The following is a 56,386-nucleotide window of genomic DNA, read 5'->3' on the forward strand; positions in this document are numbered from 1 at the left end:
GTCAACGGATTCATCGGCATCGCGCTGTTCGTCTGCGCGCTGCTGGATCTGCTGGTGCGGGGGCTGACGGTCTGACGGGCCGGCCCGCGGCCGGGGCCGGGACGGCCCGGCGGGGCCGGGGGACGGCTCGGAGCGGGGCCCGGACGGCTCAGACCTTCACCATCGGAAAGGCGATCAGCCGCGGGTAGGTCCACAGCTGGCCGCTGTTGGCCTTCACCGTGCCGATGATGGCGCAGACCATGCCGGATATGGCGTAGGCGGCCATGATGCCCATCACCGTCAGGAGCGGCACCGCAATACCGTCGTTGTTCGCCTTCTCGCCGCCGGAGAGGGCCTCGAAGGTGAAGCCGCTGGCGAACCACAGGCCCACGCCGAAGAACACCACGATGGCCTGGGTGAAGCCGAAGTTCATCGCCTGGGTGGCGTGGTGGCGGACATAGGGGTCGTGCTGGTTCTTGGCGCTGCTGCGGATGGACAGCGGGGCGACCCAGCCGAGGAAGCCGCCGAGGCCGCAGCACAGCCCGGAGCCCACGACGACGGTCAGCAGCGCGCCCAGATGCGCCCACATCGCGGGCCCCTTCGAGGGCGGGGACATCTGGGGGTCGTAGCCGGGACCGGGCTGCTGGTAGGCGGGGCCCGCCGGATAGCCGGGAACGGGGGCCTGATAGCCGTAGCCGCCCGCCGAGGGGTCGCCCCAGCCGGGCTGGGCGCCGTACGGCTGCTGTGGCCCGCCGGGATACGGTCCGTATCCGGGCTGGTGGTAGTCCGACATGCTGGCTCACCCCGTGTCGCTGCTGCTGTCGCCCGTCGCCGCGCCGGTGCCAACTGGCCGCGGCAGCGGGCGGTTTCCGTCGATGTGAGACTACGGGACGGGTCGGACAGCGGTTCGGGCAGTGACCGCACGCGGGCGCTGCCGCACGACGAACGCGGCCGCCACCCCGCCTATCAGCCCGAACAGATGGCCCTGCCAGCTGATCTGGCCGGCCGTCGTCGGCAGGGCGCCCCAGAGGATCGAGCCGTACACGACGGCGACGGCCAGGCCGATGGCGATGTCCAGGGCCTTGCGCTCGATGAAACCGCGCACCAGCAGATAGCCGAAGAGACCGAAGACCACGCCCGAGGCGCCCGCGGTGTTGCTGCCCGGCGCCGCGGTCAGCCAGACGCCCAGGCCGCTGGCGACGATGACCAGCAGGACGACGCCGAGGAAGCGGCGTATCCCGCTGCGCAGTACGGCGACGAAGCCGAGGAGCAGCAGCGGCAGGGTGTTGGCGGCCAGATGCCCGAAGCCGAAGTGCATGAAGGCGGCGGGGACGATGTCGACCAGCTCGGCGGGCTCGCGCGGCTGGATGCCGAAGGTGTCCAGGGCGCCGCCGGTCAGGACGTCGACGCCCTCCAGCAGCCACAGGAGCGCGACCCAGCCCAGCATCAGCATCAGGCAGATCACGGGCTTCGCACGTGCGGTCATCGTCCGGCCATCCCTTCCCGTCCCCCCACCCGCGAGGGGCGCACAGGTAAGAACGGTCGTGACGGGGTCGGTGGTTCCTGCGGATAGGCTCAAGTTGTGGAGCCGCCGCACAACGACATGAGTAACGCCAGTAAGCCGGATCCCGGCCGCCGCCGCCGTCCGTGGGTCGTGGGAGTCTCCGGCGCGTCCGGAACGCCGTATGCGGCATCCGTGCTGCGGGGGCTGCTCGCCGCGGGCGAGGCGGTGGACCTGGTCGTCAGCCGGGCCTCGCGGCTGACGCTGCTGGACGAGACCGGTATCGCGTTCCGGGATGCGCATTGGCGCACCGACCTGCGGGAATGGCTGGCACTCGGGGCGGACGGCAAGCCGGGGGCGTTCCCGGTGACCGAGGCGGATCTGGCGGATGTGCGGTACTGGCCGGCCGGTGATCTGGCGGCCGGCCCGTCGTCCGGTTCGTATCCCGTCAAGGGGATGCTGATCGTCCCGGCCAGCACGGCGTGTGTGGCCGGGGTCGCGCTCGGGCTCTCGAAGGATCTGCTCCAGCGGGTGGCGAGCGTGACGCTCAAGGAGCGCCGCCGGCTGGTGGTCGCGGTGCGGGAGACGCCGCTGAGCGGACCGACGCTGAAGCAGCTGGTGATGCTGGACGAGGCGGGCGCGGTCGTGCTGCCCGCCTCGCCGGCGTTCTATGCGGGGGCGACGCACATCCAGGATCTGGTGGACTTCGTCGCGGGCCGGGTGCTCGATGCGGCCGAGGTGCCGCACGGGCTGTACCGGCGCTGGGAGGGGGAGCTGCGGGGAGGCTCCAAGGAGGAGGCGGACCCGTCGTAGCTCCCGTGGTCAGCGCTTCTTTGCCGCGGCGGCGCGGCCGAAGAGGCGCCGGGTCCGCGGGGCCGCTTCCCGGTGGGCACGTGAACGATTGGCCTGGTCCTGAAGCTCGCGCATGCGGGCGTAGGCCATCTCGATCGAGTACACGGTGACTGCTCCTGTGAAGGTCGTCTTGAAGGTCGTCGCTGGTGGACGCTGATTGTGGGAAGGTCCGAGCCGGTTACCGGAATCGGTGATCCGAATCGAATGATCCAACAGATTCGCAGGGTTTGAAGCCCTGATGCCTTAGATTCTACATGCAGAACTCGAAAATGCGTAAAGATTGGAAGGCTTGAGGGCATGGACGCGGTGGATAGGCAGCTCATCCAGGCACTTCGCGAGAACGGCCGGGCCTCATACGCGGAGCTGGGCCGGCTGGTGGGCCTCTCCGGGCCCAGCGTCACCGACCGGATCAACCGCCTGGAGGCGGCCGGCGTGATCACCGGCTACCGTGCCACGGTCGACGCCGCCTCCCTCGGGCTCGGCGTCACCGCGCTGGTCGGCATCTCCCTGTCGGACGCCGCCGACCACGAGGACGTGGCGCGCCGGCTCAAGGACCTCGCCGAGATCGAGGACTGCTGGTTCATCGCCGGCGACGACTCGTACATGCTCAAGGTGCGGGTGGGCGATGTGGACGGCCTGGAGCGCACCATCCGGCGGCTGTCCGGCACCAAGGGCGTCTCCCGTACGCGCACCACGATCGTGCTCTCCACCAAGTGGGAGAACCGCGTCGGTGAGCTGCCCGAAGAGGACCGGTAAGGCGGCCAGAACCGTACGGGAGCACGGGCGGACGGGGCGGGCACACGGCCCCACTCCGCCCGACCCCGGGGGCTTCCCGTCGCCCGGAGAACGGGGGAGTAGGCTCGGCGAAGCCGATTTTTCGGTACCGAACGGCATCGAAGCGGTACCGGAACGGCACGGATACGGCACGCATACGGGCACGGACGTGGCCGGGACACTGGGAGGCGACGGGATGGCTGCATCTATGGATGCGGGCCTCAAGCGCGAGCTGGAGGCGAAGGTCCACGCCGGAGAACGGCTGACCCGCGAGGACGGTATCGCCCTCTACGAGTCCGACGACCTGGCATGGCTGGGCGGCCTCGCCCACGAGGTACGCACCCGTAAGAACGGCGACGTCGTCCACTTCAACGTCAACCGTCACCTCAACATGACCAATGTGTGCACCGCGTCGTGCGCCTACTGCTCCTTCCAGCGCAAGCCGGGCGAGAAGGACGCGTACACGATGCGCATCGAGGAGGCCGTCCGCCTGGCCAAGGCCATGGAGGGCGAGAACCTCACCGAACTGCACATCGTCAACGGGCTGCACCCGACCCTCCCCTGGCGCTACTACCCGCGGTCCCTCAAGGCGCTCAAGGAAGCCCTCCCGTCGGTCTCCCTGAAGGCGTTCACCGCCACCGAGATCCACCACTTCGAGACCATCTCCGGGCTCACCGCCTCCGAGATCCTCGACGAGCTGATCGACGCGGGCCTGGAGTCGCTCACCGGCGGCGGCGCCGAGATCTTCGACTGGGAGGTCCGGCAGCACATCGTCGACCACCGCACCCACTGGGAAGACTGGTCGCGCATCCACCGCCTCGCCCACGAAAAGGGCCTCAAGACCCCCTCGACCATGCTCTACGGGCACATCGAGGAGTCCCGCCACCGCGTCGACCACGTTCTCCGTCTCCGTGAACTCCAGGACGAGACCGGCGGCTTCCAGGTCTTCATCCCCCTGCGCTACCAGCACGACTTCGTCGACATGCAGGACGGCAAGGTCCGCAACCGCCTCCAGGCGCGTACGACGATGGCCAGCGGCGCCGAGGCCCTCAAGACCTTCGCCGTCTCCCGGCTCCTGTTCGACAACGTCCCGCACATCAAGTGCTTCTGGGTGATGCACGGTCTCCAGACCACCCAGCTCGCCCTCCAGCACGGCGCGGACGACATGGACGGCTCGGTCGTCGAGTACAAGATCACCCACGACGCGGACAACTACGGCACGCCCAACAAGCTCACCCGCGAGGACCTGCTGGAGCTGATCCGCGACGCCGGCTTCCGCCCCATCGAGCGCAACACCCGCTACGAGGCCATCCGCGAGTACCCGGGCCCGGACCCGGACCGCCGCGAGGCGCCGCAGCCGATGCGCCTCTGAGGCGGCGGGGCGGACGCGACGGGGCCGGAGAAGATCGCCCCCGTCGCTGTGCTTCACTGGCAGGAGACCCTTTCGGTTGCCGTTGAGAAGAAGGTCCCCTCCGTGAGTAGCCCCAAGTTCGCCACGCTCCGCTACACCGCCCTCCGGATCGGTCTCTTCCTCGCGTCCTTCGCCGTGGTGTGGGTGCTGGCCTACTTCCGGATCATCCCGATCGCCGTCGCCGGCTCCAACTTCGTCTGGCTGCTGCTGCTGGCCATCGTGATCTCCGCGCCGCTCAGCTTCGTGCTGCTGCGCAAGCAGCGGGATGCGATGTCCGAGCAGATCGTGGCCAAGGTCGACCGCCAGCGCGAGCGCCTCACGGCCAACCGCAGCTCGGAAGACGACCTCTAGACGACCTCTGGACGAGCTGTAGACGACCTCTGGACGACCTGTAAGGGACAGCAGCGCGGCGTGTAAGACGCCTCACACCAAGCCTTGCGCCGTAGGCGCCCGGTAGGGGAGAACCCCCAACTACCGGGCGCCTACGGTTTTTTCGGCCCTTTTCCGGCAGTCCGGTGACCTGCCCAACCCAAAGATTCTCTTTGGGTCTCTCAAAGTTTGAGTGTTAACGTATTTCTCATGAAGACAGCAGCCGCGCCCCCGTTCCCCATGAGCGTTCCGCTCGTGGCGCGCCTGCACGTCGATCTTTGCCGCTGTCTGTCCGCGGCCTGTCGCCGCGTCTGACCTTCCCGTCATCGGCGGCCGGAGATCCCGACAGAACTCCCCCACCCTCCGGGCGGGAGGTACCCCCATTCGCAGCTGCTTCGCAGCCGCTCGACCTCCCGGCGCGTTCCGCACGCCACACCCCTCAAGCCTTTCCTCTCCACCGGAGTGTTTCCGTTGTCCTCATCCCCGTCTCCCCAGGCCGCCCCGAAGGGGTCGCGCATACCCAAGGTCCCGTTCTGGGTCCAGATCCTGGCCGGCCTCGCCGTCGGCGTGCTGCTCGGCTGGGCCGCCAAGAGCAATGACCTCGGCTGGCTCACCTCGACGCTCCAGCACATCGGCGACCTCTTCGTCCAGCTGCTGAAGCTGGCCGTCGCCCCCCTCGTCTTCTTCGCGATCCTGGTGTCGATCACCAACCTGCGGCAGGTCAACAACGCCGCCCGGCTCGCCACCCGCACCCTGCTGTGGTTCATGGCCACCTCGCTGATCGCCGTCGCGATCGGCCTGGCCATCGGCCTGCTCACGCACCCCGGCGCGGGCACCGGCCTGACCCCCAAGGACGGCAAGCTCCCGGACCACGCCGGTTCCTGGATCGACTTCCTGACCGGCATCGTCCCCACCGACGTCATCACGCCGTTCACCGAACTGAACGTCCTCCAGATCGTCTTCATGGCGGCGGTCGCGGGTATCGCCGCCCTCCAGCTCGGCGAAAAGGCCGAACCCATACTGAAGATCAGCCGCTCGGCCCTCGAACTCCTCCAGAAGGCCCTGTGGTGGGTCATCCGCCTCGCCCCGATCGGCACCGTCGGCCTCATCGGCAACGCCATCGCCACCTACGGCTGGAACCTGATCGGCAAGTACGCGACCTTCACCGTCGACGTCTACCTCGGCTGCGCCCTCGTCCTCTTCGGCGTCTACCCGCTGCTGCTCTCGACCGTCGCCAAGGTCAACCCGCTCCAGTTCTTCCGCGGCGCCTGGCCCGCCATCCAGCTGGCCTTCGTCTCCCGCTCCTCGGTCGGCACCATGCCGGTCACCCAGAAGGTCACCGAACGCCTCGGCGTACCGCGCGAGTACGCCTCCTTCGCGGTGCCGTTCGGCTCGACGACCAAGATGGACGGCTGCGCCTCGATCTACCCAGCCATCGCCGCGATCTTCATCGCCCAGATCTTCGACGTCCACCTCAGCATCGCCGACTACGTCCTGATCGCCTTCGTCTCGGTCATCGGCTCCGCCGCCACCGCGGGCCTGACGGGCGCCACGGTCATGCTGACCCTGACCCTCTCCACCCTGGGCCTGCCCCTGGAGGGCGTCGGCCTGCTGATGGCCATCGACCCGATCCTGGACATGATGCGGACGGCTACGAACGTTGCCGGCCAATCAGTCATCCCCATCCTGGTCTCGGCCAGGGAGAAGATCCTCGACCGCGAGGCGTTCGCCCGCGCGACCAGCATCCGCATCGGCGAGACCGAGCCGACCGAGCTGTCCGAGCCGACCGAATCGACCGAGCCGTCCGAGCAGAACGCGACGACGGCCCCGGTTCCCGTGGCTGCGGGCTGACCGAGCCGGCGGTTACGGACGCCGCGACGCGCACAGGTGACGGGCCCCAGTCTTGTTGGCTGGGGCCCGTCGCCGTCTGGGTGGCCGATTTGCAGCGCCGGTGCCGTCTCGCTACGGCCAGGTCCGTACTGTGCGAGTGAGCTTCCGGTGCTATTGATCAAAACGGGGGGGGCAAGGGCGAGATGTGGTCAGGCACACACGATGGCTACTTCGAAGAGACCGCACGGATGATCGCCGAGGAGTTGCACCGACGCCGCTCCAGGCAGCGTGCCAAGGCCGTCAAGTACAGCAGGGAGCAAGTGGAGCAAAGCCGCGCAATCGCCCATGAAACCGAGGCCGCCGAGCTGGAACGCCTCGCGGCCCTCGGGCAGATCCCGCTGGCTGAATACAAGGTCCGCGTGGCAGATCTGGAAGAAGACTCCGAGGACGGAATCGGACTGTAGAAATCGGACTGTAGAAACCGAACACACCGTGCGTCTCACCCGAAGGTGCCGCAAATCTCCGTCCGTTGGTCCGCGCTCATGCCCGCATCCCCGTCCCGCATCCCAGCCCCGGAGCCCCTCTCGCTAGGCTGCCTCCGCGCATAGTGGATCCGCATCGACTTTCGGGGGACTCGTGACCGCACCACCACCGCCGCCCGGCTCGTCCGGCCAGCCGCCGTACGGCTTCCCGCCGCAACAGCCGAACTCGGGCCAGCCGTACGGGCAACCGGGCCAGCCGTACGACGCGTCGCCACCGCCGCCGCAATACGGTCAGCAGCCCGCATACGGCCAGTCGCAGCCCCCGGCGTACGGTCAGGGTCAGCAGTCCTACCCGCCGCCCCCGCCCGCACCCACGCCCCCGGCCGGTACCGGCAGCCGCTGGAACTTCGGCTGCGTCGGCTGGGGCATCGTCATCCTGTGCGTGCTCATCGTGGTCGGCCTGGTGGCGAAGTTCTTCTTCAGCGGCTCCAGCGACAGTCCGCGCTACGCCAAGGTCGGAGACTGTCTGCACGTCACCAGCACCGCCCCCGGCAGCGATGCGAACAAGACCGAGTGCTCCGATTCCAAGGCGAACTACACCGTCGCGAAGCGGTACGAGTACGACGGCGTGTTCAGCACCCGCACCTGCCAGGACGTTCCTGGCGCCTTCAGCTACCACGGCCGGTACTACAGGACGGTGCACCACCACCGGGTCACGCACACCTACCTCCTGTGTCTCACCCCGCGTAACGGCACCTCGGGAAACCCGGCCCCGACCGGACAGCCCTGATCACGGACCACTGATCACGGACCACGGACCACGGACCACGGACCAATGATCACGGACCACTGACCACACGAACGGCGCCCCCGCAGCCAGTACGTCCCGTACGGATCGGCTGCGGGGGCGTCGGCGTTGTCCGGGGCCGGTCGCTACGCGGTGGGGGCCAGGCGGTGGCGGCTACGCGGTGGTGGGCGGCAGCGCGCCCGTATGCCGCAGGATCGCCGTGGTGAGCGGGGTGTGGACGGCCGGCGGGAGGGCGTGGCCCATGCCCGGGATCTCGACGAGGCGGGCGTTGCCGACGGACTGGGCCAGGTGCTGGGGGTGCGGGGGCGGGAAGACCGGCTCGGCGGGGGCGGCGATGACGAGGGTGGGCACCTCGTTCCCGGCGAGCGCGTCGGTGCGGAGCATGCCGCTGTGGTCGGCGCGGCCGTGCGCGGTGCCGACGCGGTGGTGGCCGGTGTGCTCGATGACGCGGTGTTCGAGGGCGCGGTAGAAGTCGGCGTCGAAGGGGAGTTGGTCACCGGCGAGTACCCGCCACTGTGCGATACGGCGTTCCACCTCGGCCTCCGGCCCGTGGTCCTCGACGGGGCGGGCCCACATCTCCAGGACCTCGGGCGCGATCCCGGGGAGCTCGTCGACGGGGACCGTCGTGCCGTCGGGGCGGGTGTAGGGGGTGGTGCTGAGGGCGCTGGTGCCCATGAGGGTGGCGCTGATCCACCGGTCGGGGTGGTCGGCGAGCGCCAACTGGGCAAGCATGCCGCCGAGCGACAGCCCGACGATGTGCGCTCGCTCGATGCCCAGCCCGTCCAGGACGGCGACGACGTCCTCGGCGAGATCGGCGATCCGGTACGGCCGTTCCTCGAACGGCCTGCTGGAGCGGCCGGTGTCGCGGTGGTCGTAACGGATGACCCGGTGGTGCGCGGCGAGCATGTCCACCAGCGGCTCCGGCCAGCCGACGCCGGTCGCCTGGGCGCCCATGACCAGCAACAACGGAGGCGTGTCGGCGGACCCGCGCTGCTCGGTCCACAGGCGGATGCCGGGGGTGGAGGCTTCGATGAATTGCTGCACGGCCGTCCTGTCGGTAGTCGGTGGTCGGTAGTCGGGGGGCGGTAGGCGGTAAGCAGTGGTCCGGGGACCGCGCGACGAGACGTATCGTCTCGTTGATCGCGAAGTCCTGTCAAGAAATCGGGGACGGAGGGCGAAGATCGTAAACTTACTGGGCAGTAAATGCGCTAAAGGGGCGGGACGGAGGGACATTCGGCATGGGTGCCGTGAAGAGCAAGCGGGTGCCGCGGGCGGTCCGGGAGCAGCAGATGCTGGACGCGGCGGTGCGCACCTTTGCCCGGCGCGGCTACCGGGCGGCCTCGATGGACGAGATCGCCGAGGGCGCGGGGGTGTCCAAGCCGTTGGTCTACCTCTATCTGAACTCCAAGGACGAGCTGTTCAGCGCCGTCATCCGGCGGGAGGCGGCCGCGTTGGTGGCCGCCGTGACCGCGGCCGTCGAGCTGGAGGCGCCGGCCGACCGGCAGCTGTGGAGCGGGCTGACGGGTTTCTTCGCGCACACCGCCGCGTACCCGGACGGCTGGGCCGTACTGCATCAGCAGGCCCGCACGCACGGTGAGCCGTTCGCGCTCGAAGTGGCCGCGATGCGCGCCGAGATCGTGGAGTTCGTGACGGATCTGATCGGCGCGGCCGCCAAGGAGGCGGGCTGTGTCGGGGAATTGGCCGACCGCGAGGTGGCGGGTCTCGGCCATGCGCTGGTCGGTGCGGCCGAATCGCTCGCCGAGTGGGCCAACTCCGCCGCGGCGACCGACGTTTACGGGGGAGAGGTGCGGCCTTCGGCCAAGGACACGGCGGCCACGCTGATGAACCTCGCCTGGGCCGGCCTCGGTCGGATGACGGAGGGCGAACGGTGGTCCCCGGGCGGCTGATCCCTTCCCCGGGACGGGTATCGAACGAAGGCGGCGCTCGGGGATTGGCCAACTCCTGGTCCTCGCGTAAATTTACTTCGAAGTAAGGTTACTGGTGGGTCAGGGGGTTCCCCCGGGCTGCCGCCCTGCCCTTCCCGCGCGCCCCGCTCCCACCACACCCCCCGCGCCCCTTTCACACCAGAACGCGCCGTCAGTTCGCCGATTTCACACACGAAATACGGAAGACATGAGGAGCCGCTCGTGTTCAGCAAGGAAAGCGCCGCCTCCGCCACGCCCCCCGCCACCGCCGCCGCGCCCGGAGCCCCCGCTCTCGTGGAACCGCAGAAGGCCCTCCACGACGGCACCGTGCGCGAGGTCTTCGTCCCCGCCCTCGCCCCGCCCGTCCGCGGCGGCTCCCTCGGCGACCTCCCCTTCGTCAACGCCGCCGAGGCCCCCGCCGACATCGTCCTGGCCCGTAAGCAGCCCAGCGGCGCCTGGCGGGACATCACCGCCGCGGAATTCGCCGCGGAGGTACGGGCGGTGGCCAAGGGGCTGATAGCGAACGGCCTTTTCCCCGGTGACCGGCTCGCCATCATGGCCCGTACGACCTATGAATGGACGCTGATCGACTTCGCCGCCTGGGCAGTCGGCCTGGTCACCGTCCCCCTTTACCCGACCTCCTCCGCCCACCAGGCCCGGTGGATCCTGCACGACTCCGGAGCCCGCGCCTGCGTGGTGGAAGACGTCGAGGAAACCCGCCTGATCAGCGGCATCCGCGGCGGACTCCCGGCCCTCGACCACCTCTGGCAGTTCAACACCGGCGCCGTCTCCCAGCTCGTCGCCGCCGGCCGCGACCTCCCGGACGACATCGTCGACGAACGCCGCACCACCGTCGGCCCCGCCTCCCTCGCCACCCTCATCTACACCTCCGGCACCACCGGCCGCCCCAAAGGCTGCGTGCTCACCCACGCCAATTTCTTCGCCGAGGTCGACAACGCCGTCGCGCTCCTCCACCCGGTCTTCACGTCCGTCAGCGCGGAGCCCGCCTCCACCCTCCTCTTTCTGCCGCTCTCCCACGTCTTCGGCCGCATGGTCGCCATCGGCTGCCTCCGCGCCCGCGTCCGCCTCGGCCACGCCCCCAGCATCCAGACGGACGACCTGCTCGCCGACCTCGCCTCCTTCCAACCCACCTTCCTCCTGGCCATTCCCTACGTCCTGGAGAAGGTCTTCAACACCGGCCGCGCCATCGCCGAGAAAATGGGCCGCGCCGCCTCCTTCGACCGCGCCGCCCGGATAGCCCGCGCCTACGGCGAAGCGGTCGAGGCCCAGGAGCACGGGCAGGGCCCCGGTCCCGGCGTCGCCCTCAAGGCCGCCCGCAAGCTCTACGACCCCCTGGTCTACCGCCGCATACGGGCCGCGCTCGGCGGCAGGGTCCGCTATGCGATCTGCGGCGGCTCCCCCCTGGGCCACCGCCTCGCCGCCTTCTACTCCGGCGCCGGCATCGAGATCTTCGAGGGCTACGGCCTGACGGAGACCACCGCCGCCGCCACCGTCACCCCGCCCCTGCGCCCCCGTATCGGCACGGTCGGCTGGCCCCTGCCCGGGAGCGGGGTCCGTATCGCCGACGACGGCGAGATCCTGCTCCGCGGCGGCCAGATCTTCACCGGCTACTGGGACGCGGCCCGCGGCGCCGCCGTCCCGATGACCGACCGGGACGGCTGGCTGCCCACGGGAGACCTGGGCGCCCTGGACGCCGACGGCTATCTGACGATCACCGGCCGCAAGAAGGAGATCATCGTCACCACGGGCGGCAAGAACGTCGCCCCCGCCCCCTTGGAGGACCGCCTCCGCTCCCACGCCCTGGTCGGCCAGTGCATGGTCATCGGTGACAATCGCCCGTACATCACCGCCCTGATCACCCTCGACCCCGACGGTCTCTCCCACTGGCGTCAGATGACCAAGAAGCGGGACGTCCCGCTCGCGCAACTCGCCCACGACAAACAGCTCTTGACGGACATTCAGCACGCCGTCGACGACGCCAACAGCCTGGTCTCCCGCGCCGAGTCCATCCGCCGTTTCGCGGTCCTGCCGACGGAGTTCACCGAATACACCGGCCATCTCACCCCGTCCCTGAAGCTGCGGCGGTCGGCGGTCACCCGCGACTTCGCGCCCGAGATCGAGGCGCTGTATGCAAAGCCATGACCCGTCGCCCTGCGGCCGGGCTCCGTCGCCCCCCGGCCGTCACCGCCGCCCGCCCCCGCCCGACGACCACCGGTTCAACCGCCGCACGCTCTCCTTCAGCGCGGCCCGCCGCCCGTAGTCGTCGCCCCGTTCCGCAGCCTTCCGTCGCTCTTCCCTTTTCTCTGCCGCTCCCCCTTCCTCCTTTTCGCTCACCACAGCGGCACCTCCACCTTCATCCGCCGCTCGCGCCGCAGCCGCCACTCCTCCTCGGTCAGCAAATACGGCCTGACCAGGCAACTGTCCTCGCCGCGCAGTGGAACCTCGGCGGGCCCACGGAACGTGCGCACCGGCGGCACCGAGCGGGCGGCGTGGCGCGGACCGGTGGCTGGGGTGCGGCTAACGGGCGCCCGATGCCCTCCACGAGCCGGAAGTAACCAACTCACTACCAAGAGCGAGATCCTTCGGATAAGATCAGACATGCTCGTCAACTTTCTTGGGGTTGATGGCCCTGCCCCCGGACTGGTCGCACGGTCGCGGGGGTGACTCAGGCTGTCGTTCAGAAATGGCTGCCCCTCTCCTATGGAGCCGGGGCGCTCGGCGCGTCAGACTGGAACCCCCGTGTCACCTCTGTGGGGGAGGTGGCACGGGGCCTCTCATTCCCCCGCGGCCTTACGCAGCGCGGTCGTCAGCTTGCGTGCCGTAGCGGTGTTGCAATTCCCGAGCGCGATGAGCGAGAGGCGGTAGCTGCCCGCGTAGGCCGGCAATTCGGTCCCGAGCGACGGCAGCGTGATCCCGTTGGCCGCGAGCGCGGCGCGGAGGTCTTCGGTGCAATCGTCCACGTTGTCGTCGTGGTTACGGCTGTGCTCAAGCATGGATGGCGCCTCCTTGCGCATTGTGACGAACTGCTCACAGCGTGCCGTGGGGCGGCGTACCGTGGAAGGGATTTCCCCTTCGGTGCAAGATCCGTGGAACGGTGAAAAATGCCCGCACGCAAGGACGTTGACGGCTCAGCGAGTGTCCCCGCCTTCTACGGCTCCGAGTTGCGCTGGAAACGGGAAAAGGCGGGCCTCACCCTCCAGGCGGTCTCCGAGGGCATCTACTACTCGCCGAGCTACCTCAGCGAGATCGAACGCGGACAGCGGCGCATGCCACTGGACATGGCTATCCATGTGGACCAGGTGCTGAAGACCGACGGCTTCTTCGAGCGGCGCTGCGGGGACGTACGGAAGGCGCGACTAGCCGGGCACGCCGGGTACTTCGAGCGGGTTCTGGAGGCGGAGAAGCACGCGGAGTCCGTCGAGGAGTGGTGTCCCGCCCTCATCCCGGGCCTGCTCCAGACCGCTGCATACGCACGGGCGCTGGTTCTGGCGGCGCACCCGCATGCCTCCGATGAGGAGGTGGACGAGAAGGTCAACGCACGGTTGGCGCGGGCCCGCCTCTTCGAGGGCGACCACAAGGCCCCTGAGTACTGGGCGATTCTGCATGAGTCCCTGCTTCGTCACCCGATCCTCCCGCCCGCGGAAATGGCGGAACAGCTGGAGCACATCGCGGGGTTGGTACGACGGCGACGGATCGTTCCACAGGTCATGCCGATGAACAGCGGGGCGTTCCCGTTGATTCTCGGCACGGTCACGATCATGGCCTTTCCTGACGCGCCACCCCTGGTCTATACGGAGTCCTCGTACAGCGGCGTCACCATCGACGATCCGGCGCTCGTGAAGAAGTACCGCAAGGCATACGATCGGCTGAGGGCCGCCGCACTGCCGCCTGAGGCGTCCCTGGCCATGATCGAGGCAGCGGCAGAGGACTATCGAAATGGCAAGCAGACAGCGTGACTTGAGCGCAGCCATATGGCGTAAGAGCAGCTACAGCAACGGGGACGGCGGTAACTGCGTGGAGGTCGCAATGGACTTCCCCGGCGCCGCCCACTGGCGCAAGAGCAGCCACAGCAACGGCGACGGCGGCGACTGCATCGAGGTCGCCGACAACCTCCCCGGCCTCGTCCCCGTACGCGACACCAAAACCGCCCCCAACGGCCCGACGGTCATCATCCCGGCCGCCGCCTGGACCCGCTTCGTCACGGCCGTCAAAGACGACGCGTTCCGCGCCTAATGCCATGCTCGACATGCCCGAAACGGCCGAGCACTACGACGTGGAGCTCGACTTTTCGGAGGCCGACACGGGGGCACCGGGCCCGGGGGAGACGAAGCGGACCTGCGTCGCCACCGTGTCGGTCTTCCGGGACCCGGCCGACGGGCTCCGGCCGGGTCTGAACCACCAGTCGTTCTACGAGTTTTCCCGTCGGCTCAATACGACGGCTCTCGGAATGCAGATCTGCTGCGACGACGTGCACATCGACCAGCTGCGCGCCGAGGCCACGGCCCTGCTCGCGGCCCTCGGCGACGGCGTCTGAGTCCCATCACCCCCAGGCCGGGGGAGTAGTTGCGGAGGCCGGGCGCGTTCAGCCGGCGGCGGCGCCGAACCACTTCGGCAGCTCGCCGAGCAGTTCCTGCTGGTCTGCGCCGACCCACGCCACGTGGCCGTCCGGTCGTAGCAGCACCGCGGGTACGTCCAGTTCCTCGCTGACATCGGCGACGTGGTCGACCCGGTCCGCCCAGCCCGCCACCGAGAGTTGGCCGGTCTGATCCAGCAGCAGGCCGCGTCCGGCGCGCATCAGCTCGTAGAGGCGGCCGCGCTTCAGCTGCACGTCCCGCATCCGTCGGCCGAGCAGGTCATGCCCCTCGCCGAAGTCGTAGCGGACACTGATCGCGGTGATCTTCTCGATCAGGTAGCGGTTCACCTCCTCGAAGTCCATCAGCTCTTCCACCAGCCGGCGCACCGCCTGGGGCCCCGGCTCCGTGGACATCAGCTGCATCTGGGCGCGCGTGTGGTCCAGCACGGCGGTGGCCACCGGGTGGCGCTCGGCCTCGTAGCTGTCCAGCAGCCCCTCCGGTGCCCAGCCGGCGACCTCGGCGGCCAGTTTCCAGCCGAGGTTGAACGCGTCCTGGATGCCGAGGTTGAGGCCCTGCCCGCCGGTCGGCGGGTGGACGTGCGCGGCGTCGCCGGCCAGTAGCACCCGGCCGACGCGGTAGCGCTCGGCCTGCCGGGTGGCGTCGCCGAAGCGGGACAGCCAGCGCGGCGAGTGCACGCCGAAGTCGGTGCCCGCGGTCGCCCGCAGCTGCTGCTTGAACTCCTCGAACGTGGGCGGGACCGTGCGGTCCTCGGCCACCCCCTCGGCGGGCACGACGACGCGGTACACCCCCTCCCCGAAGGGCCCGAAGCCGAACCGCTTCTGCGTCTTGCGGACTTCGGTCATCACGGCGGTCAGCGTCTCCTGGTCCACGCCGACCTCCATCTCGCCGAGCAGCGTCTCGACCCTGCTGGGCTCCCCGGGGAAGCCGACGCCCAGCAGCTTGCGCACCGTGCTGCGGCCGCCGTCGCAGCCGACGAGGTAGCGCGAGCGCAGCTGCGTGCCCTCTGCCAGCTCGACGGTCACCCCGTCCTCGTCCTGGCTCAGCCCGGCCAGTTCGCAGCCGCTGCGGATCTCGGCGCCGAGCTCGGTGGCGTGCTCGGACAGCAGGCGGGCGGTGACGGGCTGCGGGATGCCGAGGACGTACCCGTGGGCGCTGTCCAGCCGGTCGGGCCAGGGCTTGTCGATGCCGGCGATGAAACCGCCGACCCGGTACTGCTTGCCGAGCGCGAGGAAGTTCTCCAGCAGACCGCGCTGGTCCATCACCTCGATGCTGCGCACGTGCAGGCCGAGTGCGCGGACGACCCTGGTCGGCTCCGGCTCCTTCTCCAGCACGAGCACGTGCACACCGTGCAGCCGCAGCTCGGCGGCGAGCATCAAGCCGGTCGGTCCACCGCCGGCAATGATCACGTCGATCATCACAACCCCCATGTATGTGCGCAGATTCTGGCGTCGGCCGGTGATTCTGCGGCACGACCGGGGCCTTGCCGCAAGCCCCCCAGTGCGCTATACGTTGAGAGTGGCAAGGAGTGGTCGAGTTCCTTGCCTTTGTTTTTGTCGGCGGTCGGTGGTTGGCGGCCGGCGGTGGTGCCCGTGGCCGGTGCCCGTGGTTGCCCGTTTCCCGTGGTTGCCCGTTTCTCGTTGTTCGAGGTACCGAGGGCGGGAATTCATACGGATGTCGGATGTCATTCAGGGCGCGCGGTGCCGTAGGCGCGGAAATGGCAATCGCGGGGACATGGCCCCAAAAAGGCAGGAGCCCCGTTCCCCGCCGAGGCGGGGAGTGGGGCTCCTTGGGTACTGCGTAAGAGTGACCAGGATTTATTCCGGGCCGGGCAACTTACTACGCGGGGGTTACGTTCTCCGCCTGCGGACCCTTCGGGCCCTGCGTGACGTCGAAGGTGACCTGCTGGTTCTCCTCGAGGGAGCGGAAGCCAGCGGCGTTGATCGCGGAGTAGTGGACGAAGACATCCGGGCCGCCGCCGTCCTGGGCGATGAAGCCGAAGCCCTTTTCAGCGTTGAACCACTTGACGGTTCCGGTAGCCATAAGCCCTCCTTGGGCCAAAGGGTTGCCCTGCTCCAGAACCTGCAAACAAGTCTGAAAACTACAAAAGCCTGCGGGTTACATGCTCCGCAGGCTCTGTACTGCAAGGGAAACCAAACTGCAACTTGCGATGAGCGTAGCACGGTGCGCTCATGAGGTGGAAGAGCCAAAGATCACGTTTACTCGGGGCGGGTGAGAGGCATACGCGGACGCGTGCCCGGCACTCGTACGGCCGCTGCGCGGCCCCGCCGCATTGCTTCAGGGGGCACGGGTCTAGCCTCCGCATGTGGACAATTCAACCTTTGGAGACGCACCCGCAGGCGCTCCGGCCGACCACCGTCGCAGCCGGCCCCGGGTGGGCCACATCCAGTTCCTGAACTGCCTGCCCCTCTACTGGGGCCTGGCGCGTACGGGCACGCTGCTCGATCTGGACCTCAGCAAGGACACGCCGGAGAAGCTGAGCGAGCAGCTGATCCGCGGTGAGCTCGATATCGCACCGGTGACCCTGGTGGAGTTCCTGCGGGCGGCGGACGATCTTGTGGCGTTCCCGGACCTGGCGGTCGGCTGCGACGGGCCCGTGATGTCCTGCGTGATCGTCTCGCAGAAGCCGCTGGAGCAGCTGGACGGCGCCCGGGTCGCCCTCGGGTCGACCTCTCGGACCTCCGTACGGCTGGCCCAGCTGCTGCTGGCGGAGAAGATCGGCGTGCAGCCCGAGTACTACAGCTGCCCGCCGGACCTCGGGCTGATGATGCAGGAGGCGGACGCCGCGGTGCTGATCGGCGACGCCGCGCTGCGCGCCAATCTGCACGACGGGCCCAAGCTCGGCCTGGAGGTGCACGACCTCGGGCAGATGTGGAAGGACTGGACGGGTCTGCCGTTCGTCTTCGCCGTATGGGCGACCCGGCGCGATTACCTGGAGCGCGAGCCGCTGGTCGTCGAGAAGGTCCACGAGGCGTTTCTGGCCTCCCGCGATCTGTCGCTGGAGGAGGTCACCAAGGTCGCGGAGCAGGCGGCGCGCTGGGAGACGTTCGACGAGGCGGTGCTGGAGCGGTACTTCACCACGCTGGACTTCCGCTTCGGGGCCGAGCAGCTCCGCGGCGTCACGGAATTCGCCCGCCGGGTCGGGCCGACGACCGGTTTCCCGGCCGATGTGAAGGTGGACCTGCTGGGGGCGGCGAGGGGCTAGGACCCGTCTCCAGATGTGAGCGCGGCCGTGACGGCCCTAGGCCCCGGCGGTGCGGACAATGGGGCGGGTTCCCGGCGCTGCGTCGGGCGCGGGCCCTAAGGTGATGTGCGGTGTGTGGGGGCCGTACGAGGGCCTTACGAGGGGGAGGCAGTCATGGAGCCGCTGGCCGGTGACGACCCACGGGTCCTGGGGGGATACCGGCTGCTGGGCCGGCTCGGTGCTGGTGGCATGGGGCGGGTCTATCTGGGGCGCAGTGCGGGCGGCCGTACGGTGGCGGTGAAGATCGTCCATGCGCAGCTCGCGGCCGACGACGAGTTCCGGGCGCGGTTCCGGCGGGAGATCGAGTCGGCGCGGCGGGTGGGCGGCGCCTGGACCGCGCCCGTTCTGGACGCCGATCCGGACGCGTCCGTTCCGTGGGTCGCCACGGGGTACGTCGCCGGACCCTCGCTCGCCCAGGCCGTCGCCGATGTCGGTCCGCTGGCCGAGCATTCCGTACGGGCCCTGGGCGCCGGGCTGGCCGAGGCGCTGGCCGCCGTGCACGGGCTGGGGCTCGTCCACCGGGACGTCAAACCGTCGAATGTGATGCTGACGCTGGACGGTCCGCTGCTGATCGACTTCGGGATCGCGCGGGCGATGGCGGGGACGGTCTCGCTGACGTCCACAGGGGTCTCGGTCGGATCGCCCGGCTATATGGCGCCCGAGCAGATCGTGGGGACGGGGGCGGCGGGGGCCGCGGACGTCTTCTCGCTGGGGGCGGTGCTGGCGTTCGCGGCGACCGGGGTCAGTCCGTTCGCGGGGGACTCGTCGGCCGCGCTGCTCTACAAGGTGGTGCACGAGGAGCCGGTGCTGGGGCCGCAACTCGTGGGTGAGGTACGGGAGTTGGTGGCCGCCTGTCTTGCCAAGGACCCGGCCGGGCGGCCCGCTCCGGCCGAGCTCGCGGCGCGGCTCGCGGGGGAGGCGAGCGGCGGGGCCGCGGGGCTGGTGCGGGCCGGGTGGCTGCCGGGGGCCGTGGTGGAGCAGGTGAGCCGGCGGGCGGTGGAGCTGCTGAGTCTGGAGGGGGACGTGGGTGGGGGTGGGGCCACGCCGCCTCCTCCCCGGGGTGAGTTCCCCTCCGGGCTGGTGCCGTTCGACACCGAGGTGTCCGGGGCGGCCTTCGGTGCGCCCGCTCGGCCGGAGGGGCCGCCGTCGGCTCCCTGGCCGGTGGCCGGGGTGGCGGCGGCCGAGGCGCCGACCGCGGACGCCGCCCCCAAGGAGCGGCGGGTCGCGCTCACCGGGGCGGTCGGCGGCAAGGAGCGGCCGCGCCGGGTGAGCTGCACGCTGGTGCTGTCGGTGGCCGGTGCGCTGGCCGTCGCGACGACCGCGGCCGTGTTCTTCCGGCTGCTGCCGGGCGGGCCCGGCGGAGGGGACACGGCGGCCGAGCCGCCGCCCGGCAGCGCGGCGACCACGCCCGGGGACGGGTCCACCGGGCCCACCGTCGCCAAGCGCTTCCTCGGCACCTGGACCGGCAGCGTCACCACGGCCCGGGGAATGGGCAACGGCTCGATGACCAGCGTGATCAAGCCGGGCGGCAAGGGCGATTACGTCATCCACACCACCTACGACGTGGTGGTGGTCCAGTGCGAGGCCAAGGCGAAGCTGGTGTCGGCCACGCCGAACCGGCTGGTGCTGCGGGAGCGGCCCGACGGGAAGCAGGGGTTCGGCTGCACGGGGAACACGACCCAGGTGACGTACACCTTCCGCAAGGACGGCACGATCGCGTTCACGTCGGACGACAGTGCGGGCGGCACCCCGACGTCGACGCTCACCAGGCGCTGACCGGACGGCCGGAAGGCCGGGGGGGCGCGGCCTCGGGTGCCGCCCGCGCGACCCCTGGACCGGCGGCCGAGGCCGTCAGACCCCTGACGTACGCTGGTTCGGTCGTTATGCCCGCCTCCGAAAGGGACGCCCCGGTGACCGAGAACGCCGACCTCCAGTCCGTACTCGACCGCGCCGCGCAGGGCGGCCGCATCACGCCGGAGGAGGCGCTCGACCTCTACCGTTCCGCGCCGCTGCACGCGCTGGGCCAGGCCGCCGACGCCGTACGCCGCCGCCGTTACGCGGGCAGCGAGCACATCGCGACGTACATCATCGAGCGGAACATCAACTACACCAACGTGTGCGTGACGGCCTGCAAGTTCTGCGCCTTCTACGCCCCGCCGAAGGACACGGCCAAGGGCTGGACGCGCGACCTCGACGACATCCTGCGCCGCTGCGCGGAGACCGTCGAGCTGGGCGGCACCCAGATCATGTTCCAGGGCGGGCACCACCCGGACTACGGCGTCGAGTACTACGAGAAGCACTTCGCGGCCATCAAGAAGGAGTTCCCGCAGCTGGTGATCCACTCGCTCGGCGCGTCCGAGGTGGAGCACATGGCGCGGATCTCCGGAGTGTCCGTGGAGGAGGCGATTTCGCGGATCCACGCTGCGGGCCTGGACTCCTTCGCGGGCGCCGGCGCCGAGCTGCTGCCCGCCCGGCCCCGTAAGGCCATTGCGCCGCTGAAGGAGTCCGGTGAGCGCTGGCTGGAGATCATGGAGGTGGCCCACCGGCTGGGGGTGGAGTCGACGTCCACGATGCTGATGGGCACGGGCGAGACCAACGCCGAGCGGATCGAGCATCTGCGGATGATCCGGGACGTCCAGGACCGCACCGGCGGCTTCCGGGCCTTCATTCCGTACACCTACCAGCCGGAGAACAACCATCTGAAGGGCCGTACGCAGGCCACCCTCTTCGAGTACCTGCGGATGATCGCCATCGCCCGGCTCTTCCTCGACAACGTCGCGCACATCCAGGGCTCGTGGCTGACCACCGGCAAGGAGGTCGGCCAGCTGTCGCTGCACTACGGCGCCGACGACCTGGGCTCGATCATGCTGGAGGAGAACGTCGTCTCCTCGGCGGGCGCCAAGCACCGCTCCAACCGGATGGAGATCATCGATCTGATCCGCAAGGCGGAACGGGTGCCGGCGCAGCGCGCGACGACGTACGAGCACCTGGTCGTGCACGACGACCCGGCCAACGACCCGGTGGACGACAAGGTCGTCTCGCATCTGTCGTCGACGGCCATCGAGGGCGGCACGGCGCATCCGGAGCTGAAGCTCATCGACGCCAAGTAGGCGCGGGATGCTGACACTTCACCGCGTCCAAGGGGTCCGGACGGTCCACGACGGTCCGGCGGCCCCCGGGGACGCGGTCGTGGTGGACGGCGCCGCCCTCGCCGTGATCGGGCCGTACGAGGAGCTGTCCGCCGCGTACGGCGCCACGGCGCGCGTGCGGGAATGGGACGGCGTGCTGACGCCTGGGCGCCATGAGCCGGACGGGGCCGCGCTGCTGGAGGCGGCCTACCATCCCGATCCGCGCGAGGCCGACGAGCTGGGCACGGAGCTGCTCACGGGGGAGGCGTTGGCCGCGCTCGGCATGACCGAGGCGCGGTGGGGTGCGAGCGCCCGGCGGGGGCTCCAGCGTCTGCTGGCGGCCGGGACGACGGCGCTGACCGGGCCGTTCGCCCGCCCCGCGGTCCGTACGGCGGTCCAGCGGTCGGGGCTCGTGGTGCTGCCGGGCCCGTCGCCGCGGGAGCTGGCGGTGGGCGGACCGGCCCATTTCGCCGTGTTCGCGCCGGACGGGAGCTGTCTGGCGACGGTGCTGGGCGGGCGGCTGGTGTATCGGCGGCGGTGAGCCGGGCGGGCGGGGCGAGCAGCCGGGAGGTTGTCCCGCCGGGCGATCTTCGCCGCGGTGCGACAAGGGGCGCCAGGGGGCGCCAAGGTGCCGTCAACGCCATCCCGCCCTCCATCAAAGGGACATCAACGGAAACCGAATGACATATCCGGCCCGGCATGATCGTGGGCGCGGGGACGGCCGGGGCGCCCGGCCGCTCACGAGGCACTGCGCAGCGCCGGCCGGTCGGATGTTGTGTGGGTGGGGGTCCCCCCTGCTCGAGCGAAGTCGAGAGCTTGGGGGAATCCGGCCGTCCCCGACCAGCCGCACGGCGCGGGGTCGTGCCCGGTGCGGGAACCGGCCGGGGCACGGTGGACAATGGCCGGGTGACCCGAGCATCCCTGGACAAGCAGCCGCACGAAGTCGCCGCGATGTTCGACGACGTGGCGGCGCGGTACGACCTCACCAACGACGTGCTCTCCCTGGGGCAGGCGCGGCTGTGGCGCAAGGCGGTGGAGCGCGCGGTGGCTGCGCGGCCCGCCGAGCGGGTGCTCGACCTCGCGGCCGGCACGGGGACCTCCTCGCTGCCGTTCGCCCGCACCGGGGCCCATGTCGTGCCGTGCGACTTCTCCGTCGGGATGCTGCGGGAGGGCAAGAAGCGCCACCCGTGGCTGCCGTTCACCGCCGGCGACGGGACCCGGCTGCCGTTCGCGGACGAGGTCTTCGACGCGGTCACCATCTCCTTCGGGCTGCGCAACATCCAGGACACCGACGCCGCGCTGGCCGAGCTGTACCGGGTCACCAAGCCCGGCGGGCGGGTGGTGATCTGTGAGTTCAGCGAGCCGACCTGGGCGCCGTTCCGGACCGTCTACACCGAGTACCTGATGCGTGCGCTGCCGCCGGTCGCCCGTGCGGTCAGCAGCAACCCGGACGCCTACGTCTACCTCGCCGAGTCCATCCGCACCTGGCCCAACCAGCCCGAACTCGCCGCCCGGATGCAGGGCGTGGGCTGGACCAAGGTTGCCTGGCGCAATCTGACCGGCGGTGTGGTGGCGCTCCACCGGGGGACCAGGCCGGTCGGCTGAGCGACCTGGGGCCGGTGGCCGGGGGCCCCGGCCGTAACTCCCGGATCTTCGGGCCCGTTCCCGGATCTTCGGACTCGCTTGGGTAACGCCGCTTCACAGGGCGTGCAGGTGCGGGAACCATGCGTGGCGCGGCCGTGTCTGTACGTCATGCCTGTGCGTCCTGCCTGTGCGTACGGCCGTTGGCCAATTCGTCCGTAGCTGCGTGGCTGCCGATGCGCTGCCCGCCGAGTTCCCGGAGTCCGCCCGTGTCCGACCGATCCGCGTCCTGCCCGGACTGTGGTTCCCCTTCGCCGCCCGAGGCCCGCTTCTGCATGGGCTGCGGGCGGGAGCGGCAGGCCGCCGCGCCGCCCCGTCCCGACGGGCCGCCGCCCCCGCCGCCCCCGGGGCGGCCCCCCGTCCCGGCGGCGCCGCCCGGATCGCCGCCGCCCGTCGCGGCCCCCGTACCCGCCGTACCCGCCGGCCCTTCTCCCGTCGGCGTCTTTCTCGGCCGTACGGTGCGGGGCGACTGGCGTACCGCGCTGAAGATCGCGGCCTGGCCGACGCTGATGCCGTTCGTACTGGCCTGTGTGCTCGGCATCTTCTCGTCGCACGACACCGACGGGGCCGGGCTCGGCTGGGGCGTCCGGATGCGCTGCGCGCTGGCGGTGCTGCTCCAGAGCGTCGGCGGCCGGATCACGCTGTCCGGCAGTGCCACCGGGCCGCTGGGCAGGTTCGGCGAGGGGCTGACCGGCGAGATGTCGCTGTCGCTGGTGCCGCTGGTGATCACGGGGCTGTGGGTGCTGCTGCTGGCGCTCGCCGCCCGCCGGGCCCGTCGTGCGGCCGCCGTGGGAGCCGTGGGCGGGGCGCCGGGATCCCTTCCGGCCGCGATACCGGGTACGGCCGTCTCGGGGGCGGCCGTAGCGGAGACGGTGCTGCGCATCGCGGTGCTCTGCGGCGCCGGCACGTTCGCGCTCGGCCTGCTGGCCCAGCCCTCCTACGACGGCATGGAGTTGTCCTCGTCCCCCTGGCTGGCGCTGCTGTGCTCCTTCGCGCTGGCGGCCCTGGTGAGCGGGGTGGTGCTGGCGCGCGACGGGGCGCAGGAGTGGCTCGCGGTCCGCCCCGGGTGGCGCGTGACGCTCGCCGCGCTGCGGACCGCGCTGATCGCGCTGTTGACCGTCGTTCTGGCGGCCGGAGCGGTCGCGTATGTGTCCCTCCTCGCCTCGGCGGACCACGTCGAGGCCGCTCAGGCGATCGGCCTGCTGGTGCTGCTGCCCAACCTCGGCGCCATCGCGCTGGCGATGGCCTGGGGTGCGCCGGTCAACGTCGAGTGGAACCTGCCCGACCTGCCGTTCCTGGAGTCCGGCCGGAAGTCGCTCGGCTACGGCGAACTGGGGCATTTCGGTGGCGGCTGGACGCTGTTCGGCGTCATTGTCGGCGGTCTGGTCGGTGCGCTGCTGGTCGGCGTCATGATCACCCGGCGCAGCGCCGACCGCCGCGAACGGCTGCTGGCCGCGGGCTTCTTCGTCCTCGCGCTGGTGCTGGTGGTGTGGGCGGCGGGCGCCACCGCGGCGGCGTCCTTCCATGACGCGTCGGGCGGCGGTTACGGGGGCGGGTACGGCGACGGCGGCTACGGCGACGGCGGCTACGGGGACGGCGGTTCCTGGGACGGGGGCGACTCCGGCGGTGGCTACGGCTCCCGTCTCGATGCCCACGGCGAATTGACCGCGGGCGGCGCCGAGACGCTGCTGTTCGCGCTGCTGTGGACGTTCGGCGCGGTGCTGCTCGCCCCGTATCTGCTGATGATGGCCGGGCGCGGGTCCGGTCCGGTGGCCGTCGACGCGGCGATGCCGGTGGCCCCGGCGGCCCCGGTGGCCGTAGTCGAAGAAGCCCCGACCCCCGCTGCCGACGTCACCGCGGCGCCCACCCCCGAAGAGCCGCGCCCGGCCCGCCGCCGCGTCGTCAAGTGGGTGGCTGCGGCACTCATCGCGTTCCTGATCGGCGGCGGTGCGACGGCCGGTGCGCTGTACTACCGGAGCCACCACGGCGGCACCGAGGACCACAAGACGGACAGGAAGCCGGCCGTGGAGAAGAGCGCCGCTCCCACCCCGTCCGCGTCCCCGACCGTCTCCCCGTCCCCGTCGCAGTCCGCCCCCTCCGCCGACCTGCCCGCCGGTTTCGAGCGACAGGACGATCCGTACGGCTTCTCCCTCGGGGTGACGCGCGGCTGGCAGCGTACGGCCAAGGGCACCCAGGTCGAATACCGGCCGAAGGCGGGCGATTCGGTCCTGCGCATCGTCGTCCGGGCCAACGCCCCGCGTGCCTCGTACGACACCTTCCTGCGCACGGAGAAGGACGGCGGCAAGAAGCCGTTGAACTACCAGCGGGTGAAGCTGGAGAAGAACACCTTCCGGGACGGCGAAGGCGCCCTGTGGGAGTTCACCTACGTCAACGACCAGGGCGCCACCATGCACGCCGTCGAGCAGGCGTATGTCGCCGCGGACGGTACCGAATACACCCTCTCCTACGAGTGCATCGACGCGCTCTACGCCCCGGACGACGACAAGGTGTTCAGCACCGCGCTGAACACCTGGCAGGTGTCCGCCACGGACGTCGACTGAGACCGGCCCGCGGCGGCCTCCCGCCGGTCACCGGGAAGCGGACGGCTCACAGCTCCATCCGGAGGCAGTGGGCCGTCCGCCCCACCGGCGTGATCACCGTCTCCGCCCGCCGCATCCCCAGCCGCCGCGTCACCGCCAGCGACCGCTCGTTGCGCGCGTCCACCATGGCCACCACCCGCCGTATCCCGGCCGCCCGTACGGACTCCAGCGCGGCCCGCGCCGCCGCCGTTGCGTACCCCTTGCCCCAGTACGCGCGCCCCAGTCTCCATCCGATCTCGATCTCCCCCGTCGGCCCCCACTCCTGCGGCCACGGCTGCGCGCCGGTGAACCCGATGACCGCGGCGTCCGCCGGGTCCACCAGCGTGTAGAGGCAGAACCCCAGCTCCGCGTGGTGACGGCGCTGGCGCGCGGTCAGCTCCTCGTAGACGGAGAGTTCGGCGGGGTGGCCGCGGAGGAATTCCATGACCTCGGGGTCGTGGAAGACCCGGTGCCACTCCAGGGCGTCCTCCTCGGTGGGCACACGCAGTTCGACGGCGGGCAGCGGGGACGCGGCGTCCAGCGGCTTCATGGGCCAACCCTTCAGTTTCCGATCGCCAAGGCCCCCATAGACTGCACCTGCCCGGTGCCGTCAGGCGCCCAGATATCCAGATAGCGACCCGTCGACCCCGTCGGCCCCGTCGGCTTCCATCGACTTCCGGGAGACCCCCCGTGCCCGAGCCTGCGTCCGCGTCCTCGACCGAGTCCGTGACCACTCCCCGCTCCGACCACAGCGCGGACGTGATCGTCGTCGGCGCCGGGCCCGCCGGCTCGACCACCGCCTATCACCTGGCGAAGGCCGGTCTGGACGTCCTCCTCCTGGAGAAGACCGCGTTCCCGCGCGAGAAGGTCTGCGGCGACGGCCTGACCCCGCGGGCGACCAAGCAGCTGGTCGCGATGGGTATCGACATCTCCGAGGAGGCCGGCTGGCTGCGCAACAAGGGTCTGCGCATCATCGGCGGCGGCTCCCGCCTCCAGCTCGACTGGCCGGACCTGGCCTCGTACCCGAACTACGGACTGGTCCGTAAGCGCGACGACTTCGACGAGCAGCTGGCCCGCCAGGCCCAGAAGGCCGGCGCCCGCCTCCACGAGCGCTGCAACGTCGGCGCGCCGATCATCAACGACCTCACCGGCCACATCACCGGCGTCCACGCCAAGCTCGGTGAAGAGAAGACCCCGGTCACCTTCCACGCCCCGATCGTCGTGGCCGCGGACGGCAACTCCACGCGCCTCTCCCTGGCCATGGGCCTGCACCGCCGCGAGGACCGCCCGATGGGCGTCGCCGTGCGGACGTACTTCACCTCGCCCCGCCACGACGACGACTACCTGGAGTCCTGGCTCGAACTCTGGGACCGGCGCGGCGCCCAGGACCGGCTGCTGCCGGGCTACGGCTGGATCTTCGGCATGGGCGACGGCACCAGCAACGTCGGCCTCGGCGTCCTGAACACCTCCAGCTCCTTCAAGGAGCTCGACTGGCGCGAGATCCTCAAGGCGTGGTGCGCCTCGATGCCCGCCGACTGGGGCTACACCCCGGAGAACATGACCGGCCCGATCCGCGGCGCCGCCCTGCCCATGGCCTTCAACCGCCAGCCGCACTACACCAAGGGCCTGTTGCTGGTCGGTGACGCGGGCGGGCTGGTCAACCCGTTCAACGGCGAGGGCATCGCCTATGCGATGGAGTCCGGGTCGATCGCCGCCGAGGTCATCGTCCAGGCCCAGGCCCGCGCCACGTACGCCCAGCGCGAGCTGGCCCTCCAGCGCTACCCCAAGATCCTCAAGGACACCTACGGCGGCTACTACTCCCTGGGCCGCGCCTTCGTGAAGCTCATCGGCAACCCCAAGGTCATGAAGATCGCCGCCCAGCGCGGTCTGACCCACCCGATGCTGATGCGCTTCACGCTCAAGATGCTGGCCAACCTCACCGACCCGACGGGCGGCGACGCGATGGACCGGATCATCAACGGGCTGAGCAGGGTGGCGCCGAAGGCGTAGCGCCGGGGCCCGCCCCCACGGGCCCCGTCCATGACCTCCCGCGTAATTGAGCGGGAGGTCCCCTCCCGGCAGCCTTGGGCACGCAGCGGGAACCCCCGCGGCAGCTGCCAGGAAACGGGAGGGAACACCATGTACGTCGAGAGCCACGACGGCACCCGCCTCGCCTACGAGGACTACGGCCAGGGCGAGACGCTGGTGTTTGTTTCGAGCGCCATGCTCAACACCGAGATGTGGGAGTACCAGCTCCCCTTCTTCGCCGAGCGCGGCTTCCGTTGCGTCGCCTTCGACCGGCGCGGGCACGGCCGGTCCGACCGGCCGTCCACCGGCTACGACATCGACTCGACGGCCGACGATCTGGCCGCGGTGCTGACGCAGCTCGATCTGCGGGACGTCACCCTCATCGGGCACTCGCTCGGCGGCGCCGAGATCGCGCGCTATCTGGCGCGGCACGGTGCGGGGCGGGTGGCGCGGGTGGTGTTCATCGCGGCGATGCTGCCGTTCCTGAAGCGTACGGACGACAATCCGCAGGGTCTGCCCCAGGAGGCGATCGAGGCGTCGATGGCGCGGCTGCGGGCGGACCGGCCGAAGTGGCTGGCCGGCCAGAAGGAGGCGTTCTTCGCCACCCACCTGGGCAACGACGTCTCGCCCGCCCTGGTGGAGCACACCATTTCGCAGTGTCTGTCGGCCTCGCCGTGGGCAACCCTCCAGGCGCAGCAGGCGGCGGTGCACACCGACAGCCGGGCGGCGCTGCGCGAGATCGGCGTCCCGGCGCTGGTCGTCCACGGTGCCGCCGACTTCTCGGCGCCGGTGGAGGTCACCGGGCGGCGCACCGCCGAGCTGATCCCGGGCGCGACGTACAAGGAGTACCCGACCGCCGGGCACGGCATCCACGCCAGCCATCACGCCCAGCTGAACGCCGACGTGCTGGAGTTCATCAAGCGGTGACCGGGCGCCGGACCGGTACGACGAAGGGCCGCCCCCGGGGGAGGGGCGGCCCTTCGCGGCTACCGGGGGTGCGGCGGTCCTAGAGGACGCGCACCGCGCCGGTGGGCATGTCGTAGCTGAGCGGGCGCTCGACGATGCCGGTGCTCGGGTTCTGGGCGCCGATGAACTTGCCGTCGCCGACGTAGACGGCGACGTGGTAGGCGCTGCCCGCGCTGCCCCAGTACAGGATGTCGCCGACCTGGAGGTTGTCGAGGCCGACCTGGGTGCCCTGGGTGGACTGGTCCTGCGAGACGCGCGGCAGGTCGATCCCGATCTGGCGGAACGCGGCCTGCGTCAGGCCGGAGCAGTCGTACGACGAGGAGCCGGTGGCGCCGAGGACGTACGCCTTGCCGAGCTGGGCCTTGAGGAAGGAGACCAGGGTGGCGGCGTTGCCGGAGCCGAGGGAGGCGGAGAGCGAGGTGCGGTCGGCGGAGCGCGAGGCGCGGGCCTGGGCGGCCTCCTTGGCGCGGCGGGCCTCCGCGGCCTTCTTCTTGGCCTCGGCCTCGGCCTTGGCCTTCTTCACGGCGGCGGCCTTGTGCTTCTCCGCGGACTTGGCGGCCTCGGAGAGCGCGTTGTCCTGGAGGGCCTGGCGCTCGTAGTCGAACGCGACCTGCTGGGCGGCGTCCGCGCTCTTGGCGGCGCTGGTGGCCAGCGCCGTCGTGATGGTGGGCATCTCCTGGGTTTCGGAGACGGGCTTTTCCACGGCATTGGCCGGCAGGCTGGCGCCGGTCACCGCGAGGGTGAGGAAGCCACCGGTCACGCCCGCACGCAGTGCCCGCGAGGACGCGGAACGGCGGGGCTTCCGGTGGCTGGGTATGAGTGCGTTCGGGGACATGGCTCCACGGCTATCAGGAGCCGGAGGTTGCTGCCAAGAAAGGTGGTGTGCACCACACTTGTCGTGTACGCGACGAACAAAAGGGATCTTTTGGTCGCGCGGCGAGTCGGAGGCGTGATGTCCGGATTCCGCGATCATGTTCCTACGCATGGCATTTGCAGCCTGATGAGGCGTCGGGAGGGGCTTACCACCTCTGCACCCGCCACGCCAAGGCTTCCCGGCCGTCAAGGACTTATCGCGTGAAACCACGTGGGATAGGTCACTCTTGAGTGTCCGTTATGTTCCCGTGATCTGACGGACGGGGTCCGCTTCGCGCGACCGCCGGACGTCACCCGCTCCGTCGCCCGGCCGGCCGTCCGGGGGTCCGCTCGTGAGCGTGAGCACGTACCGACGATCACGGTCGCATCACGGCCGGGTCACCCAACGGGCTCGGCGGCATATACCAGTTGGCCGGTTCTCGCGCCAATTTGCTTGAAACGGCACTCGCTTGATAAAGGGACCACGTCGCTGACCAGCGGTAACCCCGGCGAATGTCACCTCAAGTGATCACTCGCACGCTTCGCGTATGAAGATCACCGACGATCCGGCTTCATGATCCTTCGTCAGGTGGTGAAGATCACAAAGTCGTTGTCGCACCCGTGTCGCAGATCACAGACCGGCGGGCATAAGATGCAGGCGTTCGGGCTTGTGAACTGCCTCACATATGCACGATCTCTCCGGGGCAGCCCAGTGGGCCCGAGCGGACCGCCATCCAGTCATCGTCGACTGAAGGGAGCGAGGACGGTGAACGCTTATGCGCCCCTCCTCGTACTGGGAGCCCTCGGGGCAGGCTTTGCGATCTTCTCGGTCGTGATGGCCACGCTCGTCGGACCCAGGCGCTACAACCGGGCGAAGCTTGAGGCGTACGAATGCGGAATCGAGCCGACCCCGCAGCCGTCCGGCGGCGGTCGCTTTCCGATCAAGTACTACCTGACGGCGATGCTCTTCATCGTCTTCGATATCGAGATCGTCTTCCTCTACCCCTGGGCCGTCACCTTCGACGCCCTCGGGATCTTCGGGCTCGTCGAGATGCTCCTCTTCGCGCTCACCGTCTTCGTCGCCTACGCCTATGTCTGGCGCCGTGGCGGCCTGGAATGGGACTAGGGGTCACCCATGGGACTTGAAGAGAAGCTGCCGAGCGGCTTTTTGCTGACCACTGTCGAGCAGGCCGCGGGATGGGTGCGCAAATCCTCGGTCTTCCCGGCGACCTTCGGGCTGGCCTGCTGCGCCATCGAAATGATGACCACCGGCGCCGGGCGCTACGACCTGGCCCGCTTCGGTATGGAGGTCTTCCGCGGCTCCCCGCGGCAGGCGGATCTGATGATCGTGGCCGGCCGGGTCAGCCAGAAGATGGCGCCCGTACTGCGGCAGGTCTACGACCAGATGCCGAACCCGAAATGGGTGATCTCCATGGGGGTCTGCGCCTCCTCGGGCGGCATGTTCAACAATTACGCGATCGTGCAGGGCGTTGATCACATCGTTCCCGTCGACATCTATCTGCCGGGCTGCCCGCCGCGTCCCGAAATGCTGATGGACGCCGTCCTCAAGCTCCACCGCAAGATCCAGGACACCAAGCTCGGCGTCAACCAGGAGCAGGCCGCCCGAGAGGCGGAGGAGGCGGCCCTGAAGGCGCTTCCCCTGATCGAGATGCCCCTCTCGGCCGGACAGAAGGGGCTGCCGCGGTGAGTGACCCGAAGAACCCCGAGCGCGACCAGGCCGACCACAACGGCGCTGTCCCGGTCCAGCGTGACGACACCGGCGAGGTGATCGGCACCCGCCGCGGCATGTTCGGCGCCAACAACGGCGGCGACACCTCCGGTTACGGCGGCCTGGTGCGCACCGTACGGCTGCCCGGGGCGAGCACCCGGCCCTACGGGGGACCGCGCGGCGCCGCGGAAGGCTACGGCGAGTTCGACGAGATCGCCGACGAGCTGGCGGGCGCCCTCGACGAGCAGGGCCTGGTGCCCGAGAACGTCATCGCCAAAACCGTCGTGGACCGCGCGGAGCTGACCTTCCACATCGAGCGGGAGTACCTGCCGGCGGTCGCCAGGATCCTGCGCGACGACCCGGCGCTGCGCTTCGAGCTGTGTACGGGCGTGAGCGGGGTGCACTACCCCGAGGACACGGGCCGCGAGCTGCACGCCGTCTACCACCTGCGCTCGATCACCCACAACCGGCTCGTCCGGCTGGAGGTCTCCGCCCCCGACGCCGACCCGCACGTGCCCTCGCTCGTGAGCGTCTATCCGACCAATGACTGGCACGAGCGCGAGACCTACGACTTCTTCGGTCTCGTCTTCGACGGCCATCCCGCGCTGACGCGGATCATGATGCCCGACGACTGGCAGGGCTTCCCGCAGCGCAAGGACTACCCGCTCGGCGGCATCCCCGTCGAGTACAAGGGCGCCCAGATCCCGGCTCCGGACCAGCGGAGGTCGTACAGCTGATGACCACCCCACCCCTAACCCCCCGCGACACCACCGAGGGCGCGGTCTACACCGTCACCGGCGGCGACTGGGACGAGGTCGCCGCGCGGGCGATGAAGTCCGACGACGAGCGGATCATCGTCAACATGGGGCCGCAGCACCCCTCCACCCACGGCGTGCTCCGGCTGATCCTGGAGATCGACGGCGAGACCGTCACCGAGGCCCGCTGCGGTATCGGCTATCTGCACACCGGCATCGAGAAGAACCTCGAATACCGGACCTGGACGCAGGGCACCACCTTCGTCACGCGGATGGATTACCTCACCCCGTTCTTCAACGAGACCGCCTACTGCCTGGCCGTCGAGAAGCTGCTCGGCATCACCGACCGGATCCCCGACCGGGCCTCGGTCATCCGCGTGATGCTGATGGAGCTCAACCGGCTCTCCTCCCACCTCGTCGCCATCGCCACCGGCGGGATGGAACTGGGCGCCACCACGATCATGATCTACGGCTTCCGCGACCGGGAACTGATCCTCGACCTCTACGAGCTGATCACCGGCCTGCGCATGAACCACGCCTACATCCGGCCCGGCGGTCTGGCCCAGGACCTGCCCCCGGGCGCCGTCGACCAGGTGCGCGCCTTCGTCAAGAAGATGCGCAAGAACCTCCCCGAGTACGACAAGCTCGCCACCGGCAACCCGGTCTTCAAGGGCCGCATGGAGGGCATCGGCTATCTCGACCTGGCCGGCGCTCTGGCCACCGGCGCCACCGGCCCCATCGTGCGCTCCGCCGGGCTCCCCCACGACCTGCGCACATCGCAGCCGTACTGCGGATACGAGACCTACGAGTTCGAGGTGCCCACCGCCGACACCTGCGACGCCTACGGCCGGTTCCTGATCCGGCTGGAGGAGATGCGCCAGTCGCTGCGGATCGTCGAGCAGTGCCTGGACCGGCTCGCACCGGGCCCGGTCATGGTCGAGGACAAGAAGATCGCCTGGCCCGCACAGCTGGCCCTGGGCCCCGACGGCCTCGGCAACTCCCTCGACCACATCAAGAAGATCATGGGCACCTCGATGGAGGCCCTGATCCACCACTTCAAGCTGGTGACGGAGGGCTTCCGCGTCCCGCCCGGCCAGGCGTACTGCGCCGTGGAATCCCCCAAGGGCGAACTGGGCGTCCATGTGGTCAGCGACGGCGGCACCCGCCCCTACCGCGTGCACTTCCGCGATCCGTCCTTCACCAATCTCCAGGCCATGGCGGCGATGTGCGAAGGCGGCCAGGTCGCCGACGTCATCGTCGCCGTCGCGTCCATCGACCCCGTGATGGGAGGCGTCGACCGGTGAACGACGTCCAGCTGGGCATGCCCCAACTCCCCGCTCCCGACTACCCCGCCGAGGTACGGGCCCGGCTGGAGGCGGACGCCGAGGAGGTGATCGCCCGCTACCCCGGCCCGCGGTCCGCGCTGCTGCCGCTGCTGCACCTCGTCCAGGCCGAGGAGGGGCACATCACCCGCACCGGCATCCGCTTCTGCGCCGAGCAGCTCGACCTGACCACGGCCGAGGTCACCGCCGTCTCGACCTTCTACTCCATGTACCGCCGCGACGACGGCGGCGACTACCAGGTCGGGGTGTGCACCAACACGCTGTGCGCGGTGATGGGCGGCGACGCCATCTTCGACGAGCTCAAGCGGCACCTCGGTGTCGAGAACGGCGGGACCACCGAGGACGGCGCCGTCACCCTCGAACACATCGAGTGCAACGCCGCCTGCGACTTCGCTCCCGTCGTGATGGTCAACTGGGAGTTCTTCGACAACCAGACGCCGGAGACCGCCAAGCGTCTGGTCGACGACCTGCGGGCCGGGCGCACCGTCGCACCCACCCGCGGCGCCCCGCTGTGCACCTTCAAGGAGACGTCCCGGATCCTGGCGGGCTTCCCCGACGCACGCCCGGGCGCCGTCGAAGCCACCGGCGGTGCGGGCGAGGCCTCGCTCGTCGGACTGCGCCTGGCCAGGGGCGAAGGCGCCCCGGGGCGCGGCACCGACCACGTCATCGCCCCGCGCACCCCGGCCACCGGCGCCACCGACGAGGCCGGCCCCTCTCCCGCCACCGCCCCAGATGGAGGGGCTACGCCCCACAGCAACTATGGCGGCCACCCCGACGAACCGCCGCCCTCGGGGCACCCCAGCTCGCATGACGCGCCGCAGCAGACCGCGGCCTCCGACCCCGAGCACCCCGCCGGACCGAACGCCGATGAGGAGGGGGAGTGATGACCGTGGCCGCCGAATACGGGGGCACCCGGCCCGAGGCCGGGAGCGACCCCGAAAAGCTCCTCGTGCCCGTCCTGTCCGCGTTCTGGGACGAGCCGGAATCCTGGACGCTGGAGACCTACCGCCGCCACGACGGCTACGCGGGCCTGCGCAAGGCGCTGGCCATGCCGCCCGACGACGTCATCGCCTACGTCAAGGACTCCGGCCTGCGCGGCCGCGGCGGCGCAGGCTTCCCCACCGGCATGAAATGGCAGTTCATCCCGCAGGGCGACGGCAAACCGCACTATCTCGTTGTCAACGCCGACGAATCGGAGCCCGGGACCTGCAAGGACATCCCGCTCCTCTTCGCGAACCCGCATGCCCTCATCGAGGGGATCGTGATCGCCTGTCATGCGATCCGGTCGAACCACGCCTTCATCTATCTGCGCGGTGAGGTCGTTCCCGTACTGCGCCGGCTGCACGAGGCCGTACGGGAGGCGTATGCGGCGGGCTTCCTCGGAAAGGACATCCTCGGCTCGGGACTCGAGGTGGATGTGATCGTGCACGCGGGCGCCGGCGCGTACATCTGCGGTGAGGAAACCGCGCTGCTGGATTCCCTGGAAGGCCGTCGCGGACAGCCCCGGCTGCGTCCTCCTTTCCCGGCGGTGGCGGGCCTCTACGCCTGCCCCACTGTCGTGAACAACGTCGAATCCATCGCGTCGGTTCCCGCGATCCTGAACAAAGGGAAAGAGTGGTTCAGGTCGATGGGCAGCGAGAAGTCCCCGGGCTTCACGCTCTACTCGCTCAGCGGCCATGTCGCCAACCCCGGCCAGTACGAAGCCCCGTTGGGCATCACCCTGCGCCAGCTGCTGGACATGAGCGGCGGCATGCGCCCAGGACACCGGCTGAAGTTCTGGACGCCGGGCGGCTCGTCCACGCCGATGTTCACCGACGCCCACCTCGACGTACCGCTGGACTACGAGGGCGTGGGCGAGGCCGGCTCGATGCTCGGCACCAAGGCGCTCCAGTGCTTCGACGAGACCACCTGCGTCGTGCGCGCCGTCACCCGCTGGACCGAGTTCTACGCCCACGAGTCCTGCGGCAAGTGCACGCCCTGCCGCGAAGGCACCTACTGGCTGGTGCAGCTGCTGCGCGACATCGAGGCCGGCAAGGGCCGGATGGCGGACCTCGACAAGATCGACGACATCGCCGACAACATCAACGGCAAGTCCTTCTGCGCCCTCGGCGACGGTGCCGCCTCGCCGATCTTCTCCTCGCTGAAGTACTTCCGCGAGGAGTACGAGCAGCACATCACCGGCAAGGGCTGCCCCTTCGACCCCGCCAAGTCGACCCTGTGGGCCGACAACGACGCTCACCTGGGGGTGAATGCATGACCGTCACAACCACGGGGGCGAACAGCGGCTCCACGGCCCTCCCGCCCGAGGACCTCGTCACCCTGACGATCGACGGCATCGAGATCTCCGTCCCCAAGGGGACGCTGGTCATCCGCGCCGCCGAACTCCTCGGCATCGAGATCCCGCGTTTTTGCGACCATCCGCTGCTGGATCCGGCCGGCGCCTGCCGCCAGTGCATCGTCGAGGTCGAGGGCCAGCGCAAACCGATGGCCTCGTGCACCATCACCTGCACCGACGGCATGGTCGTCAAAACGCAGCTGACCTCCCCGGTGGCCGAGAAGGCGCAGCGCGGCGTGATGGAGCTGCTGCTGATCAACCACCCGCTGGACTGCCCGGTCTGCGACAAGGGCGGCGAGTGTCCGCTCCAGAACCAGGCGATGCAGGTCGGCGACCCGGAGTCGCGCTTCGAGGGCCGCAAACGCACCTTCGCCAAACCGGTGCCGATCTCCGCCCAGGTGCTGCTGGACCGCGAGCGGTGCGTGCTGTGCGCGCGCTGCACCCGCTTCAGCAACCAGATCGCCGGCGACCCGATGATCGAGCTGGTCGAGCGCGGCGCCCTCCAGCAGGTCGGCACCGGCGAGGGCGACCCCTTCGAGTCGTACTTCTCTGGCAACACCATCCAGATCTGCCCGGTCGGCGCGCTCACCTCGGCCGCGTACCGCTTCCGCTCCCGCCCCTTCGACCTGGTCTCCTCGCCGTCGGTGTGCGAGCACTGCGCGGGCGGCTGCGCGACCCGTACGGACCACCGGCGCGGCAAGGTCCTGCGGCGGCTGGCCGCCAACGACCCCGAGGTCAACGAGGAGTGGATCTGCGACAAGGGGAGGTTTGCCTTCCGCTACGCGCAGCAGAGGGACCGGCTGGAGCACCCGTTGGTACGCAACCGGGAGTCCGGCGAACTGGAACCGGCGAGCTGGCCGGACGCCCTGGAGGCCGCGGCCCGGGGGCTGTCCGCCGCCAGGGGCCGCACCGGCGTCCTGACCGGCGGCCGGCTGACCGTCGAGGACGCCTACGCCTACGCCAAGTTCGCCCGGGTCGCGCTGGACACGAACGACATCGACTTCCGGGCACGGGTGCACAGCGCCGAGGAGGCCGACTTCCTGGCGGCCCGGGTCGCCGGCCGGGGCCGGGATCTCGGGGGCGGGGGCCTCACGTACACCGCCCTGGAGGAGGCACCGGCCGTCCTCCTGGCCGGTATCGAGGCCGAGGAGGAGGCTCCCGGCGTCTTCCTGCGGCTGCGCAAGGCGCACCGCAGGAGCGGTCAGCACACCTACGGGCTGGCGCCGTACGCCTCGCGCGGCCTGATCAAGGCGGGCGGCACGCTGCTCCCGGCGGCACCCGGCACCGAGACCGAATGGCTCGACGCGCTGGCCGGCGGCGTCGGACTGGAGGGCGAGGGAGGCGCGGCCGCCGAGGTGCTGCGCCAAGACGGTGCGGTGATCGTCGTCGGCGAGCGGCTGGCCGCGGTGCCCGGCGCTCTGACCGCCGCGGTCCGCGCGGCCACCGCCACCGGCGCCCGCCTGGTGTGGATCCCGCGGCGGGCCGGTGAGCGCGGCGCCCTGGAAGCGGGCGCGCTGCCGGGGCTGCTGCCCGGCGGCCGTCCGGCCACCGACCCCCGGGCCCGCGACGAGGTCGCCGCCGCCTGGGGCGTGGCCGAACTCCCGCACCGCCACGGCCGCGACACCGGCCAGATCATCGAGGCCGCGGCCACCGGAGAGCTGAGCGCGCTCCTGGTGGCGGGCGTCGAGGTCGCCGACCTGCCCGACCCGGCCCGCGCGCTGACCGCCCTGGACGAGGTCGGCTTCCTGGTCAGCCTGGAACTGCGGCCCTCACAGGTCACCGAACGGGCCGATGTGGTCCTCCCGGTGGCGGCCGTGGTCGAGAAGGCCGGCACGTTCCTCAACTGGGAGGGCCGGGCCCGGCCGTTCGAGGCCGCGCTCAAACCCGACCAGATGACCCGGCGCCATCTGCTGCCGGACGCCCGGGTGCTGCACATGCTCGCGGACGCTCTCGACGTCCGTCTGACGCTCCCGGACGTCCACGCCGTACGCCGCGAGATGGACCGGCTCGGCGGCTGGGACGGCCCGTACGCCGGGGAGCCCGTGGAGAGCGGGCGCCCGCTGCCCCGCCCCGACACCGGCGAGGCCGTACTGGCCGGGCACCACCTCCTCCTGGACCAGGGCCTGCTCCAGGAGGGCGACGAGGCGCTGGCCGGCACCCGGCACGCCGCGCTCGCCCGGATGTCGCCGGCCACCGCCGAGGAGACCGGCGTCAAGGACGGCGATCTGCTGGCCGTGACGGGACCGGCGGGCTCGGTGCGGCTGCCGCTGCGGGTGACGCCGATGCCCGACCGGGTGGTGTGGCTGCCGCTGAATTCCGTCGGCGGCGGCGTCGCCGCCGACACCGGGGCGCTCCCCGGTGAGCTGGTGAAGGTCTCCGCCGCATCCGGAACGACGGAGCCCGCCGAGGAGGAGGTCTGATGCAGCGGCTCGACCAACTGACCGCCGCAGGAACGGCGCTGGCGCAGGAAGACCTGTCGATGTTCGGCCGCGATCCCTGGTGGCTGGTCGTCATCAAAGCGGTCTTCTGTTTCGCGTTCCTCATGCTGACCGTGCTGTTCTCCATCGTCTGGGAACGCAAGGTCGTCGCCTGGATGCAGCTGCGCATCGGCCCCAACCGGCACGGCCCCTGGGGCATGCTCCAGTCCCTGGCCGACGGCATCAAGCTGATGCTCAAGGAGGACCTGGTCGTGCGGCGCGCCGACAAGGCCGTCTACGTCCTCGCGCCGATCGTCGCGGCCATCCCGGCCTTCATGGCGATCGCGGTGATCCCCTTCGGCCCGGCCGACAACGAGGTCTCCATCTTCGGTGTCCGCACCCCGATGCAGCTCACCGACCTGCCCATCGGCATCCTCTACGTCCTGGCGACCGCCTCCGTCGGCATCTACGGCATCGTGCTGGCCGGCTGGTCCTCCGGCTCGACCTATCCGTTGCTCGGCGGGCTGCGCTCCTGCGCCCAGATGATCTCGTACGAGATCGCGATGGGCGCCGCCTTCGCCTCGGTCTTCCTCTACTCCGGGTCGATGTCGACGTCGACGATCGTGGAGTCGCAGCAGAGCAGGTGGTACGTCCTGCTGCTGCCGGTGTCGTTCCTCATCTACATCGCGACGATGGTGGGCGAGACCAACCGCGCACCGTTCGACATGCCCGAGTCCGAGGGCGACCTCGTCGGCGGCTTCAACACCGAGTACTCGTCCATCAAGTTCGCGATGTTCATGCTCGCCGAGTACGTGAACATGGTGACGGTCTCGGCGGTGGCGACCACGCTCTTCCTGGGCGGCTGGCGGGCCCCGTACCCGATCTCCTCCTTCTGGGCGGGCGCGAACCACGGCTGGTGGCCGATGCTCTGGTTCACGATCAAGGTCCAGCTGCTGCTGTTCTTCTTCATCTGGCTGCGCGGCACGCTCCCGCGGGTGCGCTACGACCAGTTGATGAAGCTGGGCTGGAAGGTCCTCATCCCGGTCTCGCTGGTCTGGCTGCTGCTGGTCGCCACCGTCCGGGCGCTGAAGAACGAGGGCTACCAGTTCCAGCAGATCGTGCTCTACGTCGCCGGAGGCGCCCTCACCCTGCTGTTGATCTCGCTGCTCGTGGACTTCTTCCGGCGCGGCGAGCCGGTGGAGGAGCCGGACGGGGACGGGGAGTTCGACCCGATGGCCGGCGGATTCCCCGTACCGCCGCTGCCCGGACAGAGCCTGCCGCCGGTGCCGCGCAGGCGGCCGCGCTGGGGCCCGGAGTCCGAGCGGGAGTTGATTGTCAGTGGCGGGGTGGACACTGTCCGTGACGGAAATGGGATCGACGGAAAGGGGGGCGACGGTGCCTGAGTTCCAGAACCCCGTGGCCGGCTTCGGCGTGACCTTCAAGGCCATGTTCAAGAAGCGGCTGACCGAGCAGTACCCGGAGGAGAAGAAGCCGACGGCCCCGCGCTTCCACGGCCGCCATCAGCTCAACCGCCATCCGGACGGCCTGGAGAAGTGCATCGGCTGCGAGCTGTGCGCCTGGGCCTGCCCCGCGGACGCCATCTACGTCGAGGGCGCCGACAACACCGACGAGGAGCGTTACTCCCCGGGCGAGCGCTACGGCAGCGTCTACCAGATCAACTATCTGCGCTGCATTCTGTGCGGTCTGTGCGTGGAGGCCTGTCCGACCCGCGCGCTGACCATGACCAACGAGTACGAACTCGCCGACAAGACCCGCACCTCGCTCATCTACACCAAGGAAGAGCTGCTCGTCGGCCTGGAGGACACCATGGTCGACTCCCCGCATGCGATCTACCCGGGCATGACGGAGAAGGACTACTACAAGGGGCTGGTGACCGAGGCCGCGCCCGGGACGGTCCGTCAGGTCGCCGTCTCCAAGGGCGAACGGCCGGAAGGGGCCGCGACGCAGGACAAGGAGGTGCGGTCATGACCGTCCTCGCCGCCGCGGCCTCCACCGGCGAGGCCGTGCAGTTCTGGCTCCTGGGCATCGTCGCCGTCGCCGGCGCGCTGTGCACGATCATGCTCAGGCGCGCGGTCCACAGCGCCCTTTCCCTGGCCGGGACCATGATCGTCCTGGCGATCTTCTATCTGGCCAACGGCGCGTATTTCCTCGGCATCGTCCAGATCGTCGTCTACACCGGCGCGATCATGATGCTGTTCCTCTTCGTCGTCATGCTGGTCGGCGTCACCGCCGCGGACTCCCTCAAGGAGACGCTCAAGGGCCAGCGCTGGCTCGCCGCGGGCCTGGGCATCGGCTTCGGCGTCCTGCTCATCGCCGGTATCGGCAATGCCTCGCTCAAGCAGTTCAACGGCCTGGGGGACGCCAACGCCGGCGGCAATGTGCAGGGCCTGGCCGCGCTCATCTTCACCAAGTACGTCTTCGCCTTCGAAATCACCGGCGCGCTGCTGATCACCGCGGCCGTCGGCGCGATGGTGCTCACCCACCGCGAGCGTACGGAGCGCGCCAAGAGCCAGCGCGAACAGTCCATCGCCCGCATCAAGGAGGGCAAGCACATCCCGCCGCTGCCCGCCCCCGGTGTCTACGCCCGGCACAACGCCGTGGACATCCCGGGCCTGCTGCCCGACGGCACCCCGTCCGAGCTGACGGTCAATCCGACGCTGCGCGGGCGCGGCCAGATCCGCGATGTCTCGCGCGAATCGCTCGCCGAGCTGAAGGCGCTGGAGCGGCGCTCCGAGAAATGGCTGGGGCGTGAGTCCGCGGACGAACCCGAACCCCCGCCGTCCGGTGGCCCGGCGCCCAAGGAGCACACGGAGGGGGCCAAGAAATGAATCCGGTCTACTACCTCTATCTGGCCGCCCTGTTGTTCACCATCGGCGGGGCCGGGGTGCTGATCAGGCGGAACGCCATCGTGGTGTTCATGTGCATCGAGCTGATGCTCAACGCCTGCAATCTCGCCTTCGTGACCTTCTCGCGGATGCACGGGAATCTCGACGGCCAGATCATCGCCTTCTTCACGATGGTCGTCGCCGCGGCCGAGGTCGTGGTCGGCCTGGCGATCATCGTGTCGATCTTCCGCACCCGTCATACGGCCTCGGTCGACGACGCCAGCCTGATGAAGCTGTAAGGGGTCGCACAAAGTGGAGAACTTGATCGCGCTGCTCGTCGCGGCACCGCTGGTCGGTGCGGCCCTGCTGTTGTGCGGCGGCAGTCGCCTGGACCGCGCCGGCCACTGGATCGGCTCGCTGTTCGCGGTGGCCTCGTTCGCCATCGGGGCGGCGCTCTTCGCCGACATGCTCGGCAAGAGCCCCGAGCACCGTGCCCTGCACCAGCACCTGTACAGCTGGATCCCGGTCGGCGGCTTCCGCGCCGACGTCGCCTTCCAGCTCGACCAGTTGTCGATGACCTTCGTCCTGCTGATCACCGGGGTCGGCTCGCTGATCCACATCTACTCGATCGGCTATATGGCCCATGACGACCGGCGCCGCCGCTTCTTCGGTTATCTCAACCTCTTCCTCGCGGCGATGCTGCTGCTCGTCCTCGCCGACAACTACCTTCTCCTCTACGTCGGATGGGAGGGCGTCGGCCTCGCCTCGTACCTCCTGATCGGCTTCTGGCAGCACAAGCCCAGCGCGGCCACCGCCGCCAAGAAGGCGTTCCTGGTCAACCGCGTCGGCGACATGGGCCTGTCCATCGCGATCATGCTGATGTTCACGACGTTCGGGACCTTCGCCTTCGGCCCGGTGCTCGCCTCCACCGGTGCGACCTCCCAAGGGAGACTGACCGCCATCGGGCTGTTGCTGCTGCTGGCCGCCTGCGGCAAGTCGGCACAGGTGCCGCTCCAGTCCTGGCTGGGCGACGCGATGGAGGGCCCGACCCCGGTCTCGGCCCTGATCCACGCCGCCACCATGGTCACCGCAGGCGTCTACCTGATCACCCGCTCCGGGGCGGTCTTCAATGCCGCACCCGACGCCCAGGCGGCCGTCGTGGCCGTCGGCGCGGTCACGCTGCTCTTCGGTGCGATCGTCGGTTGCGCCAAGGACGACATCAAAAAGGCGCTGGCCGGCTCGACGATGTCCCAGATCGGCTACATGATCATGGCTGCCGGTCTCGGTCCGATCGGCTACGCCTTCGCGATCATGCATCTGGTCACCCACGGCTTCTTCAAGGCGGGCCTCTTCCTCGGCGCAGGCTCCGTGATGCACGGCATGAACGACGAGGTGGACATGCGCCGTTACGGCGGTCTGCGCCGGTACATGCCGGTCACCTTCGTCACCTTCGGCCTCGGCTATCTGGCGATCATCGGCTTCCCCGGCCTGTCCGGCTTCTTCTCCAAGGACAAGATCATCGAGGCGGCGTTCGCCAAGGGCGGCACCGAAGGCTGGATCCTGGGCGGCGCGGCCCTCCTGGGCGCCGCGATCACCGCGTTCTACATGACCCGGGTGATGCTGATGACCTTCTTCGGCGAAAAACGCTGGGATCCCGAAGAAGTCCATCCACACGAGTCGCCCAAGGTCATGACGATCCCGATGATCGTGCTGGCCCTCGGATCGGTCTTCGCGGGCGCCCTGTTCAGCGTCAACGAAAACTTCGTCAGGTGGCTGGAACCGGTCACCTCCTTCGCCCACGGCCACTCCCCGCTCAGCGCCACCGCCGTCACCTCCGCCACCATGGTCGTCCTGATCATCGGCGTCGGCATCGCCTGGGCCATGTACGGCCGCAGGCCCGTACCGGCCACCGCCCCGCGCGGCTCGCTGCTCACCCGCGCCGCCCGCCGCGACCTCCTCCAGGACGACTTCAACCACGTCGTCCTGGTACGCGGCGGCGAACACCTCACCCGCACGCTCGTCTATCTCGACCACTCCGTGGTGGACGGCGCGGTCAACGGCACGGCGGCCACGATGGGCGGACTCTCCGGCCGGCTGCGCCAGTTGCAGAGCGGGTTCGTCCGCTCGTACGCGGTCCAGATGCTCGGCGGGGCCGCCGTTCTCGTCGCCGCGACCCTGCTGATGAGGGGTGTCTGAGCCATGTCCTTTCCCCTGCTGACGGCCACCGCGGCGCTCCCGGCGATCGGCGCGGTCGCCACCGCCGCGGTGCCCGCCGCCAAGCGCAGTGCGGCCAAATGGCTGGCGCTGGCGTTCTCCCTGGCCACCTTCGCCCTGGCCCTGGTGATCGCCTTCCGCTTCGTGCCGGGCGCCAAGGGCCCCTACCAGCTCACCGAATCACACGCCTGGATCCGCGACTTCGGGGTCCGCTACGACCTCGGTGTGGACGGCATCGCCGTCGCCCTGATCGCGCTGACCACCCTGCTGATCCCGTTCGTCATCCTGGCGGGCTGGCACGACGCCGACCCCCTGGAAGACACCGCTGCATCTGATGGCGGCTCCGCCGCGGGCAATCCCCGCTGGCGGCCCACCCAGGGCTTCTTCGCCCTGATCCTGGCCGTCGAGGCGATGGTCGTCCTCTCCTTCGAGGCCACCGACGTCTTCCTCTTCTACATCTTCTTCGAAGCCATGCTCATCCCGATGTACTTCCTCATCGGCGGCTTCGGGGACGGCGCCCACGCGGGCGGTGAGGACCAGGCCGCCACCCAGCGGTCGTACGCCGCGGTGAAGTTCCTGCTCTACAACCTCGCCGGCGGCCTGATCATGCTGGCCGCGGTCATCGGCCTCTACGCCGCCACCGCCGACCAGCTCGGCACCGGCACCTTCTCGCTCCAGCAGATCGTCGAGGCCCGGGCCGCCGGCAAGCTCGACCTCGGCACCGGCACCGAACGCCTGCTGTTCCTCGGCTTCTTCTTCGCCTTCGCGGTGAAGGCCCCGCTGTGGCCGCTGCACACCTGGCTGCCCAACGCCATGGGCGAGGCGACCGCCCCGGTGGCGGTGCTGATCACCGCGGTCGTCGACAAGGTCGGCACCTTCGCGATGCTCCGCTTCTGCCTCCAGCTCTTCCCCGGGGCCAGCCGCTGGGCGACCCCGGTCATTCTCGTCCTCGCCCTGATCAGCATCGTCTACGGCGCCCTGCTCGCCGTCGGCCAACGCGACATCAAGCGCCTGATCGCCTACGCCTCGATCTCCCACTTCGGCTTCATCATCCTGGGCATCTTCGCCATGACGACCCAGGGCCAGGGCGGCGCGACGCTCTACATGGTCAACCACGGCATCTCGACCGCCGCGCTGATGCTGGCCGCCGGCTTCCTGATCAGCCGCCGCGGCTCGCGTCTGATCGCGGACTACGGCGGTGTCCAGAAGGTCGCCCCGGTGCTCGCGGGGACCTTCCTCGTCGGCGGTCTCGCCACCCTCTCGCTGCCCGGAATGGCGCCGTTCGTCAGCGAATTCCTCGTCCTGGTCGGCACCTTCAGCCGCTACCCGGTCATCGGCATCATCGCCACCCTCGGCATCGTCCTGGCCGCGCTCTACGTCCTGGTCCTCTACCAGCGGACGATGACCGGCCCGGTCAGGGAGGAGGTGCGCACCATGCCCGACCTGCGGATCCGGGAGCTGGTCGTGGTCGCGCCGCTGATCGCGCTGCTGCTCTTCCTCGGGGTGTACCCCAAACCGCTCACCGACATCGTCAATCCGGCGGTGCACCACACCCTGTCCGTCGTGGACAAGAAGGACCCCAAGCCCGCTGTGCAGGTGAACGCCGTGCCCGGTGGAGGCCGGCACGGCCACGCCGCGCCTGATCAAGACGTGGAGGCCGCGAAGTGAGTTCCGTGGCAAGTGTCCACAGCCTGTGGACGGTGGCGGCCGAGGTGCCGGGCCGGATCCCGGCACCGCATATCGAATACGCTCAGCTGTCGCCGACCCTGATCGTTTTCGGTGCGGCGGTGCTCGGCATCCTGGTCGAGGCGCTGCTGCCCCGCAGGAGCCGCTACTACGCCCAGCTGGCGCTGTCGGTGGTGGCGCTGGCCGCCGCGTTCGCCGCGGTGATCGGCCTGGCGGCCGCCGGCTTCGGCTCGTCCAAGGCACACATCGCCGCCATGGGCGCCATCGCCGTCGACGGCCCCGCCCTCTTCCTCCAGGGCACGATCCTGCTGGTCTCCCTGGTCGCCGTCTTCACCTTCGCCGAGCGCCGGCTCGACCCCGCGGCACACCACAAGCCCGTGGACTCCTTCGCTGCCCAGGCCGCCGCCGTCCCCGGCGGCGCAGCCGAACAGGCCGCGGTCAAGGCCGGGTTCACCACCACCGAGGTCTTCCCGATCGTCCTCTTCGCGATCGGCGGCATGCTGGTCTTCCCGGCGGCCAACGACCTGCTGACCCTCTTCATCGCCCTGGAGGTCTTCTCCCTCCCCCTCTACATCCTGTGCGCCCTGGCCCGCCGCCAGCGCCTCCTCTCCCAGGAAGCCGCCGTCAAGTACTTCCTCCTCGGCGCCTTCTCCTCCGCGTTCCTCCTGTTCGGCATCGCCCTGCTCTACGGCTACGCGGGCACGGTCACCTACGCCGGAATCGCCGAGGTCATCTCGGACGGCGCCAAGCAGATCGACCCGGCGCTGGCCGGCACCATGGGCAACGACGCCCTGCTGCTGATCGGCTCGGCGCTCGTGCTGATGGGCCTGCTGTTCAAGGTCGGCGCGGTCCCGTTCCACATGTGGACCCCGGACGTCTACCAAGGCGCCCCGACCCCGGTCACCGGCTTCATGGCGGCCGCCACCAAGGTCGCCGCCTTCGGCGCGCTGCTGCGGCTGCTGTACGTCGTGCTGCCGGGCATGCGCTGGGACTGGCGGCCGGTGATGTGGGGCGTGGCGATCGTCACGATGCTGGGCGGCGCCATCGTCGCCATCACCCAGACCGACATCAAGCGTCTGCTGGCCTACTCCTCCATCGCGCACGCCGGCTTCATCCTCGCCGGTGTCATCGCCACCAGCGAGGACGGCATCTCGTCCGTCCTGTTCTACCTGGGCGCGTACTCCTTCGTGACGCTCGGCGCCTTCGCCGTCGTCACCCTGGTACGGGACGCGGGCGGCGAGGCCACCCACCTGTCCAAGTGGGCCGGGCTCGGCCGCCGTTCACCCCTGGTGGCGGCGGTCTTCGCCGTCTTCCTGCTCGCCTTCGCCGGTATCCCGCTGACGTCCGGTTTCGCCGGGAAGTTCGCGGTCTTCAAGGCGGCGGCCCAGAGCGGCGCGGGCTGGCTGGTGGTGGTCGGTGTGATCTCGTCCGCCATCGCCGCGTTCTTCTACATCCGCGTCATCGTGCTGATGTTCTTCAGCGAGCCGAAGCCGGACGGCCCCACCGTCGCGGTCCCCAGCCCGCTGACGATCACCGCCATCGCCGTCGGCGTCGCGGTCACCCTGGTACTGGGTCTGGCGCCGCAGTACTTCCTCGATCTGGCGGGCCAGGCCGGGGTGTTCGTCCGCTGACGGCGCGCCGCCGCATGGCCGACGCCGAGGCTCGGCCGGTACACCGGCGTCGTACGGCCGCCGACCGGAGTCCCCAAGAGGGCTCCGGGCGGTGGCCGTTGCGTGCGAGGCGTACGGTCAGCTGCTGGGCATGCTCGGCAGCGTCGGCATGTTCGGGATCTTCACGCTGCCGTCGGTGGACTTGGTGTACTGCTCGGTCGGCCCGTTCTTCCAGTGGACCGTCAGCGTCTTGCCGTCCGAGCCGGGCTTGAGGGTGCCCATGGTGCGGGTGTTGTCGCCCTTGGTGCACTTCAGGGCGGCCATGGTCAGCCCGGCCATCTGCTGGACCTTGCCCATACAGGCCGTCTGGTGCCCGTCGGCCAGCGCCACGGTGCCATGGGCGACCACGAGCACCATCGGACTCTGCGCGGACCCGGCCTTCCAGGCCCCGTCGAGCGCCTTGCCGTCCGAGGACTGCCCGCCCGGAGTCGACGCCCCGCTCTCCGGCGCCTTGCTCGGCGCACTGTCGCTGCCCTTGTCTGCGCCCTTGTCGCCGCTGCTTCCGCAACCGCTGAGCAGCATCGCGGCAACCGCGGCCGCCCCGGCGATCTGTGCTGCCTTGCGCACGTACGTCTCCTCCGTTGTGGGACAGGGAGGGGTGAGGGTAGCAGGAGGGGGCGGGCGGGACGGGCGGTCGCGATCGGCGGCGCTGGTCCCCTTCCGGGGGGCCTCCCCCCCCGCCCCCGCCCCCCTCCCACCCCACTCCCCAACCCATGGTGCTCTGGCTCCCCGTCCCACCCCGTCCCGCCCCGTCCCACCCCGTCCCACCCCGTCCCGCCCCGTCCCGTCCCGCCCCGTCCCGCCCTCGCCCCTCCTGCCGTCCCCTGACTTGCTTCCCCTAACTCGCCGCCGTGCTCTTGTCCATCTGGACGGCTTGGTACGCGGCGTGGGCGGACCACTCCTGCTTTGCGAGGCGTTTGAGGTCGCGGCGCTGGGCGGAGAAGGGGCCGCCGGGCACGAGCTTGGTGTCCAGGTCGACGGCTGCCACGTGGGCGGCCAGGAGGCGGGTGCGGGGGTCGGGGAGGTGAGCTTCGAGCGCGGCCAGGAAGCGGGCGCGCACCGGGCCTATCAGGTCGACCGGGCCGGCCGGGAACCGGTCGTACGGGAAGAGGCCCAGGGCGCGGTGGGGCTCGCGGCGCACCGCACCACGCTCCTCCAGGCGGCGCAGGCACAGCTCATGGACCGGCCGGGCGGCGCTGCGCACCCAGCGATGGGCCTTGACGCTGCTGCCCCGGTGCTTGCCCGGTGCGGGCAGCGCGGCGAGCGCGCCGTCCAGGACCGGGTCGCCGAGCGGCAGCGGATTGGCCACCGCGACCCGGTCGCCGTGCTCCACGGTGATCCGCCCGGCCGCCTCCAGCTCCGCCAGCGCCGCGCCCGCCACGCCGTACCGCAGATACGCGGCGTTGCTTATCGGACGCCCGCGGACGGGGTCCAGGGCGAGCAGCAGCAGTTCCTCGGGGAGCGTGAGGGCGGCCCCGCCGGCCCCGTGGGCCGTCTCGTCGGCGCCCGTCATGGGGCCTCCTGAGGTGGCATGGCCGAGACCGTGCCCAGATCGGGTGCGGGCAGGATGCGTCCGGTGACCTCGCCCAGGCCGATCCGGGCGCCGTCGGGGCCGGGGGCCCAGGCCGTGAGGGTGATCTCGTCGCCGTCCTGGAGGTAGGGGCCCTTGCCCTGGGTGATTTCGAGCAGACATCCGAGCTGGTCCGGCTCGGGCCCGGAGACCGTGCCGGAGGCGAACAGATCGCCGGTGCGCAGCGAAGCGCCGTTGACCGTCATATGGGCCAGCTGCTGGGCGGCCGTCCAGTACATCGCGGAGAACGGCGGACTGGAGAGGCGCTCGCCATTGAGAGCCACCTCGATGCGGAGGTCGATACCGCCCGGCTCCCCGTCCGAGTCGTCCAGGTACGGCAGCAGCGGGAAGTCCCGGGCGGGCGGGGGCGTACGGGCCTGGTCGAAGGCGTCGAGCGGGGTGACCCACGCGGAGACGGAGGTGGCGAACGACTTGCCCAGGAAGGGGCCGAGCGGTTGGTACTCCCAGGCCTGGATGTCGCGTGCGGACCAGTCGTTGACCAGGCAGACGCCGAAGACATGATCCCGGAAGGCGTCCAGCCCCACCGGTTCATGGAGGGCGGAGGGGGTGCCGACCACGAAGCCGACCTCCGCCTCGATGTCGAGGCGGGCGGACGGCCCGAAGGACGGGACGGCGTCCGCCGGGGACTTGCGCTGGCCGTTAGGGCGCACCACAGGGGTACCGGTGACGACGACGGTGCCGGCGCGGCCGTGGTAACCGATCGGCAGATGCTTCCAGTTGGGCGGCAGTGCGGCGCCGTTGGGGCGGAAGATTCGGCCGACGTTGGTGGCGTGGTGCTCGCTGGAGTAGAAGTCGACGTAGTCGGCGACCTCGAAGGGGAGGTGCAGGGTTACCGCGTCGAGGGGGTGGAAGAGCGGTGCCACGGCGGTGCGGTGCTCGGGGGCGGTGACGGCGGCGCGGACGGCCGCGCGGACCTCCTGCCAGACGGTGCGCCCGGCGCCGAGCAGGGGGTTGAGGGACGGTGCGGCGAGCAGCTCCGTGTGCGCGGGCCGTACGACCGAAGGCAGCGCGTCCGGCAGGGCGCTCAGGTCGAGGACGTGGTGGCCGTAGCGGACGCCGATTCTGCGCCGGTCGGGCGCATCGGCCGTGGTGAAGACGCCGTAGGGGAGGGTGTGCGGGCCGAAGGGTTCGCCTTCCGCCAGGTCGAACGGGCTCTGCTCGGGCATGGACAGCTCCTCGTTTCGTCGTCGCCGGTGGGCGGGCCGGCCGGTCCGGTATCGGATGATGGCCGGGCCGGTCGGTTCGAAGATCAGGGTACGGCCGGGCGCAATGCGGCGGGGGAGCCTGTGGATAACTCCGCTCCGGCCGCCGAACCCCTCGAATCGCGCTGGCGTGCGCCCAGCCCGCCCCCGCCGCGTACGCGCCCCCGTTCACCTCTCCCGCCACCCGCAATATCCTGAAATCCCTTGCTGCACCGGGCATTTCGGGCCTAGCGTCCGTTGTCGGTACGAGCCGGGGATTCCCGGGCGAGGCCGTTTGCGTTGGGGGGCAGGTGGCTCGCAGTGGCGTACGGCTCGCGGTCGACCGGAGTTCCGGCTCTTCGAGAACACCGCCGGGGTGGATGTCGTCCGCGCCCAGCACCTGCATCGGACCGGGCGGCCCGTCCCGGAGGGCGCACAGCGCCGCGGGCGCCGCTTCGTCGTCGAGAGCATCGATCTGCCCGCGCGGCCGGCCTGCCGGGACGGCGGCCCCGGACGGCGGGCGGCCGGTACCGAGGCGCCGTGGTTCGCGGGCGACGATCCGCTGCCGTTCTTCATGATGCTCGCGTCTTCATGATGCTCGCGTGCTCCACCGGGACCGGAGCCCGCCATCTGGTGCGCCTGCACCGCGCCACCCGCCGTGCCACCTGGACCGGCGCAACGGCACACCACCCACAGGAGAGGCGGCCGAGGTGACGGATACGAGGACTCCGGTGGCGGTCATCGGGGTCGGCCCGTACGGCCTGTCGGCCGCGGCGCATCTGAGGGCGAGGGGCCTGCCGGTGCGGGTCTTCGGGGAGCCCATGGCGAGCTGGCGGTCGCAGATGCCCGCGGGCATGCTGCTCACGTCGACCCCGGAGGCGTCCAGCATCCACGTCCCGCACGCCGGGCACACCCTGGGCGACTTCTGCGCCGCCACCGGGGAGGGCAGCTATGTCTCCGACTGGGACGTCATCCCCGTCGAGACCTTCGTCCGGTACGGGCAGTGGCTCCAGCAGCGGCTGGTCCCGCAGCTGGAGCGGGTCCGGGTGGTGTCGGTGGACCGGGTGGACGAGGGCTTCACGCTGAAGCTGGACGACGGCGAGTCGGCCGCGGCGCGGGCGGTGGTGGTCGCCACCGGGCTGAGCAACCTCGCCCATCTGCCACCGGAGCTGGCGGCCGCCGCCCCGGAGGGGCCGTCGGCCGCGGGGCCCGTCTCACACAGCTCCCAGCATCACGACCTGTCGGCGCTGGCCGGGCGGCATGTGGTCGTGGTCGGCGCGGGCCAGTCGGCCCTGGAGAGTGCGGTGCTCCTGGTGGAGCGCGGCGCGGCATCCGTACGGGTGGTGGCGCGCGGGCGCGCGGCGGTCGGCTTCGGCGCGCCGCCGAACCGCCGGCCCCGGTGGCGGCCGCGGACGCCGTTCGGCAATGCCTGGTCCCTGTACGCGTTCACGCGCCACGCCGGGGCGTTCCGTCATCTCCCGGTGCCCATGCGACGGTTCCTGGTGCGCCGGGTGCTGGGCCCACTGGGGGCGTGGTGGCTGCGGGACCGCTTCCAAGGGCGCGTGTCGGTCACCGAGGGGCGGCGGATCGTGCGCGCCCGGGTCCGCGACGGCCGCCCGGTGCTGGCGCTGCGCGGTGCGGACGGGCACGGCGGCGAGGTCATCGCGGACCACGTACTGGCCGCCACCGGCTATCGGGTGCGGCTGGCGGCGCTGGAGTTCCTCGGTGAGGGCCTGCGCACCGGCCTCGCGATGCGCGCGGGCGGGCCCCTGCTGGACGCCGGTTTCGGCTCGTCCGTACCGGGGCTGTACTTCACCGGGCCGCCGGCCGCCGCCTCGTTCGGGCCGCTGATGCGGTTCGTCTGCGGTACGGAGTTCGCCTCTTCCCGGCTGGCGCGGGCGGTGGTGCGGGCGTACGGGTGAGGGGCGTCGGGTGCCACTACGAGTGAGGTCGGGCGCCCATGACGAGTGACGGGGCCTCCGCCTAGGGGGCCTCCGCGCAGCAACCCCGTGCGTAGCAAGCGCCCCGCGCAGCAAGCGCCCCGCGCAGCAAGCGCCCCACCCGGTAGACGGCCTTGCCCCGTGCGGGGCCGGTTCGCGTGTCATCCCGATGGCGGAGGCCGACGGGCCCGGGTGCGGGCCACGAGGATGGCCGAAGAGCCCATGGTCCTCGCCGGAATTCGGCTCCGCGGTCACGGCCGGTGCCCCGGGGCATTCGGGAACGCGCCCGCCTCTGCCACCCCTCCCCTCCCACCGCAAATGCGGCATAAAGGGAGATTTCGAACATACCGCCCGGTGGGCCGGTGTGCTGGCCGGGTGTTTCGAGGGGCGGGCGCTCACGGTGATCGAACTGCGACCGGATACGCTGGCCAGTGGTGGAGACAGCGACAGATCGACATTCCGTTTGATCGTCAGCAGACAGGAGTACCCCTCGTGACCGTCGTCGAGCCTTTTGGGCTGAGCGTGCGGGACCAGGCACTTGAGGCCGATGTCCAGGCCGGGTTGGCGGCTGTCGAGGAGGGCCTGCTGGAGGCCACCAAAAGCGACGTGCCGTTCATCACCGAGGCCGCGCAGCATCTGGTGCGCGCCGGGGGCAAGCGGTTCCGGCCGCTGCTGGTGATGCTGGCCGCGCAGTTCGGCGACCCGTACAGCCCCGGTGTGGTGCCGTCGGCGGTGGTCGTGGAGCTGACGCATCTGGCGACGCTCTACCACGACGACGTGATGGACGAGGCGGATGTGCGCCGCGGTGTGGCCAGCGCCAACGCCCGCTGGGGCAACTCCGTTGCCGTACTGACCGGCGACTTCCTCTTCGCCCGCGCCTCGCACATCCTGGCCGACCTCGGGCCCGAGGCGGTCCGGATCCAGGCCGAGGCGTTCGAACGCCTGGTGACCGGCCAGATTCTGGAGACCGCCGGACCGCGCGACGGCCAGGACACCATCGACCACTACCTGGACGTCCTGGCGGGGAAGACCGGCTCGCTGGTCGCCGTGGCCTGCCGCTTCGGCGCGATGATGTCCGGCGCGCAGGAGTCGGTCGTCAACATCCTCACCCAGTACGGCGAGCGGCTGGGCACCGCCTTCCAGCTGGCCGACGATGTGCTGGACATCGCCAGCGACTCCCACGAGTCCGGCAAGACGCCGGGTACCGACCTGCGCGAGGGCATCGCGACGCTGCCGGTGCTGCATCTGCGCGCGCTGGCCGAGGGGGAATCCGGTACGGCCGAGGACCGCGCGCTGTGCGAGCTGCTGGCCGGCGATCTGACCGACGACGCCCGCCACGCCGAGGCGCTCACCAAGCTGCGCGCTCACCCGGCGCTGGAGCAGGCCCGCCGCGACACCGTGCGCTACGCCGAACAGGCCCGCGCGCTGCTGGCGCCGCTGGCGCAGTGCCCGGCCAAGGCGGCGCTGGAAGGCCTGTGCGACGCGGTGGTGCACCGGGCCGGCTGAGTCCGGGCGGCGCGGTGCGGGCAGTAATCAACCCTCGGTTTGACGCTCCATGATGCCGGGGCAGCTCCCCGCGTTTCTCCGGGGTGTTTCTCAGGGTTCGATCAGCCTCGCGTAGTACATGAGCCGCCGTTCGGTGACCGGACGTCATCCCACAGCAGTACGGGAAGTTGGACCCGCGGGGTGACGCCATGTCCGCGGGGGTTTGGTGGGATGGGAAGCACCACAACACGGCGGACGGGCCACAATGAGCTCTCAGGGGTGGACGAGTGCGTCGCGCGGAAACCGCCGTACACGACGGAGGTAGGCACATGCCACGGAACGAACCGACCGAGGTCACCGACGGATGGGACGGGGGGCGCTCGCCCAGGCGCCGTAAGGCGGTGCGGTACGGCGTACCGGTCGCGGTGGCGGGCGTGGCGGCGGCCACGATCGGGCTGGTCCCGGCGTTCGCCGGCTCCGGTTCTCCCGACCTGCCGAAGATCTCGGCGCAGGATCTGATAGCGAAAATCGCCAAGTCCGATGTCCAGCAGCTGTCCGGCACGGTCCGGGTCACCACCGACCTCGGGCTGCCGTCCCTGCCGGGCGGCGGCGCCGGAGCCTTCGGCGGCGCGGGCCACGGCGACGGTGCGAAGGGCAAGGACGGCGCGACCGCGTCCCCGCAGAACAAGCTGATGGAGCTGGCGTCCGGTGCGCACACGCTGCGCGTCGCCGCCGACGGGCCCGCCAAACAGCGGGTCTCGATCGTCGACGAGGCCGCCGAATACAGCATCATCCACAACGGCAACCAGGTCTGGGCGTACGACAGCGGCACCAACACCGCCGTCCACAGCACCGCCGCCGCGCACGACAAGGGCGCCCGGTGGCACCACGACCGCAAGGACGCGCCCAAGGACCTGCCCAAGGGGCTGAAGAACGCCACCCCGCAGGACCTCGCCCAGCAGGCCCTGAAGGCGGCCGGCGACACCACCTCGGTCACGGTCGACGGCACGGCGCGGGTCGCCGGGCGGGACGCCTACCAGCTCCTGATCAAGCCCAAGCAGTCCGCCTCGACGATCGGGTCGATCCGGATTGCGGTGGACGCCGCCAAGGGCGTCCCGCTGAAGTTCACCCTGACGCCCAAGAGCGGGGGAGCGGCCGCGATCGACGTCGGCTACACCGCCGTCGACTTCGCCAAGCCCGCCGCAAGCTCCTTCACCTTCACCCCGCCCAAGGGTGCCAAGGTCGTCGACGGCGACAAGGAGCGGGCGAAGGCCGCGCGGCAGCACGGCAAGGACTTCAAGGACCGCAAGGGCCTGGAGGACTTCAAGGACCGGGGCGGGCTGAACGTCATCGGCAAGGGCTGGACGTCCATCGCCACGATCAAGGGCTCCGGCTCGGGCCTGCCCACCGGCAAGAGCCACGGCGCCGGCGGCGACGCGGGCACATTCCTGGACGGCATCGGTGAGAAGGCGACCGGTTCCTTCGGCTCCGGCCGGGTCTTCAGCACCCGCCTGGTCAACGCTCTGATAACCGACCACGGCACGGTCTACGTCGGTGCCGTCGACAAGCAGGCCCTCATCGACGCGGCCAACGCCGCCAAGTAACAGGCCACGGAAGCACCAAGGGCGCGCCGCGCCTCCCGTCCGGGGCGCGGCGCGGCCCGCAGCCGTTCCGCAGTCCGGTACCAGCGGTACGCAGTACACAGCCCGTTCCGTACGCCATGAGTTGGGGGAGCCGCCCATGCCATCGCCACCCACCGCGGGCCCGCGGCGCGCGGTCCCGGCCGAGAGGGAGCGGGTGATCGAGACCCGGGGGCTGACCAAGACCTACCGCGGCGGCCAGCTCGCCGTCGACGGCCTCGATCTCGCCGTACCGCGCGGCAGCGTCTTCGGCTTCCTCGGCCCCAACGGCTCCGGCAAGACCACCACCATCCGCATGCTGATGGGGCTGATCGAGCCGACCGCCGGCAGTGCGCGGGTTCTGGGCGAGCCCATGCCCGGCGCGGGACGGCGGGTGCTGCCCAAGGTCGGCGCCCTGATCGAGGGACCGGCGCTCTATGGCTTCCTCAGCGGCCGCGGCAATCTGCTGCGCTTCGACGCGGCCGACCCGACCGCCGATCCGCGCACCCGCGCCGAGCGGGTCGGGCAGGCCCTGGAGCGGGTGGGGCTGGCGGCCGCGGCCGGCAAGAAGGCGCGGGCGTACTCCCTGGGCATGAAGCAGCGCCTGGGGCTGGCCGCGGCCCTGCTCCAGCCCCGTGAGCTGCTGGTTCTCGATGAGCCGACCAATGGCCTCGACCCGCAGGGCATGCGGGAGATCCGGGCCCTGGTCCGTGAGCTGGCGGCGGACGGCACCACGGTCTTCCTCTCCTCGCATCTCCTCGACGAGATCGAGCAGGTCTGCACCCATGCCGCGGTGATGGCCCGCGGCCGGCTGGTCGTCCAGGGCACGGTCGCCGATCTGTCCGCCACCGTCCTCGGCTCGTCCGGCGGCGGGCGGCTGGCGGTGACGACACCGGATACGGCGGATGCGGCCCGCGTCCTCAAGGAGCACGGGGTGACCGATCTCGACGTCACCGGCGAACGGGTCACCGGAAACCTGCCCGTCCCCGCTTCCGCCGCCCCTCCCGCCGCCGACGGTCCCGCGCTCGATCTGGCCGATCTCAATGCCGCGCTCGTCCGGGCCGGCGTCCGGGTCCGCGGCTTCGGCGCCGCGCGGGCCTCGCTGGAGGACGTGTTCGTGCAGCTGACCGGGGAGGGTTTCGATGTCGCAGGCTGAGGCACCGGAGAGCGAGGTGCCGGGGACGGACAGTCCCCCGCGCCGGTCGCCGCGGCGATGGTCGCTGGGCCTGCTGCGCAGCGAGATCGGTACGACCTTCAGGCGCTGGCGCACCCTCGCACTGCTGGCGGTGCTCGCGGGCGTACCGGTCCTGGTCGGCATCGCGGTGAAGATCGAGACCGGCCATGGCGGCGCGTCGGGCGGTTCCGGCGGCGGGGAGGGCGGCCCGGCCTTCATCTCCCAGGTCACCAACAACGGCCTGTTCCTGGTCTTCACCTCGCTGGCCGTGACGCTGCCGTTCTTCCTCCCGATGGCCATCGGCGTGATCGCGGGGGACTCCCTCGCGGGCGAGGCCAACGCCGGGACGCTGCGCTATCTGCTCGTCGCCCCCGCGGGCCGCACCCGCCTGCTGCTGGTCAAATACGCCACGACGCTGACGTTCTGCCTGGTGGCGACGTTGGTGGTGGCGTGCTCGGCGCTGGCGACCGGCGCCCTGCTCTTCCCCCTGGGCAAGGTCACCCTGCTCTCCGGCACCTCCATATCCCTCGGCGAGGGACTGCTGCGCGCGCTGGTCATCGCCTGTGTGGTGGCGCTCTCCCTGACCGGTCTGGCCGCCGTCGGCCTGTTCCTGTCGACGCTCACCACCAGCGGTGTCGCGGCGATGGCGACCACGGTCGGTCTGCTGATCACCGTGCAGATCCTCGACACCATCCCGCAGCTGCACGCCATCCAGCCGTATCTCTTCCCGCACTACTGGCTGTCCTTCGCGGACCTGCTGCGCGACCCCGTCTACTGGGATCAGTTGCAGAAGGACCTGGGCCTTCAGGCGCTGTACGTGGCGGTGTTCGGCTCGGCGGCGTGGGCGCGGTTCACCACGCGCGACATCACTGCGTGACGCACGGGGTGTCGGCGCCCCGGGCGGCGGCCTCGCCCGCTCGGGCACCCGCGGCCGCGAGGGCGATCCGCGCCCGGCGGGCCGTGCGCAGTGCGTCCCAGGTCAGGAGGCACAGGGCCAGCCAGACCAGGGCGAAGCCGGTCCAGCGCTCGGGCGGCATCCGCTCGTGGAAGACGGTCAGGCCGAGGAGGAACTGAAAGGTCGGCGCCAGGTACTGCATCATCCCGATCGTGACCAGCGGCAGCCGCATCGCCGAGGCCCCGAAGCAGATCAGCGGCACCGCGGTGGCGATTCCGCAGCCCGCGAGCAGCAGTGCCTCCCCCGGGCCGCCGGTGACGAAGGCGGACTCCCCGCGGGCGCCCAGGTAGAGCAGAAACCCGAGCGCGGGCAGCAACTGGAGCGCCGTCTCGGCGCTGAAGCCCTCGATGCCGTCGAGCTTGATGCCCTTCTTGGCCAGGCCGTAGGTCGCGAACGAGAAGGCCAGGCCCAGTGCGATCCACGGCATCCTGCCGTAGGCCAGG

Annotated in this window: 55 protein-coding genes (2 of these 55 cut by a window edge); 41 read left to right on the top strand and 14 right to left on the bottom strand. The window is 70.5% G+C overall.

All coding sequences use genetic code 11. The features are described 5' to 3' along the window. Positions 1 to 75 carry the final stretch of a menaquinone biosynthesis prenyltransferase MqnP gene (gene mqnP, locus SNA_RS36740; protein ID WP_030067054.1) on the top strand. It extends 831 nt beyond the left edge of the window, so 75 of the gene's 906 nt are visible here — the last part of the coding sequence; its start codon lies off the left edge, out of view; its stop codon occupies positions 73 to 75. Positions 76 to 148: 73 nt separating this feature from the next. Here mqnP and SNA_RS36745 read toward each other — a convergent pair whose 3' ends face one another. Both SNA_RS36745 and SNA_RS36750 read right to left on the bottom strand, forming a co-directional pair. Continuing rightward, on the bottom strand, positions 149 to 772 hold the full coding sequence (locus SNA_RS36745; RefSeq protein WP_030067053.1) for a DUF4870 domain-containing protein: 624 nt from the start codon (positions 770 to 772) through the stop codon (positions 149 to 151). Positions 773 to 862: 90 nt separating this feature from the next. Continuing rightward, a complete protein-coding gene (locus tag SNA_RS36750; protein ID WP_044368728.1) occupies positions 863 to 1,465 on the bottom strand; it encodes a rhomboid family intramembrane serine protease in 603 nt (200 codons plus the stop codon). Between the two features lie 117 nt (positions 1,466 to 1,582). Between SNA_RS36750 and SNA_RS36755 the strand changes: the two genes are divergently transcribed. Then, positions 1,583 to 2,293 (top strand): UbiX family flavin prenyltransferase, encoded by a 711-nt coding sequence (locus tag SNA_RS36755; protein ID WP_030067051.1) that lies wholly within the window; start codon positions 1,583 to 1,585, stop codon positions 2,291 to 2,293. Between the two features lie 9 nt (positions 2,294 to 2,302). Here SNA_RS36755 and SNA_RS44915 read toward each other — a convergent pair whose 3' ends face one another. Continuing rightward, complete coding sequence (locus tag SNA_RS44915; protein WP_275042045.1) at positions 2,303 to 2,437, bottom strand: hypothetical protein; 135 nt, start codon at positions 2,435 to 2,437, stop codon at positions 2,303 to 2,305. Positions 2,438 to 2,629: 192 nt separating this feature from the next. Between SNA_RS44915 and SNA_RS36760 the strand changes: the two genes are divergently transcribed. The 6 genes from SNA_RS36760 (at position 2,630) to SNA_RS36785 (ending at position 7,988) form a co-directional block, all read left to right on the top strand. Continuing rightward, a complete protein-coding gene (locus tag SNA_RS36760; protein WP_030067050.1) occupies positions 2,630 to 3,088 on the top strand; it encodes an Lrp/AsnC family transcriptional regulator in 459 nt (152 codons plus the stop codon). 226 nt (positions 3,089 to 3,314) lie between these two features. Next, the gene (mqnE, locus tag SNA_RS36765) at positions 3,315 to 4,478 is read left to right on the top strand and encodes an aminofutalosine synthase MqnE (protein WP_030067049.1); all 1,164 of its coding nucleotides are present in this window, start codon (positions 3,315 to 3,317) and stop codon (positions 4,476 to 4,478) included. Between the two features lie 102 nt (positions 4,479 to 4,580). Continuing rightward, positions 4,581 to 4,868: a DUF4229 domain-containing protein gene (locus SNA_RS36770; RefSeq protein ID WP_030067048.1), complete on the top strand. Its 288-nt coding sequence runs from the start codon at positions 4,581 to 4,583 to the stop codon at positions 4,866 to 4,868. A gap of 489 nt (positions 4,869 to 5,357) precedes the next feature. Beyond that, positions 5,358 to 6,737, top strand: coding sequence for a dicarboxylate/amino acid:cation symporter (locus SNA_RS36775; RefSeq protein ID WP_078970466.1), 1,380 nt, complete (start codon positions 5,358 to 5,360; stop codon positions 6,735 to 6,737). A gap of 227 nt (positions 6,738 to 6,964) precedes the next feature. Further along, the gene (locus SNA_RS36780) at positions 6,965 to 7,180 is read left to right on the top strand and encodes a hypothetical protein (RefSeq protein ID WP_157880192.1); all 216 of its coding nucleotides are present in this window, start codon (positions 6,965 to 6,967) and stop codon (positions 7,178 to 7,180) included. Positions 7,181 to 7,352: 172 nt separating this feature from the next. After that, entirely contained in the window at positions 7,353 to 7,988 is a 636-nt protein-coding gene (locus tag SNA_RS36785; protein WP_052809031.1) for an LppU/SCO3897 family protein, read from the top strand. A 171-nt stretch (positions 7,989 to 8,159) separates the two neighbouring features. On the opposite strand, the gene SNA_RS36790 is transcribed toward SNA_RS36785, so the two are convergent. Next, positions 8,160 to 9,050: an alpha/beta fold hydrolase gene (locus SNA_RS36790; RefSeq protein WP_030067044.1), complete on the bottom strand. Its 891-nt coding sequence runs from the start codon at positions 9,048 to 9,050 to the stop codon at positions 8,160 to 8,162. A gap of 194 nt (positions 9,051 to 9,244) precedes the next feature. Between SNA_RS36790 and SNA_RS36795 the strand changes: the two genes are divergently transcribed. Further along, entirely contained in the window at positions 9,245 to 9,913 is a 669-nt protein-coding gene (locus SNA_RS36795) for a TetR/AcrR family transcriptional regulator (RefSeq protein ID WP_030067043.1), read from the top strand. Positions 9,914 to 10,153: 240 nt separating this feature from the next. Beyond that, a complete protein-coding gene (locus tag SNA_RS36800; protein ID WP_030067042.1) occupies positions 10,154 to 12,094 on the top strand; it encodes an AMP-dependent synthetase/ligase in 1,941 nt (646 codons plus the stop codon). Between the two features lie 188 nt (positions 12,095 to 12,282). On the opposite strand, the gene SNA_RS43020 is transcribed toward SNA_RS36800, so the two are convergent. Both SNA_RS43020 and SNA_RS36805 read right to left on the bottom strand, forming a co-directional pair. After that, positions 12,283 to 12,420 carry a hypothetical protein gene (locus SNA_RS43020; protein WP_157880193.1) on the bottom strand — a complete coding sequence of 46 codons (138 nt, stop codon included), beginning with the start codon at positions 12,418 to 12,420 and terminating at the stop codon, positions 12,283 to 12,285. A 306-nt stretch (positions 12,421 to 12,726) separates the two neighbouring features. Continuing rightward, complete coding sequence (locus SNA_RS36805) at positions 12,727 to 12,945, bottom strand: hypothetical protein (protein ID WP_030067041.1); 219 nt, start codon at positions 12,943 to 12,945, stop codon at positions 12,727 to 12,729. 108 nt (positions 12,946 to 13,053) lie between these two features. On the opposite strand from SNA_RS36805, the gene SNA_RS36810 reads away from it, so the two are divergent. From SNA_RS36810 to SNA_RS36820, 3 genes are read left to right on the top strand one after another with little or no spacing between them, the layout of a single operon-like run. Continuing rightward, positions 13,054 to 13,908, top strand: a complete 855-nt coding sequence (locus tag SNA_RS36810; RefSeq protein WP_030067040.1) for a helix-turn-helix domain-containing protein — start codon at positions 13,054 to 13,056, stop codon at positions 13,906 to 13,908. Further along, positions 13,889 to 14,185 (top strand): DUF397 domain-containing protein, encoded by a 297-nt coding sequence (locus SNA_RS36815; RefSeq protein WP_030067039.1) that lies wholly within the window; start codon positions 13,889 to 13,891, stop codon positions 14,183 to 14,185. The genes SNA_RS36810 and SNA_RS36815 overlap by 20 nt, the downstream gene beginning before the upstream one ends. Positions 14,186 to 14,198: 13 nt before the next feature. Then, positions 14,199 to 14,486 carry a hypothetical protein gene (locus tag SNA_RS36820; protein WP_157880194.1) on the top strand — a complete coding sequence of 96 codons (288 nt, stop codon included), beginning with the start codon at positions 14,199 to 14,201 and terminating at the stop codon, positions 14,484 to 14,486. 48 nt (positions 14,487 to 14,534) lie between these two features. Here SNA_RS36820 and rox read toward each other — a convergent pair whose 3' ends face one another. Both rox and SNA_RS36830 read right to left on the bottom strand, forming a co-directional pair. Beyond that, positions 14,535 to 15,962 carry a rifampin monooxygenase gene (gene rox, locus SNA_RS36825; protein WP_030067037.1) on the bottom strand — a complete coding sequence of 476 codons (1,428 nt, stop codon included), beginning with the start codon at positions 15,960 to 15,962 and terminating at the stop codon, positions 14,535 to 14,537. 421 nt (positions 15,963 to 16,383) lie between these two features. Further along, the gene (locus SNA_RS36830) at positions 16,384 to 16,587 is read right to left on the bottom strand and encodes a cold-shock protein (RefSeq protein WP_030067036.1); all 204 of its coding nucleotides are present in this window, start codon (positions 16,585 to 16,587) and stop codon (positions 16,384 to 16,386) included. 283 nt (positions 16,588 to 16,870) lie between these two features. Between SNA_RS36830 and SNA_RS36835 the strand changes: the two genes are divergently transcribed. The 6 genes from SNA_RS36835 to SNA_RS36860 all read left to right on the top strand — a co-directional run bounded on the left by SNA_RS36835 (position 16,871) and on the right by SNA_RS36860 (position 25,139). Continuing rightward, a complete protein-coding gene (locus SNA_RS36835; RefSeq protein WP_037790843.1) occupies positions 16,871 to 17,770 on the top strand; it encodes a menaquinone biosynthetic enzyme MqnA/MqnD family protein in 900 nt (299 codons plus the stop codon). A gap of 153 nt (positions 17,771 to 17,923) precedes the next feature. After that, a complete protein-coding gene (locus SNA_RS36840; RefSeq protein WP_030067034.1) occupies positions 17,924 to 19,585 on the top strand; it encodes a serine/threonine-protein kinase in 1,662 nt (553 codons plus the stop codon). Positions 19,586 to 19,719: 134 nt separating this feature from the next. Then, positions 19,720 to 20,919, top strand: coding sequence for a cyclic dehypoxanthinyl futalosine synthase (gene mqnC, locus SNA_RS36845; protein ID WP_030067033.1), 1,200 nt, complete (start codon positions 19,720 to 19,722; stop codon positions 20,917 to 20,919). A gap of 7 nt (positions 20,920 to 20,926) precedes the next feature. Next, positions 20,927 to 21,478, top strand: coding sequence for a hypothetical protein (locus tag SNA_RS36850; protein WP_044368729.1), 552 nt, complete (start codon positions 20,927 to 20,929; stop codon positions 21,476 to 21,478). Between the two features lie 365 nt (positions 21,479 to 21,843). Continuing rightward, positions 21,844 to 22,542, top strand: coding sequence for a demethylmenaquinone methyltransferase (locus tag SNA_RS36855; RefSeq protein ID WP_044368731.1), 699 nt, complete (start codon positions 21,844 to 21,846; stop codon positions 22,540 to 22,542). Positions 22,543 to 22,787: 245 nt separating this feature from the next. Then, positions 22,788 to 25,139, top strand: coding sequence for a zinc ribbon domain-containing protein (locus tag SNA_RS36860; protein WP_157880195.1), 2,352 nt, complete (start codon positions 22,788 to 22,790; stop codon positions 25,137 to 25,139). 46 nt (positions 25,140 to 25,185) lie between these two features. Here the strand turns inward: SNA_RS36860 and SNA_RS36865 are convergent, their stop codons facing one another. Continuing rightward, positions 25,186 to 25,707 (bottom strand): GNAT family N-acetyltransferase, encoded by a 522-nt coding sequence (locus SNA_RS36865; RefSeq protein WP_044368736.1) that lies wholly within the window; start codon positions 25,705 to 25,707, stop codon positions 25,186 to 25,188. Positions 25,708 to 25,847: 140 nt separating this feature from the next. Here SNA_RS36865 and SNA_RS36870 point away from each other — a divergent pair, with 140 nt between their 5' ends. Both SNA_RS36870 and SNA_RS36875 read left to right on the top strand, forming a co-directional pair. After that, positions 25,848 to 27,167: a geranylgeranyl reductase family protein gene (locus SNA_RS36870; RefSeq protein WP_030067028.1), complete on the top strand. Its 1,320-nt coding sequence runs from the start codon at positions 25,848 to 25,850 to the stop codon at positions 27,165 to 27,167. Between the two features lie 129 nt (positions 27,168 to 27,296). Beyond that, positions 27,297 to 28,112, top strand: a complete 816-nt coding sequence (locus tag SNA_RS36875; RefSeq protein ID WP_044368738.1) for an alpha/beta fold hydrolase — start codon at positions 27,297 to 27,299, stop codon at positions 28,110 to 28,112. A gap of 79 nt (positions 28,113 to 28,191) precedes the next feature. Here SNA_RS36875 and SNA_RS36880 read toward each other — a convergent pair whose 3' ends face one another. Further along, positions 28,192 to 28,986: a C40 family peptidase gene (locus SNA_RS36880; protein ID WP_030067025.1), complete on the bottom strand. Its 795-nt coding sequence runs from the start codon at positions 28,984 to 28,986 to the stop codon at positions 28,192 to 28,194. Between the two features lie 783 nt (positions 28,987 to 29,769). Here SNA_RS36880 and SNA_RS36885 point away from each other — a divergent pair. Genes SNA_RS36885 through nuoN form a run of 14 tightly spaced genes read left to right on the top strand, consistent with a single transcriptional unit; the run spans position 29,770 to position 45,959 of the window. Next, complete coding sequence (locus tag SNA_RS36885; RefSeq protein ID WP_030067024.1) at positions 29,770 to 30,129, top strand: NADH-quinone oxidoreductase subunit A; 360 nt, start codon at positions 29,770 to 29,772, stop codon at positions 30,127 to 30,129. Positions 30,130 to 30,138: 9 nt separating this feature from the next. Next, complete coding sequence (locus SNA_RS36890) at positions 30,139 to 30,711, top strand: NuoB/complex I 20 kDa subunit family protein (protein ID WP_030067023.1); 573 nt, start codon at positions 30,139 to 30,141, stop codon at positions 30,709 to 30,711. Next, entirely contained in the window at positions 30,708 to 31,469 is a 762-nt protein-coding gene (locus tag SNA_RS36895; protein ID WP_030067022.1) for an NADH-quinone oxidoreductase subunit C, read from the top strand. Before SNA_RS36890 ends, SNA_RS36895 begins: the two co-directional genes overlap by 4 nt. Continuing rightward, on the top strand, positions 31,469 to 32,791 hold the full coding sequence (locus SNA_RS36900) for an NADH-quinone oxidoreductase subunit D (RefSeq protein ID WP_030067021.1): 1,323 nt from the start codon (positions 31,469 to 31,471) through the stop codon (positions 32,789 to 32,791). Before SNA_RS36895 ends, SNA_RS36900 begins: the two co-directional genes overlap by 1 nt. A gap of 17 nt (positions 32,792 to 32,808) precedes the next feature. Continuing rightward, positions 32,809 to 33,714 (top strand): NADH-quinone oxidoreductase subunit NuoE, encoded by a 906-nt coding sequence (nuoE, locus tag SNA_RS36905; RefSeq protein ID WP_044368917.1) that lies wholly within the window; start codon positions 32,809 to 32,811, stop codon positions 33,712 to 33,714. Beyond that, positions 33,714 to 35,087, top strand: a complete 1,374-nt coding sequence (gene nuoF / locus SNA_RS36910) for an NADH-quinone oxidoreductase subunit NuoF (RefSeq protein WP_030067019.1) — start codon at positions 33,714 to 33,716, stop codon at positions 35,085 to 35,087. The genes nuoE and nuoF overlap by 1 nt, the downstream gene beginning before the upstream one ends. Further along, positions 35,084 to 37,585, top strand: coding sequence for an NADH-quinone oxidoreductase subunit G (locus SNA_RS36915; protein WP_044368741.1), 2,502 nt, complete (start codon positions 35,084 to 35,086; stop codon positions 37,583 to 37,585). The genes nuoF and SNA_RS36915 overlap by 4 nt, the downstream gene beginning before the upstream one ends. Then, a complete protein-coding gene (gene nuoH / locus SNA_RS36920; protein WP_044368743.1) occupies positions 37,585 to 38,985 on the top strand; it encodes an NADH-quinone oxidoreductase subunit NuoH in 1,401 nt (466 codons plus the stop codon). Before SNA_RS36915 ends, nuoH begins: the two co-directional genes overlap by 1 nt. After that, positions 38,978 to 39,571: an NADH-quinone oxidoreductase subunit NuoI gene (gene nuoI / locus SNA_RS36925; RefSeq protein WP_030067015.1), complete on the top strand. Its 594-nt coding sequence runs from the start codon at positions 38,978 to 38,980 to the stop codon at positions 39,569 to 39,571. The genes nuoH and nuoI overlap by 8 nt, the downstream gene beginning before the upstream one ends. Next, positions 39,568 to 40,431 carry an NADH-quinone oxidoreductase subunit J gene (locus SNA_RS36930; protein WP_030067014.1) on the top strand — a complete coding sequence of 288 codons (864 nt, stop codon included), beginning with the start codon at positions 39,568 to 39,570 and terminating at the stop codon, positions 40,429 to 40,431. Before nuoI ends, SNA_RS36930 begins: the two co-directional genes overlap by 4 nt. Next, positions 40,428 to 40,727, top strand: coding sequence for an NADH-quinone oxidoreductase subunit NuoK (gene nuoK, locus SNA_RS36935; RefSeq protein WP_030067013.1), 300 nt, complete (start codon positions 40,428 to 40,430; stop codon positions 40,725 to 40,727). The genes SNA_RS36930 and nuoK overlap by 4 nt, the downstream gene beginning before the upstream one ends. 13 nt (positions 40,728 to 40,740) lie before the next feature. Then, on the top strand, positions 40,741 to 42,624 hold the full coding sequence (gene nuoL / locus SNA_RS36940) for an NADH-quinone oxidoreductase subunit L (protein ID WP_030067012.1): 1,884 nt from the start codon (positions 40,741 to 40,743) through the stop codon (positions 42,622 to 42,624). Positions 42,625 to 42,627: 3 nt separating this feature from the next. After that, positions 42,628 to 44,310, top strand: a complete 1,683-nt coding sequence (locus tag SNA_RS36945) for an NADH-quinone oxidoreductase subunit M (RefSeq protein ID WP_044368746.1) — start codon at positions 42,628 to 42,630, stop codon at positions 44,308 to 44,310. Next, positions 44,307 to 45,959: an NADH-quinone oxidoreductase subunit NuoN gene (gene nuoN / locus SNA_RS36950; RefSeq protein WP_044368749.1), complete on the top strand. Its 1,653-nt coding sequence runs from the start codon at positions 44,307 to 44,309 to the stop codon at positions 45,957 to 45,959. The genes SNA_RS36945 and nuoN overlap by 4 nt, the downstream gene beginning before the upstream one ends. A gap of 117 nt (positions 45,960 to 46,076) precedes the next feature. Here the strand turns inward: nuoN and SNA_RS36955 are convergent, their stop codons facing one another. The 3 genes from SNA_RS36955 to fahA all read right to left on the bottom strand — a co-directional run bounded on the left by SNA_RS36955 (position 46,077) and on the right by fahA (position 48,755). After that, positions 46,077 to 46,565 (bottom strand): hypothetical protein, encoded by a 489-nt coding sequence (locus tag SNA_RS36955; protein ID WP_030067008.1) that lies wholly within the window; start codon positions 46,563 to 46,565, stop codon positions 46,077 to 46,079. Between the two features lie 271 nt (positions 46,566 to 46,836). Beyond that, positions 46,837 to 47,511: a GOLPH3/VPS74 family protein gene (locus SNA_RS36960; protein ID WP_044368752.1), complete on the bottom strand. Its 675-nt coding sequence runs from the start codon at positions 47,509 to 47,511 to the stop codon at positions 46,837 to 46,839. Next, a complete protein-coding gene (gene fahA, locus SNA_RS36965) occupies positions 47,508 to 48,755 on the bottom strand; it encodes a fumarylacetoacetase (protein ID WP_044368755.1) in 1,248 nt (415 codons plus the stop codon). Before fahA ends, SNA_RS36960 begins: the two co-directional genes overlap by 4 nt. A gap of 310 nt (positions 48,756 to 49,065) precedes the next feature. Here fahA and SNA_RS36970 point away from each other — a divergent pair, with 310 nt between their 5' ends. The 6 genes from SNA_RS36970 to SNA_RS36995 all read left to right on the top strand — a co-directional run bounded on the left by SNA_RS36970 (position 49,066) and on the right by SNA_RS36995 (position 55,865). After that, complete coding sequence (locus SNA_RS36970) at positions 49,066 to 49,365, top strand: hypothetical protein (RefSeq protein WP_157880196.1); 300 nt, start codon at positions 49,066 to 49,068, stop codon at positions 49,363 to 49,365. 115 nt (positions 49,366 to 49,480) lie between these two features. Continuing rightward, the gene (locus tag SNA_RS36975) at positions 49,481 to 50,692 is read left to right on the top strand and encodes an FAD-dependent oxidoreductase (RefSeq protein WP_030069724.1); all 1,212 of its coding nucleotides are present in this window, start codon (positions 49,481 to 49,483) and stop codon (positions 50,690 to 50,692) included. Positions 50,693 to 51,202: 510 nt separating this feature from the next. Further along, on the top strand, positions 51,203 to 52,216 hold the full coding sequence (locus tag SNA_RS36980; protein WP_044368757.1) for a polyprenyl synthetase family protein: 1,014 nt from the start codon (positions 51,203 to 51,205) through the stop codon (positions 52,214 to 52,216). Between the two features lie 308 nt (positions 52,217 to 52,524). Beyond that, positions 52,525 to 53,799 (top strand): LolA family protein, encoded by a 1,275-nt coding sequence (locus SNA_RS36985; RefSeq protein ID WP_030069722.1) that lies wholly within the window; start codon positions 52,525 to 52,527, stop codon positions 53,797 to 53,799. Positions 53,800 to 53,935: 136 nt separating this feature from the next. After that, positions 53,936 to 54,970, top strand: a complete 1,035-nt coding sequence (locus SNA_RS36990; RefSeq protein ID WP_044368759.1) for an ABC transporter ATP-binding protein — start codon at positions 53,936 to 53,938, stop codon at positions 54,968 to 54,970. Beyond that, positions 54,957 to 55,865, top strand: a complete 909-nt coding sequence (locus SNA_RS36995) for an ABC transporter permease (RefSeq protein ID WP_030069718.1) — start codon at positions 54,957 to 54,959, stop codon at positions 55,863 to 55,865. Before SNA_RS36990 ends, SNA_RS36995 begins: the two co-directional genes overlap by 14 nt. Here the strand turns inward: SNA_RS36995 and rarD are convergent. Continuing rightward, positions 55,855 to 56,386, bottom strand: partial view of an EamA family transporter RarD gene (rarD, locus tag SNA_RS37000; RefSeq protein ID WP_044368761.1) — the 3' portion only. It continues 434 nt past the right edge of the window; 532 of the gene's 966 nt are visible here — the last part of the coding sequence; the start codon falls outside the window, past its right edge — the gene reads right to left on this strand; its stop codon occupies positions 55,855 to 55,857. The two genes, SNA_RS36995 and rarD, sit on opposite strands and share 11 nt — an antisense overlap.

The organism is Streptomyces natalensis ATCC 27448 (genome assembly GCF_000935125.1).
GTDB classification, from domain to species: domain Bacteria; phylum Actinomycetota; class Actinomycetes; order Streptomycetales; family Streptomycetaceae; genus Streptomyces; species Streptomyces natalensis.

Coding starts and splice junctions, on each gene's coding strand:
- SNA_RS36745 (WP_030067053.1), bottom strand. CDS start 772: ATGTCGGACTACCACCAGCCCGGATACGGACCGTATCCCGGCGGGCCA.
- SNA_RS36750 (WP_044368728.1), bottom strand. CDS start 1,465: ATGACCGCACGTGCGAAGCCCGTGATCTGCCTGATGCTGATGCTGGGC.
- SNA_RS36755 (WP_030067051.1), top strand. CDS start 1,583: ATGAGTAACGCCAGTAAGCCGGATCCCGGCCGCCGCCGCCGTCCGTGG.
- SNA_RS36760 (WP_030067050.1), top strand. CDS start 2,630: ATGGACGCGGTGGATAGGCAGCTCATCCAGGCACTTCGCGAGAACGGC.
- mqnE (WP_030067049.1), top strand. CDS start 3,315: ATGGATGCGGGCCTCAAGCGCGAGCTGGAGGCGAAGGTCCACGCCGGA.
- SNA_RS36780 (WP_157880192.1), top strand. CDS start 6,965: ATGATCGCCGAGGAGTTGCACCGACGCCGCTCCAGGCAGCGTGCCAAG.
- SNA_RS36795 (WP_030067043.1), top strand. CDS start 9,245: ATGGGTGCCGTGAAGAGCAAGCGGGTGCCGCGGGCGGTCCGGGAGCAG.
- SNA_RS36805 (WP_030067041.1), bottom strand. CDS start 12,945: ATGCTTGAGCACAGCCGTAACCACGACGACAACGTGGACGATTGCACC.
- SNA_RS36810 (WP_030067040.1), top strand. CDS start 13,054: ATGCCCGCACGCAAGGACGTTGACGGCTCAGCGAGTGTCCCCGCCTTC.
- SNA_RS36815 (WP_030067039.1), top strand. CDS start 13,889: ATGGCAAGCAGACAGCGTGACTTGAGCGCAGCCATATGGCGTAAGAGC.
- SNA_RS36820 (WP_157880194.1), top strand. CDS start 14,199: ATGCCCGAAACGGCCGAGCACTACGACGTGGAGCTCGACTTTTCGGAG.
- rox (WP_030067037.1), bottom strand. CDS start 15,962: ATGATCGACGTGATCATTGCCGGCGGTGGACCGACCGGCTTGATGCTC.
- SNA_RS36830 (WP_030067036.1), bottom strand. CDS start 16,587: ATGGCTACCGGAACCGTCAAGTGGTTCAACGCTGAAAAGGGCTTCGGC.
- SNA_RS36840 (WP_030067034.1), top strand. CDS start 17,924: ATGGAGCCGCTGGCCGGTGACGACCCACGGGTCCTGGGGGGATACCGG.
- SNA_RS36850 (WP_044368729.1), top strand. CDS start 20,927: ATGCTGACACTTCACCGCGTCCAAGGGGTCCGGACGGTCCACGACGGT.
- SNA_RS36865 (WP_044368736.1), bottom strand. CDS start 25,707: ATGAAGCCGCTGGACGCCGCGTCCCCGCTGCCCGCCGTCGAACTGCGT.
- SNA_RS36875 (WP_044368738.1), top strand. CDS start 27,297: ATGTACGTCGAGAGCCACGACGGCACCCGCCTCGCCTACGAGGACTAC.
- SNA_RS36880 (WP_030067025.1), bottom strand. CDS start 28,986: ATGTCCCCGAACGCACTCATACCCAGCCACCGGAAGCCCCGCCGTTCC.
- SNA_RS36890 (WP_030067023.1), top strand. CDS start 30,139: ATGGGACTTGAAGAGAAGCTGCCGAGCGGCTTTTTGCTGACCACTGTC.
- SNA_RS36900 (WP_030067021.1), top strand. CDS start 31,469: ATGACCACCCCACCCCTAACCCCCCGCGACACCACCGAGGGCGCGGTC.
- nuoE (WP_044368917.1), top strand. CDS start 32,809: ATGCCCCAACTCCCCGCTCCCGACTACCCCGCCGAGGTACGGGCCCGG.
- nuoF (WP_030067019.1), top strand. CDS start 33,714: ATGACCGTGGCCGCCGAATACGGGGGCACCCGGCCCGAGGCCGGGAGC.
- SNA_RS36915 (WP_044368741.1), top strand. CDS start 35,084: ATGACCGTCACAACCACGGGGGCGAACAGCGGCTCCACGGCCCTCCCG.
- nuoH (WP_044368743.1), top strand. CDS start 37,585: ATGCAGCGGCTCGACCAACTGACCGCCGCAGGAACGGCGCTGGCGCAG.
- SNA_RS36930 (WP_030067014.1), top strand. CDS start 39,568: ATGACCGTCCTCGCCGCCGCGGCCTCCACCGGCGAGGCCGTGCAGTTC.
- nuoK (WP_030067013.1), top strand. CDS start 40,428: ATGAATCCGGTCTACTACCTCTATCTGGCCGCCCTGTTGTTCACCATC.
- SNA_RS36945 (WP_044368746.1), top strand. CDS start 42,628: ATGTCCTTTCCCCTGCTGACGGCCACCGCGGCGCTCCCGGCGATCGGC.
- SNA_RS36960 (WP_044368752.1), bottom strand. CDS start 47,511: ATGACGGGCGCCGACGAGACGGCCCACGGGGCCGGCGGGGCCGCCCTC.
- fahA (WP_044368755.1), bottom strand. CDS start 48,755: ATGCCCGAGCAGAGCCCGTTCGACCTGGCGGAAGGCGAACCCTTCGGC.
- SNA_RS36985 (WP_030069722.1), top strand. CDS start 52,525: ATGCCACGGAACGAACCGACCGAGGTCACCGACGGATGGGACGGGGGG.
- SNA_RS36990 (WP_044368759.1), top strand. CDS start 53,936: ATGCCATCGCCACCCACCGCGGGCCCGCGGCGCGCGGTCCCGGCCGAG.
- SNA_RS36995 (WP_030069718.1), top strand. CDS start 54,957: ATGTCGCAGGCTGAGGCACCGGAGAGCGAGGTGCCGGGGACGGACAGT.